Annotated in this window: 52 protein-coding genes (1 of these 52 running past the window's edge); 19 read left to right on the top strand and 33 right to left on the bottom strand. The window is 53.9% G+C overall.

Annotation, left to right across the window (positions count from 1 at the left end):
- Positions 1-154: 154 nt before the first annotated feature.
- Positions 155-946 (bottom strand): PaaX family transcriptional regulator C-terminal domain-containing protein, encoded by a 792-nt coding sequence (locus PY990_RS08055; protein ID WP_275271175.1) that lies wholly within the window; start codon positions 944-946, stop codon positions 155-157.
- Between the two features lie 111 nt (positions 947-1,057).
- On the opposite strand from PY990_RS08055, the gene PY990_RS08060 reads away from it, so the two are divergent.
- Genes PY990_RS08060 through PY990_RS08070 form a run of 3 tightly spaced genes read left to right on the top strand, consistent with a single transcriptional unit; the run spans position 1,058 to position 3,736 of the window.
- Positions 1,058-2,068, top strand: coding sequence for an MDR family oxidoreductase (locus PY990_RS08060; protein WP_275271176.1), 1,011 nt, complete (start codon positions 1,058-1,060; stop codon positions 2,066-2,068).
- On the top strand, positions 2,061-2,960 hold the full coding sequence (locus tag PY990_RS08065; RefSeq protein ID WP_275271177.1) for a DMT family transporter: 900 nt from the start codon (positions 2,061-2,063) through the stop codon (positions 2,958-2,960). Before PY990_RS08060 ends, PY990_RS08065 begins: the two co-directional genes overlap by 8 nt.
- Positions 2,961-2,974: 14 nt before the next feature.
- Positions 2,975-3,736 carry a glutathione S-transferase N-terminal domain-containing protein gene (locus PY990_RS08070; protein WP_275271178.1) on the top strand — a complete coding sequence of 254 codons (762 nt, stop codon included), beginning with the start codon at positions 2,975-2,977 and terminating at the stop codon, positions 3,734-3,736.
- Between the two features lie 3 nt (positions 3,737-3,739).
- Here PY990_RS08070 and PY990_RS08075 read toward each other — a convergent pair whose 3' ends face one another.
- From PY990_RS08075 to PY990_RS08090, 4 genes are all read right to left on the bottom strand, one after another.
- Positions 3,740-4,807: an FkbM family methyltransferase gene (locus tag PY990_RS08075; RefSeq protein ID WP_275271179.1), complete on the bottom strand. Its 1,068-nt coding sequence runs from the start codon at positions 4,805-4,807 to the stop codon at positions 3,740-3,742.
- A 146-nt stretch (positions 4,808-4,953) separates the two neighbouring features.
- Positions 4,954-7,059, bottom strand: a complete 2,106-nt coding sequence (locus tag PY990_RS08080) for a bifunctional metallophosphatase/5'-nucleotidase (protein ID WP_275271180.1) — start codon at positions 7,057-7,059, stop codon at positions 4,954-4,956.
- A 114-nt stretch (positions 7,060-7,173) separates the two neighbouring features.
- Entirely contained in the window at positions 7,174-8,976 is a 1,803-nt protein-coding gene (locus PY990_RS08085) for an alkaline phosphatase D family protein (protein WP_275271181.1), read from the bottom strand.
- A 102-nt stretch (positions 8,977-9,078) separates the two neighbouring features.
- Positions 9,079-9,771 carry a sterol desaturase family protein gene (locus PY990_RS08090; protein ID WP_168426873.1) on the bottom strand — a complete coding sequence of 231 codons (693 nt, stop codon included), beginning with the start codon at positions 9,769-9,771 and terminating at the stop codon, positions 9,079-9,081.
- Between the two features lie 151 nt (positions 9,772-9,922).
- Between PY990_RS08090 and PY990_RS08095 the strand changes: the two genes are divergently transcribed.
- Positions 9,923-10,690: a class II aldolase/adducin family protein gene (locus tag PY990_RS08095; protein ID WP_275271182.1), complete on the top strand. Its 768-nt coding sequence runs from the start codon at positions 9,923-9,925 to the stop codon at positions 10,688-10,690.
- A 3-nt stretch (positions 10,691-10,693) separates the two neighbouring features.
- Here PY990_RS08095 and sorU read toward each other — a convergent pair whose 3' ends face one another.
- Together sorU and PY990_RS08105 are read right to left on the bottom strand one after the other, a co-directional pair.
- Positions 10,694-11,023, bottom strand: coding sequence for a SorU family sulfite dehydrogenase c-type cytochrome subunit (gene sorU, locus PY990_RS08100; RefSeq protein WP_275271183.1), 330 nt, complete (start codon positions 11,021-11,023; stop codon positions 10,694-10,696).
- 21 nt (positions 11,024-11,044) lie between these two features.
- Positions 11,045-12,286, bottom strand: a complete 1,242-nt coding sequence (locus PY990_RS08105; protein WP_275271184.1) for an NADH:flavin oxidoreductase/NADH oxidase family protein — start codon at positions 12,284-12,286, stop codon at positions 11,045-11,047.
- A gap of 59 nt (positions 12,287-12,345) precedes the next feature.
- Here PY990_RS08105 and PY990_RS08110 point away from each other — a divergent pair, with 59 nt between their 5' ends.
- A complete protein-coding gene (locus PY990_RS08110; RefSeq protein WP_275271185.1) occupies positions 12,346-13,257 on the top strand; it encodes a DMT family transporter in 912 nt (303 codons plus the stop codon).
- A 33-nt stretch (positions 13,258-13,290) separates the two neighbouring features.
- Positions 13,291-14,448: an AI-2E family transporter gene (locus PY990_RS08115; protein ID WP_275271186.1), complete on the top strand. Its 1,158-nt coding sequence runs from the start codon at positions 13,291-13,293 to the stop codon at positions 14,446-14,448.
- Positions 14,449-14,525: 77 nt separating this feature from the next.
- On the opposite strand, the gene PY990_RS08120 is transcribed toward PY990_RS08115, so the two are convergent.
- From PY990_RS08120 to PY990_RS08130, 3 genes are all read right to left on the bottom strand, one after another.
- On the bottom strand, positions 14,526-15,446 hold the full coding sequence (locus PY990_RS08120; protein WP_275271187.1) for a metal-dependent hydrolase: 921 nt from the start codon (positions 15,444-15,446) through the stop codon (positions 14,526-14,528).
- A 145-nt stretch (positions 15,447-15,591) separates the two neighbouring features.
- Positions 15,592-15,996, bottom strand: coding sequence for an acyl-CoA thioesterase (locus PY990_RS08125; RefSeq protein ID WP_275271188.1), 405 nt, complete (start codon positions 15,994-15,996; stop codon positions 15,592-15,594).
- A gap of 3 nt (positions 15,997-15,999) precedes the next feature.
- Positions 16,000-16,623: a thermonuclease family protein gene (locus tag PY990_RS08130; RefSeq protein WP_275271189.1), complete on the bottom strand. Its 624-nt coding sequence runs from the start codon at positions 16,621-16,623 to the stop codon at positions 16,000-16,002.
- A 54-nt stretch (positions 16,624-16,677) separates the two neighbouring features.
- Here PY990_RS08130 and PY990_RS08135 point away from each other — a divergent pair, with 54 nt between their 5' ends.
- Positions 16,678-17,481 (top strand): crotonase/enoyl-CoA hydratase family protein, encoded by an 804-nt coding sequence (locus PY990_RS08135; RefSeq protein WP_275271190.1) that lies wholly within the window; start codon positions 16,678-16,680, stop codon positions 17,479-17,481.
- Between the two features lie 85 nt (positions 17,482-17,566).
- Positions 17,567-18,979, top strand: a complete 1,413-nt coding sequence (locus PY990_RS08140) for a WS/DGAT/MGAT family O-acyltransferase (protein ID WP_275271191.1) — start codon at positions 17,567-17,569, stop codon at positions 18,977-18,979.
- 8 nt (positions 18,980-18,987) lie between these two features.
- Here the strand turns inward: PY990_RS08140 and bcsR are convergent, their stop codons facing one another.
- The 9 genes from bcsR to bcsB are packed head-to-tail and all read right to left on the bottom strand — an operon-like array spanning position 18,988 to position 31,556.
- The gene (gene bcsR, locus PY990_RS08145) at positions 18,988-19,197 is read right to left on the bottom strand and encodes a BcsR/BcsP family cellulose biosynthesis protein (RefSeq protein ID WP_275271192.1); all 210 of its coding nucleotides are present in this window, start codon (positions 19,195-19,197) and stop codon (positions 18,988-18,990) included.
- A gap of 16 nt (positions 19,198-19,213) precedes the next feature.
- Positions 19,214-20,917, bottom strand: a complete 1,704-nt coding sequence (bcsG, locus tag PY990_RS08150; RefSeq protein ID WP_275271193.1) for a cellulose biosynthesis protein BcsG — start codon at positions 20,915-20,917, stop codon at positions 19,214-19,216.
- Positions 20,918-20,921: 4 nt separating this feature from the next.
- A complete protein-coding gene (gene bcsA, locus PY990_RS08155) occupies positions 20,922-23,408 on the bottom strand; it encodes a UDP-forming cellulose synthase catalytic subunit (protein WP_275271194.1) in 2,487 nt (828 codons plus the stop codon).
- A complete protein-coding gene (gene bcsQ / locus PY990_RS08160; RefSeq protein WP_275271195.1) occupies positions 23,405-24,145 on the bottom strand; it encodes a cellulose biosynthesis protein BcsQ in 741 nt (246 codons plus the stop codon). The genes bcsA and bcsQ overlap by 4 nt, the downstream gene beginning before the upstream one ends.
- On the bottom strand, positions 24,142-24,351 hold the full coding sequence (locus PY990_RS08165; protein WP_275271196.1) for a hypothetical protein: 210 nt from the start codon (positions 24,349-24,351) through the stop codon (positions 24,142-24,144). Before PY990_RS08165 ends, bcsQ begins: the two co-directional genes overlap by 4 nt.
- Complete coding sequence (locus PY990_RS08170) at positions 24,348-25,754, bottom strand: hypothetical protein (protein ID WP_275271197.1); 1,407 nt, start codon at positions 25,752-25,754, stop codon at positions 24,348-24,350. The genes PY990_RS08165 and PY990_RS08170 overlap by 4 nt, the downstream gene beginning before the upstream one ends.
- On the bottom strand, positions 25,755-28,178 hold the full coding sequence (locus tag PY990_RS08175) for a cellulose synthase subunit BcsC-related outer membrane protein (protein ID WP_275271198.1): 2,424 nt from the start codon (positions 28,176-28,178) through the stop codon (positions 25,755-25,757). It abuts the gene before it with no gap.
- Positions 28,171-29,322 (bottom strand): cellulose synthase complex periplasmic endoglucanase BcsZ, encoded by a 1,152-nt coding sequence (bcsZ, locus tag PY990_RS08180; protein WP_275271199.1) that lies wholly within the window; start codon positions 29,320-29,322, stop codon positions 28,171-28,173. The genes PY990_RS08175 and bcsZ overlap by 8 nt, the downstream gene beginning before the upstream one ends.
- A gap of 2 nt (positions 29,323-29,324) precedes the next feature.
- Complete coding sequence (gene bcsB / locus PY990_RS08185; RefSeq protein WP_275271200.1) at positions 29,325-31,556, bottom strand: cellulose biosynthesis cyclic di-GMP-binding regulatory protein BcsB; 2,232 nt, start codon at positions 31,554-31,556, stop codon at positions 29,325-29,327.
- 248 nt (positions 31,557-31,804) lie between these two features.
- Here bcsB and PY990_RS08190 point away from each other — a divergent pair, with 248 nt between their 5' ends.
- Positions 31,805-32,143: an STAS domain-containing protein gene (locus tag PY990_RS08190; protein WP_275271201.1), complete on the top strand. Its 339-nt coding sequence runs from the start codon at positions 31,805-31,807 to the stop codon at positions 32,141-32,143.
- Positions 32,144-32,149: 6 nt separating this feature from the next.
- Positions 32,150-35,227 (top strand): response regulator, encoded by a 3,078-nt coding sequence (locus PY990_RS08195; RefSeq protein ID WP_275271202.1) that lies wholly within the window; start codon positions 32,150-32,152, stop codon positions 35,225-35,227.
- A gap of 10 nt (positions 35,228-35,237) precedes the next feature.
- Here PY990_RS08195 and PY990_RS08200 read toward each other — a convergent pair whose 3' ends face one another.
- Entirely contained in the window at positions 35,238-36,110 is an 873-nt protein-coding gene (locus tag PY990_RS08200) for a MerR family transcriptional regulator (RefSeq protein WP_275271203.1), read from the bottom strand.
- Between the two features lie 61 nt (positions 36,111-36,171).
- Here PY990_RS08200 and PY990_RS08205 point away from each other — a divergent pair, with 61 nt between their 5' ends.
- Positions 36,172-37,260 (top strand): phospholipase A, encoded by a 1,089-nt coding sequence (locus PY990_RS08205; protein WP_275271204.1) that lies wholly within the window; start codon positions 36,172-36,174, stop codon positions 37,258-37,260.
- A complete protein-coding gene (locus tag PY990_RS08210; RefSeq protein ID WP_275271205.1) occupies positions 37,257-38,135 on the top strand; it encodes a hypothetical protein in 879 nt (292 codons plus the stop codon). Before PY990_RS08205 ends, PY990_RS08210 begins: the two co-directional genes overlap by 4 nt.
- Positions 38,136-38,153: 18 nt before the next feature.
- Here the strand turns inward: PY990_RS08210 and PY990_RS08215 are convergent, their stop codons facing one another.
- The 7 genes from PY990_RS08215 to PY990_RS08245 form a co-directional block, all read right to left on the bottom strand.
- Positions 38,154-40,076 carry an ATP-binding cassette domain-containing protein gene (locus tag PY990_RS08215; RefSeq protein ID WP_275271206.1) on the bottom strand — a complete coding sequence of 641 codons (1,923 nt, stop codon included), beginning with the start codon at positions 40,074-40,076 and terminating at the stop codon, positions 38,154-38,156.
- A gap of 2 nt (positions 40,077-40,078) precedes the next feature.
- Positions 40,079-40,939: an NUDIX hydrolase gene (locus PY990_RS08220; RefSeq protein ID WP_275271207.1), complete on the bottom strand. Its 861-nt coding sequence runs from the start codon at positions 40,937-40,939 to the stop codon at positions 40,079-40,081.
- A 10-nt stretch (positions 40,940-40,949) separates the two neighbouring features.
- Positions 40,950-42,074: a rod shape-determining protein RodA gene (rodA, locus tag PY990_RS08225; RefSeq protein WP_275271208.1), complete on the bottom strand. Its 1,125-nt coding sequence runs from the start codon at positions 42,072-42,074 to the stop codon at positions 40,950-40,952.
- The gene (gene mrdA / locus PY990_RS08230; protein WP_275271209.1) at positions 42,071-44,005 is read right to left on the bottom strand and encodes a penicillin-binding protein 2; all 1,935 of its coding nucleotides are present in this window, start codon (positions 44,003-44,005) and stop codon (positions 42,071-42,073) included. Before mrdA ends, rodA begins: the two co-directional genes overlap by 4 nt.
- Positions 44,002-44,526: a rod shape-determining protein MreD gene (gene mreD / locus PY990_RS08235; protein WP_275271210.1), complete on the bottom strand. Its 525-nt coding sequence runs from the start codon at positions 44,524-44,526 to the stop codon at positions 44,002-44,004. The genes mrdA and mreD overlap by 4 nt, the downstream gene beginning before the upstream one ends.
- Positions 44,516-45,505, bottom strand: coding sequence for a rod shape-determining protein MreC (mreC, locus tag PY990_RS08240; protein WP_275271211.1), 990 nt, complete (start codon positions 45,503-45,505; stop codon positions 44,516-44,518). Before mreC ends, mreD begins: the two co-directional genes overlap by 11 nt.
- A gap of 64 nt (positions 45,506-45,569) precedes the next feature.
- On the bottom strand, positions 45,570-46,613 hold the full coding sequence (locus tag PY990_RS08245) for a rod shape-determining protein (protein WP_008248080.1): 1,044 nt from the start codon (positions 46,611-46,613) through the stop codon (positions 45,570-45,572).
- A 233-nt stretch (positions 46,614-46,846) separates the two neighbouring features.
- On the opposite strand from PY990_RS08245, the gene gatC reads away from it, so the two are divergent.
- The 3 genes from gatC to gatB all read left to right on the top strand — a co-directional run bounded on the left by gatC (position 46,847) and on the right by gatB (position 50,148).
- On the top strand, positions 46,847-47,146 hold the full coding sequence (gene gatC, locus PY990_RS08250; protein ID WP_275271212.1) for an Asp-tRNA(Asn)/Glu-tRNA(Gln) amidotransferase subunit GatC: 300 nt from the start codon (positions 46,847-46,849) through the stop codon (positions 47,144-47,146).
- Positions 47,147-47,210: 64 nt separating this feature from the next.
- On the top strand, positions 47,211-48,695 hold the full coding sequence (gatA, locus tag PY990_RS08255; RefSeq protein ID WP_275271214.1) for an Asp-tRNA(Asn)/Glu-tRNA(Gln) amidotransferase subunit GatA: 1,485 nt from the start codon (positions 47,211-47,213) through the stop codon (positions 48,693-48,695).
- A gap of 13 nt (positions 48,696-48,708) precedes the next feature.
- Positions 48,709-50,148 carry an Asp-tRNA(Asn)/Glu-tRNA(Gln) amidotransferase subunit GatB gene (gatB, locus tag PY990_RS08260; protein WP_275271215.1) on the top strand — a complete coding sequence of 480 codons (1,440 nt, stop codon included), beginning with the start codon at positions 48,709-48,711 and terminating at the stop codon, positions 50,146-50,148.
- A 66-nt stretch (positions 50,149-50,214) separates the two neighbouring features.
- Here the strand turns inward: gatB and PY990_RS08265 are convergent, their stop codons facing one another.
- Positions 50,215-50,997, bottom strand: coding sequence for an exodeoxyribonuclease III (locus PY990_RS08265; protein ID WP_275271216.1), 783 nt, complete (start codon positions 50,995-50,997; stop codon positions 50,215-50,217).
- A 24-nt stretch (positions 50,998-51,021) separates the two neighbouring features.
- On the opposite strand from PY990_RS08265, the gene pyrE reads away from it, so the two are divergent.
- The gene (gene pyrE / locus PY990_RS08270) at positions 51,022-51,726 is read left to right on the top strand and encodes an orotate phosphoribosyltransferase (RefSeq protein ID WP_275271217.1); all 705 of its coding nucleotides are present in this window, start codon (positions 51,022-51,024) and stop codon (positions 51,724-51,726) included.
- 66 nt (positions 51,727-51,792) lie between these two features.
- Here the strand turns inward: pyrE and PY990_RS08275 are convergent, their stop codons facing one another.
- The 5 genes from PY990_RS08275 to PY990_RS08295 are packed head-to-tail and all read right to left on the bottom strand — an operon-like array spanning position 51,793 to position 55,455.
- A complete protein-coding gene (locus tag PY990_RS08275) occupies positions 51,793-52,077 on the bottom strand; it encodes an HP0495 family protein (RefSeq protein WP_275271218.1) in 285 nt (94 codons plus the stop codon).
- A 3-nt stretch (positions 52,078-52,080) separates the two neighbouring features.
- Positions 52,081-53,274, bottom strand: coding sequence for a D-alanyl-D-alanine carboxypeptidase family protein (locus PY990_RS08280; protein ID WP_275271219.1), 1,194 nt, complete (start codon positions 53,272-53,274; stop codon positions 52,081-52,083).
- A 47-nt stretch (positions 53,275-53,321) separates the two neighbouring features.
- Positions 53,322-53,960 carry an alpha/beta hydrolase gene (locus tag PY990_RS08285; RefSeq protein WP_275271220.1) on the bottom strand — a complete coding sequence of 213 codons (639 nt, stop codon included), beginning with the start codon at positions 53,958-53,960 and terminating at the stop codon, positions 53,322-53,324.
- The gene (locus PY990_RS08290) at positions 53,957-54,268 is read right to left on the bottom strand and encodes a (2Fe-2S) ferredoxin domain-containing protein (RefSeq protein ID WP_171097375.1); all 312 of its coding nucleotides are present in this window, start codon (positions 54,266-54,268) and stop codon (positions 53,957-53,959) included. The genes PY990_RS08285 and PY990_RS08290 overlap by 4 nt, the downstream gene beginning before the upstream one ends.
- Before the next feature lie 41 nt (positions 54,269-54,309).
- Positions 54,310-55,455, bottom strand: coding sequence for a VanZ family protein (locus tag PY990_RS08295; protein WP_275271221.1), 1,146 nt, complete (start codon positions 55,453-55,455; stop codon positions 54,310-54,312).
- Positions 55,456-55,501: 46 nt separating this feature from the next.
- Between PY990_RS08295 and PY990_RS08300 the strand changes: the two genes are divergently transcribed.
- The 3 genes in view from PY990_RS08300 to PY990_RS08310 are tightly spaced (each overlapping or abutting the next) and all read left to right on the top strand, a layout consistent with a single transcriptional unit that may run on beyond the window.
- Entirely contained in the window at positions 55,502-56,296 is a 795-nt protein-coding gene (locus tag PY990_RS08300; protein WP_275271222.1) for a biotin--[acetyl-CoA-carboxylase] ligase, read from the top strand.
- A complete protein-coding gene (locus tag PY990_RS08305) occupies positions 56,293-57,111 on the top strand; it encodes a type III pantothenate kinase (protein ID WP_275271223.1) in 819 nt (272 codons plus the stop codon). The genes PY990_RS08300 and PY990_RS08305 overlap by 4 nt, the downstream gene beginning before the upstream one ends.
- Positions 57,108-57,365: the 5' portion of a hypothetical protein gene (locus PY990_RS08310; RefSeq protein WP_275271224.1), read on the top strand. It continues 459 nt past the right edge of the window; 258 of the gene's 717 nt are visible here — the first part of the coding sequence; its start codon is at positions 57,108-57,110; its stop codon lies beyond the right edge, outside the window. Before PY990_RS08305 ends, PY990_RS08310 begins: the two co-directional genes overlap by 4 nt.

Raw genomic sequence — 57,365 nt, forward strand, 5'->3', positions numbered from 1 at the left:
TTGTTGACCAGCATGGGCGACAGAGAACGGACCCGACCCGTAGTTTAGGCGGGTCGTTCTCAGGCATCGCAAGGCTCAGCAAGGGGAGTACAGGTTTTCTGGCGAGAGATCGGAACCCAAGCCGATTGGGCCAAGCAAACCAGCAAGCGAGCAATCAGCCTTCCATGCTCGCCCAAAGCCCGCTCCAGATCCGCATGCCGGCTTGGTCCACTTCGTCCACTGCGCCTAAAAACCGCTCACGGGCTTGAACATTGACCCATTCTGCGGGCAAAAACGGGTCGTACACCACATGCTTGATTGCGGTGCCGCCCAACAAGAATGATTCACGGGCGGCGACTTCAGGTTCCAGCGTACCCGAGCGGTCAAGCCAGGTGCGCATCTTTTTTTCCAGTTGCGCGTAATTGGTCTCTAGTTCGCGTGGGTTCCACAGGGTGGCAATTCGGCGCTGAAGCTCGGAGTCAAAATCACGAGCCTCGAACACCGGCGCGTCTTTCTCCAAACCCAGTTTGTACAGGCGATCGCGCACGCTTTGTAGTGTGTCTTCGATGTTGTTGGGGCGTATGAACAGGTGTTCGTTCAACGGTTGAAAACCCAGCATCAGCAAGGCGCGTGCACGGGCGCGTTGTTGTTTGGCTTCGCTGCGTGAAAGTTTCTCGGCCTGCACCACAATGTAGCTGCCATCCCAGGGGCGAACCCGGGTGCTGCGGGTGCGCCAGGCGGCCACGTCGTCGGCCAGCGTGTGTGCGTCGTCGGTGAGTTGGTACAGGGCGCGGCCTGCTGATTCGATCAGGCCTTCGGCTGAAAGCCGCACTAGCGCCACACGTGTGTTGTTCACGCTGATGTCGAAAATGCCACAGGCGGCAATGGCCTGTTTGGCTGAAAGGGGGCGACCTTTGGAGGCAAGCAACAGGTCGAGAATGAGGCTTTTGGCGGTGGGTTTGCGCACGGCGTACTTGTTCTTCTAAGGCAAACCTGAAGTGTATGCAAGGCAGGCCCGGCATGCAAATTTGATGGCTTGTTTGTGCGATCATTGCCTCACCCAGAATAAGGAGACGAAATGATCAGGGCATGGATTTCCCGGACGGCTGAGCAAGCGCAGGCCGAGCTGGAAACTCTCGATGAGTCTGAGTTTGCCGGGCAGGATGTGGTGCTGAAGTTGCATTACAGCTGTCTGAACTACAAGGATGCATTGGCGCTTACCCACACTGCACCGATAGCGCGCAAGTACCCCATGGTGCATGGCATTGATGCGGTGGGCGAGGTGATTGAGTCGAATTCAGACCAGTGGCCGGTGGGCACAGTATGCCAGGTCAACGATTGGGGCTTGGGTGAAACGCATTGGGGTGGTTTGGCCGAGCGTGCCAGTGTGCCAGCACAGTGGATTTCACCGATTCCGGAAGGGCGAAGCGCCCGCTGGGCGGCTGCCTTGGGTACCGCTGGCTACACTGCGGCATTGTGCGTAATGGCCTTGCAAGATCACCCTGTGAAACCAGAAGATGGCCCGGTGCTGGTGACCGGGGTCAGCGGTGGTGTGGGTACAGTGGCCTGTTTGCTGTTGCAGCATTTGGGTTACGAAGTGGTGGGCCTGACTGGTTCAATTGATGCTATGGGTGAGCCTGTGTCCGAATCTGCAGGCAAACACTTTGAACGATTGCAGTTGGGTTCAACCCACCTGATTCACCGTGAATCCATGTCGCGCCCGGGCAAACCTTTGCAAAAAGAACAATTTGCGGCGGTGGTCGACAGTGTGGGCAGCCACACCTTAGTGAATGCCTGTGCTCAAACAAAGTACGGTGGTGTGGTTGCCGCATGTGGCCTGGCGCAGGGCATGGATTTTCAGGGCAGCGTGGCACCTTTTATTTTGAGAGGTATCACTTTGCGCGGTATTAACTGCGTCTACCGTACCCATGCTGAGCGGGACCGCGCCTGGGGCATGTTGGCGCAAGCCTTGAATGAATATGATCTGGATTTCATGATCAAGGAAGTGCGGCTTGCCCAAGCCCTCGACAGCGCGCGCCTGGTTTTGGCCAATCAATTGCAGGGGCGTGTGGTGGTGAACTGTGCCTGAAAACCGGGCTTTGCCTTACCTGGCCCTGGTGCTGAATGCATTGGTGTGGGGTGTGTCGTGGTGGCCATTGCGCGAATTGCAGGGTGAGGGTTTGCACCCGTTGTGGTCCTCTGCATTCACTTACCTGCTGGGTGCGGTGGCCATGTTGTGTTTCATGCCCCGGGTGTGGAGCGAGTTTGTACGTCACAAAGCGTTGTGGCTGCTGGCCCTGGCGGCTGGCACCACCATGGTGGGCTTTAATTGGGGTGTGTCGATTGGCGAAGTGATTCGCGTGGTGCTGTTGTTCTACCTGATGCCAATTTGGGCAGTATTGATTGCACGTGTTGCCCTGAATGAACGAATTACCTTGAAGGCCTTGCTGCGAGTCGCTTTGGCGTTTGCAGGTGCGGTGCTGGTGTTAAGCCCCAATGGTAGCTTGGGTTTTCCGGTGCCTTCGAACCTGGCGGAATGGCTGGGTTTGATGGGTGGTGCGGCATTTGCGCTGAACAACATCATGTTGCGGCATCAGGCTGCCCGCACCGCGCAGGCGCGTTTGTTCGCCATGTTCGTGGGCGGTATTGTTGCGCCAAGCGCGGTGGCTGCTTTATTGGCCCTGTTGTTGGGCGAGGGCAATGCCTTTGTGCAGTGGCCCGTGTTGCCCGGGTTTTACGGTGGTTTGGTGTTGTTGGCTTTTGCGGTTACCTTGCTGGTGGCCAACTATGGTTTGCAGTATGGAGCGTCGCGTTTGCCGGCCAATGTAACCTCGGTGGTGATGTTGTCAGAGGTGGTGTTTGCTACGTTGTCCGCTATATTGCTGACCAACGAAGCGCTAACGCTGCAGGTTGGAATTGGCGGGTCCATGATTTTGCTGGCGGCTGCTTTAAGCGCGCTTGAAAACCAAGACGCGCATTGATCGGGAGGAGAAACATGAATCATTTGTTTAAGGTGGCAATGGCCACTGCAGCGTCTACATTGCGTGGCTGGCAGGGTATGGTGGTGACGGAACCCGCAGCGGTTCAGCCTGAAAAACCATTGAAACTATACGAGTTCGAAAGTTGTCCCTACTGTCGCTTGGTGCGTGAAACCCTCACGGAGCTGGCGCTGGACGCTGACATTTACCCCTGCCCCAAGGGTGGAACACGGTTTCGTGCAGATGTGCTGGAATTGGGGGGCAAGGCCCAGTTTCCGTTTTTGGTGGACGACAACACTGGCGTGAAGTTGTATGAGTCAGCCGATATTATCGAATACCTGTACACCACCTATGCCAAGCGGACTGTGCCGTTGCGTGTGAAGGCTGCGTTGCCGCAGGCGGTGTCTAGCCTGGCCAATTCGGCTTTGGGCCTGGGTGCTGGCACCCATGCGCGTGCTTCGAAAAAGCCTGAGCAAATGTTGACGTTGTACAGTTTTGAAGCATCGCCATTTTGCAGGCCAGTGCGCGAAGTGTTGTGCGAGCTGGAGATTCCTTACCACTTGGTGAATTTGGGCAAAGAGCAATTTGCAGACATGGGTGTGAATGGTGTGCATGCGGCTGTTGGCGAATACAACCCGGTGAAGGGTGGTAAACGCGAGCAGTTCATGGCCAAAACCAACAAGATGATGGTGCCGTATCTGGAAGACCCAAACACGGGCAAGGCCATGTTCGAATCCAAAGCGATTGTGGAGTACCTGCTGGAAACCTATGGCGGGTGAGGTTTATTTCGGGACGAAGAACATTACGGTTTCTGTCCAGCCCTCGGTGTAGTGGCGCAAATGCACGTTGTAGTCGTTGCGGACACCGAGAATGATTTCAGGCACTTGCCAGAAATGGGCGGGGTCGTGGTACACCGCCACGGCCAGCTTGGGGTGGTCTTCCTGAATATGCCACTTCATGCCCTCCAGTGCTTTGGGTTCTGCACCTTCCAGGTCGAGTTTGATGAAGCTCACAGATTCTGTGACTCGATTGTCCAGTGCGTCCACCTCAATTTTCACGCTGCCGGTTTCCGAAATTTTGCAGGCCGAACCAGCACCTGCGTCAAATGACAGAGTTTGCTTTGCATCAAACAAGCCCACCGGATGGTAGTGAATGTTGGGGTGCTGGGCCAGTTTACTTTTGGCCTTCCCAAGTGTGGTTTCAGTGGGCTCGAAAAAGTGCACGCCACCATACTGCGGGCATCGCTTGATGAATTCTTCGGTGGTGTAGCCGTCAAAGCCGCCACCATCCACAAAAACCTCGCCTGGTGAAAATTTTACAAAGGGCTCGAAGTATTGCTGGTCGGCTGTGTAGTCGAAAAACCGCATGGCACGCAGGTTGGCGTTCAGGCGAAACTCCATAACCCGGTTAAACACTTCCCGCGATTCTTGATCGGCGAACAGGTCGCGCACCCGTTCAAATTTCTCGGGGTGGGCTGCATATTCCTTTTGAGTATCGGCCAGGGCTTGTACTTGCGGTAGCTGAAAATGACTGGCGTCGGCCACTGCAAAGTAATCCATCGACACCACACCATTGAGGCGCATCAGTTTGTTCATGGCGGTTTTGGGGCGCGCCTGTGTCACGGTTGAAATCACCATGCTGCCCGCAGGCACCTGGTTTAATTTCAAAACCGGTTTGCCACGGTATTCGGTGGCGGTGGTGTATTCGTCGATAAAGCCGTCGAGGTTTGCTCGGCTGGCCACTGCATCAGCAAACTCGTTAATGCCCAGCACATAGCGTTTCTGGGTGGTATTGCCAAAAAATTCCGCATGAAAGGAGGCGGCGTGGGCTTTTTGACTGAGTTGTTTCATGGCGAGGCACATAAAAGGTAGCGATGAAACCAGTCTAAAGACATCGTTGACGGCGGTAGCTTCGGAAAAGCGAGGGAAAACAGGTGCTTATGGACTATTTTGAAAAAATGTCCCGTTCGCACCGCTTGGCGCGAACGGGCTGGGGCTTACTGCGCAGAAACGGTGTCAGTGCGAACGGCCAGGTTCTGAATTCTCAAGTCATTGGCGGCAGGTGTTTCCGCAGTGTTGAAAGGGCTGGCATTGGTGAACTGGCGCAAGAATCGTGCAAATGCATCTTGCTCAGAACCCTTCGCTGCAAAGGTATTGCCCGCCGTGAATGTTGTGGGGTCGATTGGGTTGGCGGTGTCCAGGCTGAGCCGGTTCTGGTTGACCAACAGCGGGAACGGGTAGCTGTCGCCGCCCAGGTTGGTGGTGCCGCTGATATTGGCCAGGAAATTCAAGGTTACCAGCCTGAAGATGCGATTGGGGTCACCTTGAATTGCGCCATTTTGGACCACGATGTCATTGCCGACTTTCACTGTTCGAATCCGACTGCCTGTTCCATCTGCTGCTGTGCCCGCTGCACCCACTGTGCGTGCGGTTCGGGTCGTATCGAAACTGAATGAAACACCTCCAACTTGTGGGAATGCCCCTGGGGTGGCGCCCGGAGCGACGCCGGAAACACCATGCTCCAGCAGTTCTTTCAAACGGGTCGCCGAAACGTCGATAACCACAAGTCCATTGTTAAACCGCAAAGAGTTTTCAATGGCCAGTTGAGAAATTTCGCCCTCTTCCCGAATGCCAGGGTTGGCTGCAACCGGTTTGAATGTTGTTGTGGTAGAACCGGGCAGGGTTTCAATAAAACCGATGTCGGAACGAATACCGCCACCGTTTTTCAGGGAAATGGCGGTGGTGGTGTCAAACAGTCTGGCGTAGGTCAGATTGGCGTCCGATGACAAATTACCTAGATTGGTCTCTTCTGAACGCACTGCTGTGCGGCGTCCTTCGAGGTAAACAGCAGACTCGCCAAATACATTGCCGTCTTTCGCAACGATCACTGACCGGAGTGCATCACGAATGGCCACAACCGCCGGGATTGGTGTTACCCCACCTGCATTGTCATCGGTTTCGCTGGTGGCGTAAGCATCAGACACGGTCCGGTCGATGCGTTGCGGAATGATGCGGCCTTGCGCATCAAAAGGCGCTACCAAACGCCCCAAATACTTGTAGTCGCCATCCACGTTCACCAGTGCCACCGGGTTGGTTGGGGATTGGATGATGCGTGGGTATTCGCCTTGCGAGGCCTCACCTGGGCGAAGACGACTGTTGCCAAGGCGAGTGTTGGAGCCACCTGCCACAATGATATCTACATCACGCAGACCCGCGGCCAGTTGCTCTTCCACGCTGATTTGTTGCATGTGGGCCAGCAGGATGATTTTGTTGATCCCGGCGGCGGTCATTTCATCCACACCGGTTTGAATCGAGGAGATCAGGTTGTTGATCACCACGTTGTTGCTGCTGTCGCCGCCGGCAAATGTGATGCCGCCAGTTGACGTAATTTGCGGAAAGGTGGGTGAACTGGCACCAATCAATCCAATGGTTTCTCCATTTACCGTGGTGCTCACCCACCCAGTAACACGCCCGGCCGCGGCAGTTGCTGTTTGGCCATTTGGAACGATGAATGTGGGTGATGCATTCAGTGTCGCGGTGAAGTTGGGGTCGTTTGCAAAGTTGGCATTGAAGGACAGGTAAGGGAATCGGCCACCGTCCCAGCGAGTTTCAGTGCCGCCTGTGACGTTGCGGATGTCTGCACCAAAAATGGTCCGAAACTCGGAGGTGCCCAGGTCCAAATCATGGTTGCCCAGCGCAGAGGCCTGAACACCCATGGCATCCAGAAAGGCAATGTCAGCCCGACCAATCGAGGCACGCAGCGTATTGATGCCACGCTGTGTACGAAACACGTTTTGCAGTGATGAGTCCTCGGAAGCAGAAAGGCGCGGACCTGGAATCAAATTGTCGCCCGAGCTGACCACCAAGGTGTTGTTGGGCATTGCCGAGCGGAAGCTGTCAAGCAAACCTGAGAGGTTGGCAATGCTGTTCAAGGCCACATTGTCATCCCCGTCTGCATCAGCGAAATGCAGCATCTGAAGCGTGAACGCGGCTTCAGGTGCGGGTGCGGGAGGAGGGGTGTCGTTGTCTGACGAGCATGCTGTCATCAAGGCCAGCAGAGAAAGAACCCCGCCCGCCAGTATTTTTCTGTGTGATTCGTACATGATTTGCTTCCTGGATGCTGCTGAAAAGACGGACTTTTGTTGAGTTGAATCAATTAGGAAAAGTCGCGAAAGTCAGTTTAGGCAGTCCAGGTTGCAGTTCGATGAAGTTTTTGTTTACGTTGGAATTGGCAGGTTGATTGGCAAGGCGCCGTCAAAACGGTTACTGCCACGCTGCACGGTGAACGACTTGCGCATGGCCTCGTTCTCAACGCCAATGAGTGACTCGTCGGTAATGCTTTGCGCGTATTTCCAGGTCACATTCATTTGTTCGCGTTGCATCTCGATGAGTGCGAAACCTTTGGTTTTCAGTTCGCTGTATTTGATGTGCGGGTTGAGCAAAGGCAACAGAGTGGACACCAGATCGGCCACTTCATCTGGAAAGCCAGAGGATGTGACGGATGGGGTTACAATTTCCACGCCCAAGCTTCGCTGCAATTGATTGCCGCCAATCAGGGCAATCGGGTTTTCGTACAGCTCAATGGCCCAACTGGTGTGAATGTCGCCAGTCAGTACCACCAGGTTTTCAATGCCGATGTCTTTGATCAGGTTAAACACGCGATTGCGTTCGGCCACGTAGCCGTCCCACTGGTCCATGTTGATGCTGACCAGGTTGCCCAGCAGTTTTTGATCCAGCAGTTCCACTTGTGGCGCTTCCAGAATGTTCAATTGACCAAACATCACTTGCTGTCCCAGCACAGTCCAGATGCTATTTCTCTGCTTGGCTTCAAACATGCGGTCGCTGAGCCAGCGGCGTTGCTCGAACCCAAGCAGTTGTCGATCCGGATTGAATCGGTCAGGGTCTACAGCCATGATTTCAGCCTGTTTGTCGCGACCCACAATGCGGGTGTCCAGCATAATCAGGCTACACAAATCGCCCACTTGAAAGTCGCGGTAAATCACCTCGCGTGGATCGGGTGCCAATGTATTTTCATCGCGCGGGAAGCGTTCGCGCAGAGGCATCCAGTTGTAATAGGTGCGAATGGCTGTGGCTTTGCGCTCCTGATAATCGCCCTCTTCAGGCTGGTGGTTCTCGGCCCCGTCCTTGTAAGCATCATTGGTAATTTCATGGTCGTCCCACACTGCAATCATGGGGTGGGTAGCATGAAGCGCTTGAAGTTCAGGGTCGGCCTTGTACTGTTGGTGGCGTAACACATACTCTTCGCGGGTGACCATTTCCTTTTGCGGATTTGGCGTTCGGGCAACGCCGTTGCGGCTGAGCTCGGTACCACCGCCGCCGCCTTCGTAAAGGTAGTCGCCCAAATGCACCATGAAATCCAGAGGCTCACGGCGCACCATCTCGTACACAGAAAACAAACCTGCCGGGTAGTTGGAGCAGCTCAGCGTCGCAAACTTCACAGATTCCACTTCCCCACTGGGCAGTGTTTTGGCATGCCCAATTCGTGACTTCTGATTGCCCGCCACAAAACGGTATAGCAAGGCCTGGTTGCCGGTAAGCTCGGGTATTTGACCCTGCATGAAACGCGAGTTGCTGTAGAGGGCTTGGTTACCCAAGTCCACTTTCACCGTGTAGTCGCGGTCGCGAAATGCAATAAATTCGCCCAGGCGATTGATGGGACCTTCTTGGAATTTTGAATTCCATTCGGTCATATCGGCCAGGGGTTCCCCCAACAGCACGTATTCCAGCATCACCGGGATTTGATCGATATTGGTGTTGCGCGGAGAGAGGGCAGTCCACAAAATAACAGCTTCGGCGGTGGGGTCACCGCTGCTGACACCCCAGGGAAAAGCGCCAGCCGGGTTCAGCATTTGATCAACTGTTTCGCTGGGTGTAACCGGGTTACCAGGGTTGCCGGGATTCGCCGTGTTGCCGGTGTTTGACCCGTCAGAGCCGCAGGCTACCAGAGCGGGCAGGGACAAGCCGGCCAGGCCGGTGCGAAGAAAATGGCGACGATCCATGCTGTATCCCGAAAAAATGTTGGTTCTTCTTGATACTGCTTGGGTGGTCGCTTTAGTTTTGGAAGAACATGTCAGCGTGACTGGTCACGCTGGTGTCACAAATTACCTTCTGTCCCAAGTGCCCATTAACCAGTCCATGATGGGGTAGGTGATGTTGAAGTTTTTGTGCGCCATGATCCGCTGGTCGTGGTGCGTGGTGTGCAGGCGCGCAAAGCGCGTGAATCCGGGAATGCGATGCACCCAGTGATCTTCTTTCAAGTGGTACGACAGGTGCAGCAGTTCATAGTTGAGGTAATAGGCCATGCCGGTGGCTACCAGCAACAGGGCCACATTGGGGCTGAACAGCCAGGCCAATAAAAAGCCCATGGGCACGAAAAACGCCACCACAAAAAACCCGACAATTGCGATTGGAAACAGCACGGCTTTGAAATCCTGGTTGCTGTCAATTTCCATGTGGGTGTCGGTGAAAAACTTGTGGTGTTGCAGCGAGTGCCGTTTGTACACAAAGCCAAGGCCCTTGACCGGGCGGTGCATGGCGTATTTGTGGCCCGCCCATTCCGCAAAATTGGCATACAAAAAGGTGGCGGGTATGGTCAACCATTCCAGTGCGCTGGGGGACTCTAGCCAGTAAATACATAGCGCGATTACGCCCAAGCCCAAGGTCATTGTCATGGCCAAGTGCAGGTAGCCTTGGTAACCCGCTGAAATGAATTCTGCCCTGTAGTTGGCCCGAACCGAGCGGACTGCCTCGTCCTGAGACTCCTTGGGCACAAGCTGTTTGACTTTGGCATGCATGGTATTACTGTCTCCCACATTATGAATTTTATTTTGTAATGTTAGATTGCCCCCGATTGCCTGCAATTTCAAGTGCTTTTGCAAGCACTTGGCTGCGCGCTGGTACACTTTATAAAAAACACTATTCCAAAAGCAGCCAAGGAGACCCACCATGAACGCACCGCTTTCAAATACCCCACCCGCCCACATTGGCCAGCAGGAATGGCAAGCCCGTGTTGATTTGGCCGCAGCTTACCGTTTGGTGGCCATGCACAAATGGGACGATTTGGTGTTCACGCATATTTCGGCGCGGGTGCCCGGTGAAGAAGGCCATTTCTTGATCAACCCCTATGGTTTCATGTTCGAAGAAATCACTGCCAGCAGTTTGGTGAAGGTGAACATGAATTGCGAGAAAGTGGACAACAGCCCCTACGATGTAAACCCGGCTGGTTTCACCATTCACAGTGCAGTGCATGCTATTCGGCATGATGCGCACTGCGTGATGCACACCCACACCGTGGCGGGCGTTGCGGTGTCTATTCAGGAACAGGGTTTGTTGCCAATTTCACAGCAGTCCCTGTTTCCCTTGGCTGGGCTGGCGTATCACGACTACGAAGGTTTGGCCTTGCGCGAAGATGAGAAGGCCCGCTTGCAGGCCGACCTGGGCGAAGCCAACAACCTGATTTTGCGTAACCATGGTTTGCTGACCTGTGGTGCCACGGTGGCCGATGCGTTCTTGAATATGTTTATTTTGCAGCGCGCCTGTGAGGTTCAAATTGCGGCGCAATCGGGTGGCGCGCAATTGATTCCGATTGCCCAGCCGATTGTGGACGGTATTAAGGCAGCAGCTGCGCAGGTAACCCGCGGTTTGGGTGGCAATATTGCCTGGCCCGCGCTGCTGCGCAAGCTGGACCGCGAACAGCCGGATTACAAAAACTGACGATTAGGGATTGTTTCCACCAGTCACGGTGGAAACATACTTCGCCAGAATTTTCATTTGATCCACGGTCAAATGATCAACAAAAGGGGGCATGCCCCCTTTGCCGTTTTTAAGTGCATTCAACACGCGTTCTTCGCTGGGTTTGAGCACATCGAGCACTGGGCCAATTTTGCCCTTCGTGCCAGCATCGGCCAGGGTGTGGCAAATGGCACAGGCCGGGTCGGCATCGGTTTGAAACAGTTTGCGACCCAGTTCAAGAATGGTGGCGTCGTCCATGGCGAAAGCATTGAATGTGCTCAGGCTTAACACCAACATGCAGCTGAATTTCACCATGGCTGAACTCCCTGTGTTTGATCACGCCCTTAATTTGCGGGCCTTGAACAAGCCCCAACTGCTATCCAGAATATAGAAAAACAGGGCTTTCAGGGCGCTCTCGTTCGGGACAGGGTTTTTGCCTTTGCCCATGCGGTGAATTTGGCGGGTGTACCACTGAATTTCCAGCAAGCCGGTGCGGTCCACTGCTTTTACACCGGTAATCAATGGCTTCACCGGGTGCAAGGCTTCTTTGTTGTCCAACAGGCGTTTGGGCAAATCGGGTTCAATGGCAATCGAGCGGGCAAGGCCAATCAAATCCACAGCACCGCTGTTCAGCGCTTCTTTCATGCCGCCCACGGTGCGAAAACCCCCAGTGAGCATCAGTGGCACTTTGCACACGGCACGTACTTTCTCTGTGAAGTCGATGAAGTAGGCTTCGCGCTTTACGGTGCTTTCCTTCTTGGGTTTTGCACTTGCGCCCGTCATGGCGGGGGCTTCATAGGTGCCGCCCGACACTTCAATCATGTCAATGCCGCGCGCGGTCAGTTCCTGAATTACCGCCAGTGATTCTTCCTCTGAAAAGCCACCCTTTTGGAAGTCGGCTGAATTCAGCTTGATACCCACCGGGAAGTGAGGGCCCACCTGTTTGCGCACTTCGTCGTAAATGGCCAGTACAAAGCGACGACGGTTTTCGGCATTGCCACCCCACTGGTCGGTGCGCTGGTTGCTTAGCGGGCTTAAAAACTGGCTGATCAAGTAGCCATGCGCACCATGAATTTGCACGCCGTCAAACCCCGCGTCTTTGCACACTTTCGCGGTGCGGCCCCAGCGGGCAATCAAATCAAGGATTTCAGTCTCGGTGAGTTCGCGTGGTGTGGCAAACATCATTTGCAGGCTTTTGTGGAAAGGCACCGCCGAAGGCGACACGGTTTCCTTGTTCATGCCTTTGGGGCACTGTTTGCCGGGGTGGTTGATTTGCACCCAGATTTTGCTGCCATTGGCCTGGCCCGCTTTGGCCCACTGCTGCAACAACAGCATGTCGCGGTCGTCTTCAATCACGACGTTGCCCGGCTCTGCACGTGCTCGGCGGTCAATCATCACATTCCCGGTTATATTCAAACCAATGCCACCGGCTGTCCAGCGCTGGTAGACCCGCACAATTTGTGGTGTAACACGGTTGTCGCGCGTGCCCAAGGCTTCGCTCATGGCAGCTTTCACCAAGCGGTTGGGAAGGGTGGCGCCGCAGGGCAGTGTCAGTGGGTCGCGAAGTTCAATACGCATTGGGAGTCTCCGGTGGCTCTGAATTGAAAATTATTGTTGTCACATGGTAGCGTGGACGCATGAAAAAAATTGAAGTCAATACACTAATTTTGACGGCTTTCGCCATGTGTGCGTTTGCGGCCAATTCCTTTTTCTGCCGAGCCGCGTTGGGAGCTGGGCAAATAGACCCAGCCAGCTTCACAGCCATTCGGCTGATTGGTGGTGCCATCACCTTGTGGCTGTGTTTGCGCATTCAAAACAGGGGTGCGCAACAGGGCAGTTGGGTGGGTGCGTGGGCGCTGTTTGGTTATGCGGTGCTGTTTTCCATGGCCTATTTGTACATGAGCACCGGTACCGGTGCGCTGATTCTGTTTGTCAGTGTGCAACTCAGCATGATTGGCTACGCGGCTACCCAGGGGGATCGCTTGCGCGGCTTGCGTGCGTTTGGCGCTGTTGTGGCTGCGGCTGGCTTGGTGTTGCTGTTGTGGCCACATTTGCAAACGCCAGCTTCGGTGTTGGCTGCTGCAAGTATGGCTTTGGCAGGTGCCTGTTGGGGTGTGTATTCCGTGGTGGGCAAGGGTTCCAAATCGCCTTTGGCTGACACCGCGGGTAATTTTTCCAGGGCCGCATTCCTGATGGTGTTGGTGTGGATGGCCGTGTACTTCTCAGCCAAGGCGGGCGTGCACATTCCCGGGGTTACAGTGGAGCGCGGCTTGGCCCTGTACACCGTGTATTTGCCAACGCCCACCATGGCAGGTGTATTGTTTGCTCTGGCTTCGGGTTGCGTGGCCAGCGGCATTGGTTATGCGGTGTGGTACAAGGTTTTACCTGCGTTACCCACCACTTCGGCAGCCAGTGTGCAGCTCAGCGTGCCCGTGATTGCTGCACTGGCTGGTGTTATTTTCCTGGATGAGGCTGTTACTGCCACTTTGCTGGTGGCCATGGTCATGACCTTGGGTGGTGTGTATCTGGTTTTGCGCGCCAAGCGTTAAGGGCTTAATTCAAATTGGCAGGACATTGATTCGATGAATGAAGTCGTGAAACCCAAAGATGAGAACACCAAGCCTGTAGGGCAGGCGGTGCAAACGCCTTCAAGTCTTTCAACCTTGGCTAAGCAGTTCTACCTGCAACACTGGGGCTTGCTGCTCAGTGCTGCCTTGGTATTGGCGGTGGTCATCAATTTGTGGCCAGTGCTGGCGCCCTTCGTGGCTGCATTTGTGTTGGCTTACCTATTGGCCGCCCCCAGCCGTTGGGTGCACGGCAAGTTGCGCGGGCGTATTCCCTTGCCGGTGTGTGCAGTGCTCACCTTTTTTGCGTTGTTGCTGATTTTCTCCAGCGTGGGCCTGTTGTTTATTCCGGTGGTGCTGACCCAACTCGAACTGATCCAGAACAATTTGCCTCAGTTGATTGTGAACGTGAAGCGCACGGTGCTGCCTTGGCTCAATGAAGTGTTTGGTTTGACCATTTCTGTGGACAGCACTGAGATGAAAGACCGCATTGCGGCTTACATCAGCGAGAACCGTGGCACGCTGGCCGAGATCAGTACAAAAATTTTGCGCTCGGGTTCGCAGTCAGTGCTGGGCATTACCGGTTTTGTGTCGCTGACCGTGATTGCCACACTGTTTATTCTTCCCGGCTGGACTCAAATTACCAAGCAGTTCCAGCAGCTATTTCCCCCTCATTTGTGGAGGCGGGCACAACCTCTGTTTAGCGAAATCGATTCTGTCATGACCGAGTACATCAAGGGCATGATGATTGTGATGCTGTTTCTCAGCACCTTTTATTCAATCGGTTTGAGTGTGGTGGGGCTTCAAAGTGGCTGGGCTTTGGGCATGTTGGCGGGCGTGTTGTGTGTGGTGCCTTACCTTGGTTTTGCGGTGGCTTTGCTGGTGGGGCTGTTGACCGCCGCGCTTGAATTACAGGGTTTTTTGCCAATTGTTCTGGTATTGCTTGTGTTCGTGGTGGGACAGTTTCTGGAGGGTTTTGTGCTGACCCCCTTGGTGGTGGGCGACAAAATTGGTTTGTCGGCACTCGCGGTTATTTTTGCCTTGGCGTTTTTCGGTGCCATATTTGGCTTGGTCGGTGTTTTTCTTGCGCTGCCGCTGGCTGCAATTTTCAAAGTGGCTTACCTGCACGCCTTTGCCCATTACGAACAAAGCGACTATTACCGGCAAGCCAGGTAAGTTAGGCGAAAAAAAACCGGTGGGCTGCTCACTTCTCCCACCGGCTGTTCAGCCCAAAGTTTCTGTCACGAAATTGATTAAGCTGCGTTTGCTTTCAACTGGTTGTTCATGCGGGCACGAATGGCGTTTGCAATCTCGGTGTTGGGCTTGCGGCCTGAATCTTCTACAGTGGCTACAAAGTTATCGATTTCTGTCAGGAAGCGGCTGTTGTCGTGCATCCAGGGGTGGAAGTCGGCTTTGAAATAGTCCATGAACTCGCCATTGGCCACCGGGTTGCGCAATACGCCCACCTTTTTGCCCCACAACATTTTGGTCACGGTCCAGAAGCCTTTCAAATGGCCACCCTTGATTGTTTTGTCGGCAAACACCAAGCGCACGTGGAAGTAAGCCACCAGTGGCCAGAATATGGCAGTGGCCAGTACCATCGCCAGGCGGCGGCTGAAGCGGTTGCGCATGTTGTTGGGCAATACATGGTTCCACACGTCGTAGGCCACGGCTTTGTGTTCGGTTTCTTCGTAGGCGTGCCACATCCACATTTGTTTGTAGGCTGGGTCGGATTTTTCACCCAGTACGTCGGGGTTGCGAAGCAACTGGTCGGCCATCAGTGCGGTGTAGTGTTCAAGCGCAATGGTGCCAGCCAATGTCAGGCGTTTGCCCAGGGTTTTCTTGATGAAGGCCAAAAAGCCCCACAGGAAATTGTCCAATTGCGAAGCGGGCAGGCCAGCGCGATCTAGCATCTCGTTGTATTCAACATGCTCGCGGCTGTGCATTGCCTCTTGACCAATAAAGGCCACCACGGCTTTTTTCAATTCAGGGTCGGTGATGTCGTCGCGGTAGTTGCGCACAGCGTCCATGAACATGCGCTCGCCAGCCGGGAAAAACAGCGACAGGGCGTTCATGAAATGGGTCACGTGGGGACCTTGCTCATGCCAATTGGATACCTTTTCTTCAGGCAGATTCAATTTGACATCGCGGCGTACAGGCATGATGTTCTTCATGGTTTGACTCCTACACTTGTTTTATTGTTGTTGCCACGTTTAACAGTGACATTGCGCAATGTAACAATAAAATTTCATGTCCACAATAGCAAAACTTGAATACCCGTTCTAGAAAATACTGCGGGTTTACCCTGAATCTGCAGTGTTATTCCTGCGTGCCAAGTGTGCTTTTGAAGCGGTCTGGAATGGGCGTAGAGCGACCTGTTTTCGGGCTGACCCACACCATTTTTGCGCTGCCGGTTGCCACCAGAACTTCGGGTACATCGGTGCGGCGCATCTCGTATTTCTGCACCAAGCTGCTGCGGCCCACCTCGCCCGCAAACACCTTGATCTCCACCACGCCGGGTGCTTTCAGTTCTTTCAGAAAGCTGCATTCGGTGTGAACGATCACGACATACGCAGGGTTGTTGTCCGCGCTTTCCGGAAACAGGGCTATCCATTCCACGCGGGCTTGCTCAAAACAACGGAAGTACACGGTGTTGTTGACATGGCCAATCTGGTCCATGTCGCCCCAGCGCAGGGGCACGGTGGTGGAGTAAATTTCTTTCATGTTTTATCGCTGGTTGCGTTGTTCGGTGCGCCATTGCCAGGGGGCAAGGGGGGCGGTTTGTTGCCACAGGCCTTTGCGCGCATTGCGGGCCTGGTCCTCCGCAGCTTCGTACATCACACGGTCTTCACTGCTTTGGCTGCGCGCGAATTCCCGGTACCACCAAGCTTGCCCGGCTTCAATGGCTTTCAGGTTGATGTCGGTTTCACCATCACACAAGCGCTGCTGGCACCCTTCTACGGGCAACACCACTTTCGCCACTTGCCGTTTGTAGCGGTCCGTGTTGTTCACGATGATTTTTACGTCTTTGTTCAGCACCTGTTCGGTCAACCAGCGCTTGGACTGCTCACCGCCCGCCTGATTCAATTCAGGTGCATCCACGGCGTGCATGCGAATTTTGTGGGTCGCGCCATCGCGGTTTCGCACTGTGATGGTGTCACCATCGGCCACGCGGGTGACCGTGGCCAGGTAAAAACTGCCCGAAGTGGCCGAGCCGGGCTGGTTTTGACTTTCTGAGGCAACAGGGCCGCCGATGCCAATGTTTGGGCCGTAGGGGCTGATGTAATAGCCCAGCAGAGCCAAAACCAGAGCCAACACTTTAAAGATCATATTGGGTTTGAGAATGTTCAAGGTTAAGATGGCTAGCGAGCCAAACCACGATTTTAAAAAACAGCCGAGAGTACCATGGACAGAGTAAACCTGCAGTTCAACAACGACAACACCGTGGCCACTGTGGCCCTGAATCGCCCTGAGAAACACAATGGTGTTGATTGGCCTATGCTGAAAGCAGTGCGCAAGGTGCAGCTGCAGCTGGCCAGGCACAAAACCCTGCGGGCAGTCATCTTGAAAGGCGAGGGCCCGTCTTTTTGTGCGGGGCTCGATGTAAAGTCGGTCATGAGCAATCCCAAGACAGGTTTGATTATGTACGCCAACTTGTGGTTGCCCATGCGCAATATTTTCCAGACGTGGAGCATGGGCTGGCGCGACCTTGGCGTACCCGTGATTGCGCAAATTCACGGCAATTGCTTCGGTGCAGGTATTCAATATGCCATGGGCGCGGACATTCGGGTGTGTACACCCGATTCGCAATTGTCCATTCTGGAGGCTAAGTGGGGTTTGGTACCCGACATGGGCGGTGCGGCGCTGGTGCGTGAATTGTTGCCCGTAGATGTGGCCAAGGAATTGACCATGACAGGCCGCGTAATCAACGGTTTGCAAGCCAAAGAATTGGGTTTGGTGACCCATGTGGTAGATAATCCGGAAGAAAAAGTGCAGGCCTTGGTGCAGGAACTTTTGACCCGCTCACCCGATTCAGTGGCGGCAAGCAAGTTCATGTTGCAACGGATTTTTGGTATTGACGAGGCCGCACACCTGACTCAAGAACGACGCTGGCAGCGCCGCGTGCTTGGTTTTAAAAACCAGCGTATTTCGGTTGTGAAAAACAGCAAACAGCCCACCATGCCGTTTGCCAAACGGCAAATTCGTTGAAATCTCGGGGCGTGCCGCATCCAGCGGCGCACTTCATGCAGTAACAACGTATTCAGGAATAAAAAACACAACACGGAGACATGCCATGAAGGCCCTGACCCCCAATGACCAATTGTTCTTGTGGCTGGAGCGCCGCAATCAGCCCATGCATGTGGGTGGGCTGGTGCTGCTGAAACCACCCAAGGGCCAGCGCACAATCGATTATGTGCACAAAGTGGTGGCCGACATGCGCACGTACACCCAGCCGGTGGCACCGTTCAGTTTGCGTTTGAAGTCGCGATTGGGTGTGTGGTTTTGGGTGGAGGACGATGAGTTTGACCTTGAGGCCCACTTCATTCATTTGTCGCTGCCCAAGCCGGGCCGCATTCGTGAATTGCTGGAGTTAACCTCAAAGCTGCATGCCGCGCCGCTGGACCGTGCAAAGCCCCTGTGGGAAGCGTATGTCATCGATGGTCTGGAAGACGGTCGCGTGGCTTTGTACACCAAGGTGCACCATGCATTGGTGGATGGTGTGGCCTGCATGAAAATGTTGCAGCGTTCCATGGCCGACAACCCCGAGATCATGGACATTCCACCCCTGTGGGCCAACCCGAATTTGCGTGGCTCGGTTCAGCGTTCGGAAGCATCTGAAGGTTTGATCACCGTGCTTGGGCAGGTGGTCGATACGGCTAAAACCCAGTTGTTCAGCCTGCCCAAAGTGGTGAAAGAAGTAGGCCGATCGCTGTGGCAGACCAGTGTGGCAGATCCTGATTTTGTTTCTGTGATTCAAGCCCCACGCAGTGTGTTGAATCGCCGAATTACAGCCTCGCGCCGAGTGGCTGCCCAGTCGTGGTCGATGGAGAGAATCAAGGCCTGTGCGACCGGCTTGAATATGACCTTGAACGACGTGGTACTGGCCATGTGTGGCTCGGCCTTGCGTTCTTATTTGAGCGAGCTCAATGCCCTGCCTGCGCGCCCGCTGGTGGCCATGGTGCCAGTGTCGCTTCGCAAAGACGACACTGCAACCGGAAATCATGTGGCCCTGTTGTTGGCCAATTTGGCCACTGACACCGAAGACCCCGTGGAACGGATTGAAACCATTGCCCGCTCAGTGAACCATTCCAAAGAACGGTTTGCCAGCATGAATCAAACTGAAATCATGAACTACGTGGCCACCATGATGGGCATTAGCGGGTTTAACATGCTGACCGGTTTGGCACCCAAACTGCAGGCTTTCAATATAGTGATTTCGAATGTGCCTGGCCCCAAACACACCTTGTATTTCAATGGTGCAGAGGTGGATGGTGTGTACCCCGTTTCACTGTTGCTGGACGGCCAGGCCCTGAACATTACATTGAACAGCTATGCCGGCAAGCTTGAATTTGGTTTGGTGGCTTGTCGAAGAACCATGCCTTCGATGCAGCGGTTGTTGCAGTTTCTGGAAGATGGCTTGGTTGAGTTGGAAGAGGCGGCTGCCAGGGAAGCCAAGGCCAATTTGAAAAAACGCACTGCGGCTTGAACGCGTTGTTATTCCTCGCTGTAACGAGAGGCCATGGCAATACCAAACAAAAAGGGCCAGCGCTGAAATGAGTCGTACACAGCCTGGTCCTGTTGAATATCCTGATACATGTTGTAGTCAAAACCCTCCAGCTGTGCGCTGAGCGCGTAAATGTCATGCGCCATGTCGGCCGGTGGCATGAACAGGGCAGGAGGTGTGTTGGGGTCAAATTGTGCCATGGTTGATTGAGCCCCCTCAGTTTGATGCCGCAATGGTTTGAACTGGGCCCAGCATTTTCCAGGCGGCACCCGGGGCCTTGATCCAGTAAGACCCCTGGCTTTCCATGACGGTAATATTGCCTTGTTGCGACACCAATCTAGTGCTGGGTAAATCACTTAGCAAAACCGGCCAAGCAGGCTTTTGCTGCTGCTCAGCCGGTTGTGCCAGCCAGCGCGCCAGCAATTCACTGAGCGCGGTGTAACTGACGGATTGTTTGACGGTAACAGGCCCTGTGCCGGCGGGCGCGTAACCAGGCGCTATCCAGTATCCAAATACAGGCACTTTGGTGATGGCGGGTGTTGGCAACTCACGTAAGCCCACCAGTTGACCGAATTCACCAGTTAATCCAGCGCCGTGTTCGGGTACCACCATCACCAACGCCTTGCGTTCGCTGCGTCGAATTTCCCCAAGCACGGATTGAATGTCATTCAACATCCGCTCAAGGCGCAAGGGGTAGCTGTTCAGGCTGTTCAGGTTGCTGTTGGGTAAACGGTTGCCGTCATGCAAGGTGATGCTGTTGTAGTAGTAAGCCACTGCAGGCCCGCTTTGCTGAACGCGTTTGTTCCACCATGCGCGCAGGTAATCACCATCGCGACCCACACGGGAGCCGTCAAAAGCCTGCACACCAGCAGGTACCTCGTTATGGCCTACCAGTTCAGTGGCTTGGCCACCCAAGTTTGTTTTTACAAGTTTCGAAAAGTCTTGGAAACGGCCGTCATGATTCAGCCCCATTTGCACTTCAAAACCCACGTTTCGCAGCTGTTCAAACAACATGCAATTGCCGTTGGCGGCGCTGTAGAGTGAATCATGCGGTGTTTGCCCACATTTTCCGCGCAACAGTCGAATGGCGGCCGGTCCTGAATAGCTGGTGGCTGAATTGAAATTCTCGAACACGAAGTCGGCTTGCCGAATGGCTGGGTGTTGGCTCTGTTTTGCGTACTGCAGGTCGGCCCAAGACAGTGAACAGATTTGCAGCACAATCACATCGAAATCTGGACTGGCCTGGAGTGCGAAGGGTGCCTGTGCAATGGTGCGTTGCCTTTCAAAAAAACCAGCGAGTACTGTACCTGGGCCAGCACCCTCATAGGCATTGTCCCGAAGTTTGGTTTGACTTTCTTGGTCACGGGCTACTCGCAGTTTCTGAAAATCCAGCTGACCCAGAGCCAACAGTTCCGCAGGTGATAAATTTTCACGGGTCTGAGCTTGAGGCTCAAGCACAGCGGCGGTTTTACTTGCTTGAGTTTGTTGTTGAAAAAAAGGCAGCGCTTGAATCCCGAGGATGCACACAAGCCCAAACCCAACCCAACTACTGATGCGTATGTAACGGTCAAGCACCCGCACTATCATGAAGCCCAACAAAGCACCCCATAGCATCCAGGGTTGTATCGTGCGTTTCATCAGTTCCCAGAGGTAATCGACCGAGAACCCGAACAACGCCTTGATTTGATCAACCAGCGCCAGTGAGACCACCAAGCCCAGTTCGTGCAGCAGCAAGGCGATGGCTGGGCCAGTAAACACCAGGTAGCGCAGCACCTTCATCAGCTGTTTGTTTTGGTAGGCCGCTGGGTTGGTGGCGATTAGCAAGGCAAACAGGCCCAAATTCCATAGGGGGCTCAGTGTCAGTTGCCCGGCAAAGTGCAGGCCGAACTTGATGAGAAAGTAAAGGTTCCACAACAGCATGGCCCTAGTTCTCCCACTTCTCGGTTTGGTTTTTGTTGCCCATCAAGCGGTTGCCAAAATCAACAGCACCATCTTTGAGCCAGGCAAACAGGCGTACATAGCCGATCATGCCTTTTGCAAACACATCTTTCAGACCACCCAGTGCACGGTCACGGGTTTGGTCTTCCTGCCAATTCAGCCAGGCGTCGGCCCGGCCAAAGGTGCACTGAATCAACTGTGTTTCCTGCTCAGGGGTAAGGTTGGTGAACAAAGCCTCGACATGCCCTGTTTCGGTGAAGTGAATTTTGGCTGGAAACAGAAATTCTCGGTCTCCCCGGTGCAAGCCAACCTGCACTTGGCTGAATTCGCTGATGCCTGTGGTATCGGCCACAGCCAATGTTAGCCCCGCTGCTGAATATTCTTCGGTGTAGCAACTTACAGTGTAGCCGCCGGGTAGTTTCAGAAAAGCGGGCATCACCATTCGCACTCGGTGGTGTACGTGTTTCTGAACTGACTCGGTTGCAACACCCACGGCAGCACCCAGAATGGCCAGGTTGAAACCGCACCACAACAAGTTCATCAACACGGTGCCTGTTTCATGGGTATTGAACACAAACAGGCGAAGCAAACCCACGGAGAAGCCAAGCACATTGATCAAGAGCAAAATCAGATAGGGCTTTGCAATATTCGCATCAAAATAACTTTTCTCGATCAAGCCGCCCTTCGAGGTGACGTTGAACTTGCCGAGTTTCGGGTTAATGAATGCGAGAGTGGTTGGCAGAATAATGTACCAAGACAGCACGGTTTCATATACCTCTGACCAAAACGACCGGCGGTATTTGCCTTGAATAACCGAGTTGGTGTAACTGGAAATGATCAACTGTGGCAATGCATAACTAAGGATGGTCACCGCGGCGGCATTGATCAAGTGCTGTTCGAAAAACAGGTAAGCCATGGGCATGACCAAAAAGATCATGCGTGGTATGCCATAGAAAAAATGCAGCATCGCATTCGAATAGCAAATGCGCTGAAAAAGGTTCAACCCCTTTTTGAACATCGGGTTGTCAGTGCGGAAAATTTGCGCCATGCCGCGTGCCCAGCGAATACGCTGACCAATGTGGCCTGCCAGGGTTTCCGTGGCCAATCCCGCCGCCTGAATGTTGTTCAAGTACACGCTGTTGTAGCCCAAACTGTGCAGTTTCAAGGCAGTGTGCGCATCTTCTGTCACGGTTTCCACTGCAATGCCACCCACTTCCAGCAAGGCTTTTCGTTCAATCACTGCACAGCTGCCACAGAAAAATGATGCATTCCAGTAGTCATTACCGTCTTGAATCAAGCCATAAAACAGCGAACCCTCATTGGGCATTTGTCGAAATGAATTGAAGTTGCGTTCGAACGGGTCGGCCGAGAAAAAGTGGTGGGGTGTTTGCACTAACACGCATTTGGGGTCGCGGCTGAACCAACCCATGCTAGTTTGTAAAAACGAGCGTGTGGGTATGTGGTCGCAATCAAAAATGGCAATGTACTGGCCATGCGTGTGTTTCAAGGCGTAGTTGATGTTGCCCGCTTTGGCATGGGAGTTGTCCGGGCGGGAAATGTATTCAACACCAGCTTGTTTTGCAAATTCTTCAAAGGCAGGGCGGTGCCCGTCATCGAGGATGTAAACCGTTATTTTTTCAAGTGGCCAGTCCAAGCCTTTGGCGGCATAAACCGTGGGGCGAACTACCGACAAAGGTTCGTTGTAACTGGGAATGAACACGTCGACCGTGGGCCAATCATTGAGGTTCAACTCCAGCGGCATGGGTTGGCGTTTCAAAGGCCATGCGGTTTGAATAAAACCGAAAATCAAAATAATCCAGGTGTAAGCCTCAGCTGCAACCAAGGTGTAGCCCAAGAAAATTTCGGTGCCGGTTTCAAGATCAAGCGAACTGGTGAAGCGCCAAAACACATAGCGCGCCAGCAGTAACATGGTCAGTGCCATCAGGCACAAGTTTGCAAAGCGCTCTGGCAAGCGTTTGAACAACATGGCAAACAAATAACACACCACAATGAAAACCCACTGCCCAGCCAAAGGCAAGGAGGCTTGCGCAGTGAACAGAAACAAGGCCAAGGCAGAAAGGCCCAGCGCCCAGCGTAACCATTTGAAGCGCACCACAATGTGGCTGGCGTTTTCTATTCGCTGTTCAAGCCGTGCAGCGCGCACGGCATAGTCAGTGAACCTGCTAAACAGGGCACGCACTGCCCGGTAGGGGCGCTGAATCATTAGTTTGAACAGATACGCTACGGGGCTTAGCAAGTCGTGCAAAGCCACGACAACAATGTGGAACACGAAGCCTGGCAGACTTCGGCCTTGTTGGCCGTTCGATGCTTCAAGCGCACTATTTAAGCTGTTGGGGCGTAACCAAAGTGCCTGAAAAAGGCGCAACAAACGCACCCTGGTTTTCAGGTTTGGAAATTCGCGCAGGTCCAGCAAGCGCTCCAGTCGGTTGATCCAGCCTGGTGAGGTACTCATCCGATCTCCGCGTCGATCCAGTTGCACAGCTTTTGCTGATCTTCCACCAGCTGTGAGCGCGGCGCGTAGTCGGCCAGCGCCAGGCCAGCGGCCAGGCTTTCTGCCAAGGCCTGGTCTTCATGCAAATAAAACGGCAAAAGGCGGTGGCTCAGTTTCATCTTGCACAAGGTCCACAAATCCAGGTGCAGTACTTTGGCCGAGTCAAAGCGATTCATGAGAAAGTACGATGCGCCCCGGCTTTCCAGCAAATGTGGCAACAGTGTGTCGATGCCCAATATGGAGGCGGAGTCTGGAATCAGGGTAATCAGGTTCAGGTCAGAAAGTGCCATCACTTTCTGGCACCAAGGAGCGGGCCAGCGTGGCAAGTCGATGATCACCACAGCATCGTCAGCAAATTCGTCTTTTTGAAACAGTTCCGTCAGGCGTTGGGGCTGCTCCATCAACACGCGGTCTATAGCCAATTGCTGTGCCACGGACACTTCACCGAAAGGCAACAACCTGAAACTTGTACTAGTGGTGTTCAACGCCTGATCAATCGGTTCGCCTTGAAGGAGGACATGCGCTAGGCCGCGAGCGCTGCGACTGGAGTAGCCCAATTGAAATTCAATGTTGTTGGCTGGGTCAGCCTGCACCAGCGTGACATTGCGCCCCAACATGTTGAGCTGGGTGGCTGCGGCAATCGCAAGGCTGGTTCGTCCTGCGCCCCCGGTGGGAGACACCAAAGCAATAATGATCATGCGTCCTCTTTGTCATCTGGGCTGGCAATCCACTTGCCATGCCGCACCAACTGATCACAGTCGTCGGGTAACTGGTTGTTGCTCCAGTTTGTCCAGTCACTTAGCCAGATTCGGGTTGTCGGGTTTTTCATCATTTTTCCCACCAACAAAATGGTGAGCAAGACACCCAGCAATAAACCACTCACGATCAGGGCAAATACTATCATTTTGCATCCTCGCTCAGCAGTGCGTTCAGGCGCTGTGTCCATGGGCGATTCTGGTTCAGGGCTTCTGGGGCTTCATCCCACAGCTCCGCCAATTTCACTGGCTTGTTTTCGTCGGCGTCCATCAGGTCTTGTACCGACAAAGGTTCCAGTTCTTCGTGCAAATCGGCAAGCAATTCACTTTGGGTTTCTTCACCCAAAAACTGAATGTCGCCACTGAACAGTACGGGCAGGTTTTCCCGGAAACACGATTCAAGCCAGCTGCGGTAGCTGGCCTCATCGGGCTCACTGGTCCAAACTTTCAGCAGGTAAATTGCCTCCCTGGTGGCCGTGAACACACAGGTGGCCTGCGACCAATTGGCCAGGCGCAACGCGGTTTGTGCGGTCATGTGACGCATTAGGGAAAGGCGTGTCAGCGTGCAGTGCATTGACCATTGTTTGGCCAGTTGCATCATCATCAAACCCTGCGCTGCGAATGTGGGGTTGGCTACCACAGTCAACAGGCCAGGCATGAACACTTCGTGCAAGTCTCGGGCAAACGTGTTCTGGTGATTGTCCGTGGCGGTCAGGTTCAGTGTGGGTCTGTTCATCTGCCCGGTACTCAGGCCCAGCCAGCTTTCAATGCTTTCGTCTTGTAGCCACACAGTGTCCGCACCCATACGCAGCAGTACTGATGCATCTTGTGCTGTCATTTCGCCGTGTGCCTGTATGTGAATTCCGTGTTGTTGGTTCGTGCCAAAACGTAGGCTGTGGCAGGTTTGTGCCAGTTGTTTCAGGCTACCCAATACTCCACTGTCCAGCACATGGTGCATGGGCAGCTTCGATAGCTCAGCAGTGTCGTTCCAGAGGTTGGTTTGCAAGCCCCACTGGCTTGGCCACCAAGGGCGAAACTCGAATTCGCCAAGATCGCTGACATCGGCTAGTCCGTCGGCAAAGGTGCTCCATTCGGGCAAATCACCTTGCACTGTGGTGACTACATGGGCCTGTGCGTGGTGAGCCCATTGATGCAAAAGGCGCATTTGCGCCAGTGGGTTTTGCCGGGTCAGGGGTTCGTCGCTGTCGTCAAACCAAAGTTCTGCATGTTCAATCACGACCAAGGCCGGCTTGAGTACACAAAGTGTGTTCAGGGAACGGCAAAGTTGGCGAATGCCGTTTTTGGCATGCCCTTTGGCCCACAGGTTTCGAACTGAGACCACATCAAGACCTTTTGGGGCGCCAGCGCGTTTCAGCAAATGAGGTTCAAGCAGGTTGCGCACTTCGTTCTTCGGGCTTGCTGTCAGCCACAGGCAGGACTTGAATGGTGTTTCTTCCTGAGAGTTCAGCCAATGTTCTACCAAGCCTTGCGAAAATTGATTCGCATGGGGTGCGCGCACAACGTAGGCTCCGGGCTTGGGCAGGTCAATCATTCAAAACCTCGAGTAAGGTACAACACCTTCTGGTGGCACGCTTAATTCGAAAAAATCACCAAACGAATATTTCATGTAAAGTTGCAATCTGTCAGGGTTGTAACCTTCGGAGCGGTCAATTTCAAAATAACCGCCCACCACAAAGTTTTTTAACACCTGGCGTTCAAGTGCAAGGCGCAAACCAGTGCTGGTGCCGCCACCCGGGCCACCAGTTTGCAAAGTGGGGTTGCCTTGGGCTGCAGCAGCAGCGGCAAGTTCCGGGTTCAGCGGATAAAGTGCAGTGTCGTCTTCTCGTGATTCACTGGCACCCACGCGGGCCTGGGCCTGCCAAGACCAGCCATTCATATTGCCTGTCCAGGTAATGGGAAATGTGAGCGAACCAAAGGCCTGGGGGCTGTAGTAACCGCCTTGTCCAAAAGTGTAAAAGCGCAGGTTTTTTTCGAACGACCACAAAAATAACGACGCACCAATTTCTACCTCATGCCCTGGGCGCTGAAACACGGTTTTACCCACAATGCCCTGCAGGTTGTACTCGGTGTTGTCGGGTATGTTTTTGCCGGTAATCAGGTTGGCGCGTGCAATGCCCACAAAATCAAGTGTGGGGTTGAATGCTTGGTAATAGACCGCGCTGACACCGTTGCGCCGTGCGCCACCCCAAGTTTCGCCTGTTAAGGGGTCGATGGCCCCCGTGGTCGACAGCACGCTGCCGTTGACCATGCGCCGCGCCACTTCAAGCCGCAATGAACCTTCACCCAGGCTGGTGCGCCATTGCACACCACCCACCCAGTCATTGACCGGGTAATCGCCCACCGTGGTGCCCACGTCAACCCGGTATTGTTCGGTTTGTACACCCACACCTACCACATGGCCTTTGTAGTTTTGATCCAGTCGGTCGCTGGCGATGGCTGGATCGGTGGGCAGGGTGGTGCCCAGTTTTGCAAAGTTACTGGCGGTGGCGGGGTTCACTCGGCCCGAATTCGCGTTCAATGTGTCTGCGCGCAAAAACAGGGTACGTTCAAAATCGAGTGGCAAATCCAGTTGCAGGGGGATTTCGTCACTGTCGATGCGAGACACACCTTCATCGCCATCGATAATTGCGTTTTCATAGGACATCCGCAAGCGCACCTGTCGTTTGCGCTGAAGATTTTGTTCCAGTGCCTGCACCTCAGGTTCGGCTCGCCACTTGGGTGTAGTGCCAATTGAATTGGCCAGCGCATTGAACTCGCCATTTCTTTCTTGCGTACGCAAGCCATCGAGGTACTGGCCATATTGCACCCGCTTTGCCAGTGCAGTCATGCCCTCAGTCCAGTTTTCACGGGGTACGGCATCAATCAAGGCAATGGCGTCATTACCACGGTCCTGGCGGGCTGCCAGAAGCGCAGCGGCAAATCGCATTTCCTGCCCTTTGTCCTGCGCCAAGCCTTCATCCATTACTCGCCGGGCAGCCTGTTTGCTGCCTGCATCGCCTTGGTCATCCAGAAGGGTGGCCAGGTCGTAGCGAAACCATGGGTAGCTCGGGTTCAGGTCTACTGCGTTTTGTAGCAGCCTGGCGGCCTCAGTTTTGTTGCCCTGATCAATCTGCTTTTGTGCACTTTCAGCCAGTTGTTGTCCCTGTTCGAAGTCAGAAAGTACCGGGGCTGTGGGTACTTCGGGCTCAGCAGGCCGGGGTGCCGCAACTTCGGGTGTTGTTGGCTGGGCTAGCGCTGCCGGAGCAGGTTTTGCACGATTGGTATTGGCTGGGCGGCGGGTGGTTTGCGCCGCGCCGGGTGTTGGCGTTTGTGCAAGTGTGCTGGCACCAGCACCGCCCAATTCAGCAAGCAGGGTTCTGTAACGGCGGTCGTCCGGGTATTGCCTGGCCAGCTCGGCCACTTGTTCGCGGGCGTAGCTGCGGCCTTCCGGGGTGCGGTTCATCAAGCGATATATTTGTACGGCAGCTTCACCCAAGGGTGGCTGTGGAAGCAATTGCCGAAGACGCTGTGGCAGGTTGGCGGGAACTTGTTCGCTGTCTGCGATATAACGCAACTCTGCAAATTGCTGCCGCTTGTCTGATGCCAAGGCAATGGCTTGTTGTAACTCAATTGAAAACGGATTGTTTCCGTGCACCAGTTGCAGTTTACCCAGCCACACACTGGCTGCCTGTACATCGCCACGCGCAAGGTCAATCAAGCCTTGCCAGCGCAAGGCCGACGCGTTGGTGGGCTCTATCAACAATATTTTGTTGAAAGACTGTGCTGCCAAATCGAAGCGAAAACGTTCGTACCAGTACACCCCTTTTTCACTCAGCGCACGAATATTGGTTTGCTGTGTATTCACATTGGCATGCACTGGCGTTGGAAATATCAAAGGCATCGCCACAAAGCTGGTTTGTATTGCCCATGCAAGCGTGCGGGCCCGCAGGCCAAAAGTTGGTTTGCACTTAGCCACAGCTTTTAACCTCTTTGCCTCGGGGCAATAATTCACCCAGGGAATTGAATTGATAAAACTTGTCCATGTACCCTTGAGCAAACAGGCTCAAAGCGCCGTTGTAGTAACCGTATTTAAGCCACGCTTCCTTGTTCGAAGTTTTCAGGCTTTGGGTGTGAAATTTTTTCGCAAGCTCGGGCATGCCGACGGCTTGAAGAAAAGGCGCCATGCTGGCTTGAAAACCAGAAGGCCCACGCTCTGTGGAAAATTTTCCACTCATTGGTTCAAACCACTCAGGCATGTTCTGGCGTTTCAGCAGCAAGGCAGCCAAGGGCGACAGTTGTTTCAGCAAGGGCGCCTTGGTGGGGTCGTTTTCGCTGCTCATGGCGATCCACAAATAGGTACGTATGGCATCGTAATCGCCACGTTGCTCATCGTCGGGCAAGTTCATTTCACCGTTGTTGTACAGCACCCAGTCGGGATACTGGCCTGTGCGGCCGTTGTCCAACAGCAGTTTCTGGCTGGCCAGGTAAACTTGGGCCCAACGCGAGTCGTCTGCCCAAGCATTGGCAAAGCGAGCCATCATGAAAGGCGGTAGGTAGCTGGGGTTCAGTTTCACCGCACCATTGTCCAGCACAAAGCCGGTGTGGCCAGGCAATATGCTCAAGCCCAGGCCACTGACTTCCATGCTTTCTTTGTTCAGAATCAAATCACCCAATGTGCGCGCTTTGTCGGCGTAGGTTTGGTTACACCACACGCGGCTGGCTTCAAGCAGGGCGTAGGCAATCCACAGGTCGGCATCTGATGCACTGTTGGCATCGATCACCCCCCAGCTTTCCCCTTTCTTTCCCCAAATCCATGCAGGCAATTGTTTGCCCATGTCGCCGGCACTCAGGTTGTTCTCAGTCCACTTCAATATGGCGTCAAACGCCTTTTGGTCTTGTGCCACCAAGGCAAAAAACAGGGCGTAGGACTGCCCCTCTGACACAGTGCGCAGGTCTTCCTGACTTCGGTCAATCACGCGCCCGTCCTCGCTGACAAACGCGCTTTTAAACCCCTCCCAGGCGGGCCAGGCTTGTGCGGGCGCGGCGCTGCATGCCGCAGTGGATGCAAGCAATAGTACGCCCAGCCCGAGGCGTCGCAACAAATTACGCCACAAGGCCATGTTTAATTGCCTTTGGTGCGGCGTGATGCCCGGCCAGATAACCAGCCAAATGCAAGAATCGCCAAGATCACCCCAGCCAGGGCACCACCCACCGCAATCAAAGCGGGGTATTCCGAAAACGCAATACGCAAACGCAACCACCAAGGCAGTGCGCCGCTGATGTATGTTTCGCCCAGGCTGTAGCTTTGAATGTCATCGCCACGAATCAGGCTCACGCTGCCTTTGATTTTAGCAACGTCGCCATAATCCGACAGGGCAGCCACAGCGCGCTCAAAACTGTCTTGATCTGTGCCAGTGATCACCAGCCCGGCTTTTTTGGGTGCAAGGTGTGACTCAAATCCCACAATTGCACCCAGCGAGCCTGCGGTTTGAATCAAGGCACGCGCGCTGTCGCTGGGTTGTAATTCCGTATCGCTTTGCCACAAACCCTTCAACCACTGGACGGCAGGTGGCAAGCCCATGCTGCGTTCGGTGGCGTTCAATACCATGGGCAAATTCATGTTGGCATTATTCAGCCAACCCAGGCGATCGCTGGTGCCCATGGCCAACCAGTTCTTGGTTCCAATCCCTTCGGGCTTGTCAGAAACAATCAAGGTGGTGCGAGTAGCAGGCAGACCTGTCCACTGTCCAAACAGGCCCATCACATTCAAGTAGGACCGAATTTCAAGCGGTGTGGGATTGGCGGGCAGCACAATGGCTGTGTCCGACAGGTCTGCCATGATGCTGAAGGGATAGCCGCCGTTGGCAAAGGCGGTCAAATTCGGCATGCGAGTGTAGTGGGGCAGGTTAGAGAAATCCAGCGTCGATTCTGGATCGATGGATCCCCTGGCTACTTGCGATACCCGCGTGCAAGAACCACCACCTTCGGCCATAAAGCCAAATGCAAAGGCCAGTTCGTTGTTGCCACCCACGCGGAAAGCGGGAATTTGTAGCGCCTCTTCACTGGTCAGTTCAGCCTGGCCCAACAAATCAATATTGATTTTGTTTTGTACTTGTTCCGAGCGTGGGGCAAGACGGAAGGATTGAATCAGCGAGTTATTGATTTCAATGTTCAGCAGAGAATCGTTCCAGCGGGAAGGGGCTGTGTAGCGGTATTTCAAATCCATGGGGATATTGCGGCCTGCCCAGCTGAACAAGTCGGGTGGAAGGCGCAAATTGATGCTGGCGCGTGGCTTGTCAGAACTCACTTCCAGTTGCCCAGGAAAATCAATCAGCTCGCCAAAGCGCACGGGCCGGTTGGTGGGCACATAGCGCGGCGCGTCGTAAGGCTTGCGCGGGGCGCCCAAGTCCACTTTTTTCACAAGGGCTTTTTGTCCGCTCAGCACCTGGCCTTCAATCACCAGGCCATACACGGCTTGCAGCAACTCCTCGTCGCTGCGGCCCATCACATACAGGTGTTTTATCCAGGGGTTTTCCTTGGCGCTCACGATCATCAGTGAAGGCCCTTCAATGTCGGCCTCGCTCATGCCTTCAGGCATTTTTTTGCCTTTGGTCAAAATAATGGTGTGGCGCGTTGGTGATGCAGCTTCGAGCAATTCAAATTCAGCCTGGCGGTAAAAGGCTTGCGCACCCATCCAGGAGGCCAGAATACCCGCGGCTTTCATGCTGGCTTCGGTTTGTTCCACAGGCAGCACAAGAGGCAACCGGAGTTTGCGGTTGTCTCGAGGATCGAAAAAAGGCGCTGGCAGCAGCGCCAGGTCGTTGACCAGATTCAGCGGTGTTGAGCCGATGGTCAATGTGCTTTCCGGGCGAATGTCAAACCGCAGGGTGGGGTTGCCCGGGTCTACGCACTCGCTGTCGTAGGTGCCGTCGTATTCCACGCGAATGGTTGCAAAATCGGAAAACAGCAACGGGTCCAATTCAATTTCAACAGTGTGCGGCACACCGGCGCGCGCTACACTCAGCTGGGACAAACCGGAAAGCTGGTTGTTTACATACACACGCACAAAGGATTGATCGTGGCGCATACCTTGTGGGTAAAGCACCCTCAGGCTAAGGCTTGCGCGGGTTACCAATTCGTCCAGGCGAATGCCCGAATTCAAGTCCACAAAGCGGTTGATCCCACTCAACCGAACCCCGTTGGGCTGTCCCATTTGGGTAAATGTCAGTGTGCGGGTTCGCTCAACGGCAGGTACAGTTTCCTGGCTGGTTGATACCGTAGCGGGTTCTCCTCTTTCTTGTGAGTACCCTGTCAGGCAAAATAGAACAAACGCTGAGAATAGTAGGTGTCGCATAAGTGGGTTCGCTGGTCGACTGGAATATAAGAACAGATTTTTAATAAATGCCTGCTTAAGTCACTGCATTCAAGAATATTTGAACAATATTTGTCAATATTTTAAAAAGTATGCAGCATAGTTCGACACGTTATCCTATTGTTTTTGTATATGCTCAATTTCTAGAGCTTGTTTTAACTAATTATTGCGTGAAGTGTCTAAAAGAGCACACTTTAAGAAAAGAGAATTAACAGTTTAGGGCGAACAAAATGGTTTCGACAGAAGAGGTGGGAGATATTTTCGTACTGCGCGTAGACGCGGTTCGGTTGGACAGCGCGGTGGGAACAATCATTCGCAACGCGGTGGTTTCCAAACTGGACTCCACGCGAAAATTCGCCTTGGACATTGGGGCCGTTAAATTGGTGGATTCCGGTGGTTTGGGGTCTTTGGTTGCCCTGCTGAAAAACATCACCAATCACCAAGGCAAGCTGGCCTTGGTGGGCATGAACAAATCCGTGCGAATGATGTTTGAGCTTTCGCGCATGGACCGACAATTTTCCCTGCTGGAAGACATGCCCAAGGCAGTTGCCTTTCTACAGCAGGCCTGATTCACAGTGACGGACGACCCCAACAAATTGTTGCCCCGAATTCTGATTGTTGATGATTCGGTGGTGGAACGAAACCTGTTCGTTCACATGGTGGCCAAGTGGGGTTATCCGGTTGAGTTTGCAGCCAGCGGTCAGGAAGCGATACAACTTGTTGAGCGGCATCGCTTCCAATTGGTTCTGGCCGATTGGCAAATGCCCGGCATGCAGGGCACTGAGCTTTGCGTTGCCTTGCGCCAGCTAGACCTTGGGCAGTACACCTACATTATTTTGATGTCAGCCCAAAATGATGAAGAGTTTCTCATCAAGGCGCTAGACGCAGGCGCTGACGACGTACTCACCAAACCCGTCGATGGCAATGAACTGGAAGCGCGGTTGCAGTCGGCAGTCCGCCGTATTGAACTTCAAGCCCGGCTGGCCCGAAAAACCAATGAACTCGCGCATGCCCACGATGTAATTGCGCATGACCTCCGGGCTGTGTCCGGTCTTCAACGCAGTTTTCTGCCCGAGGCGCACAGTCCGTTTCAAGGCTTGAACTACCAGTGGTTGTCGGTGCCTTCCAAGTATGTGTCCGGCGATCACTTGCAGGTGTTCGAGCTGCAACGCGACGTGTATGGTTTTTACCTGCTTGATGTGTCCGGTCATGGCATACCTGCTGCTGTCAAGTCCATGCAGCTGGTTCAAATGTTTGCAGACCGCTCTGCCACCAGCATTGTGTTTGAGGGACGTTTGGGATCGGACGGCCAACGCTTGGTCTCGCGCCCTCGCGATGTTGTGGCGCGCCTGAACCGCCTGTTTCAGCAAACTGAATCTGACCTTTCTTATTTCACCATGATTTACGGCGTGTTCAACACTGCCAATCGACAGGTGTCCCTGTGCCAGGCTGGCCACCCCTCCCCTTTGTTGTTGTCAGCCGGAAAACCAGCCAATGTGCTGGGCAGCGGTGGGTACCCAGTGGGTTTGTTCGATTTCGATGACTTTGAGGACATTGAGCTGATACTGGGCAATGAAGACGCCCTCATTTTGTATTCCGACGGTGTCACTGAAGTTTTGTCGGCCAACTCCGAAGCGTTTGGAGAAAAACGCCTGCTCGATTTTGTCAATCAGCAAAGCAGTCAGGGGCGTTGGTCTGATTTGCCCGAGCGCATTCAAATGCGAGTTCAGCATTGGGGCGGCTTGGTCATTGAGCAAAAGGGTTTTGAGGACGACGTGTCTATTCTGATGCTTGCCCCGCGCCCCGGTGTATTGGACCAGCGTGATGTGGTGGACGCGGACCGGCAGATGCCCGAACTGGTATTTCGCTTGCAGGAAATTCAGGCCAGTCAACCTAGCCCTTTGCCTGCGAAAGCGGGCAAGTCGATTGTTATTGTTGATGATTCCCGCAGCTTTTTAAGAATTTTTGAAGCCATGTTGCACAGTTGGGGTTACACCGTGCATTCCGCCAAGAATGGCCATGAAGCGCTGGCCCTGATTGAAAAACATCAACCTGACTTTGTGCTGACCGATTGGGACATGCCTGGCATGAGCGGCATTGAGTTGTGTGAGCAAGTGCGCGCTCAAAAACAAAATGCCTACACTTACATCATCATGATCACAGGTTACGCAAGCCGGGACGACCTTTTGAACAGCTTGCGCGTGGGGGCCGATGACTTCATGACCAAGCCGGTCAACCCCAGTGAGTTGAAAGTACGCCTGAAAACCGCCGAGCGAATCGCAGATTTGCACACGGGCTTAGAGCGCAGACACGCTGAGCTTAGCCAGCTGTATGAAGCCTTGCAACGTGACATGCGTGAAGTGTCGCGTATTCAGCGGGCCCTGTTGCCCAAAAGCAAGCAGTATCCCTGGCCATTTGCAATTCAAACCATTTACCAGCCACAGGGTTATGTGTGTGGCAAACAAATGGGTTTGCTTGAAACCCAGGCGAATGAGCATGGGTTTTTCATGCTGAACATGGCTGGCCAGGACACGGCAACAGCGTTGCAAACCATGGCGTTGGCAAGGTGGTTTTCAATGGCCCGTGCAACGCGCGTGTTGTTTCCTGTGGAGGAAACCAGTTCAAAAATTCGGCGTTACCTGGCAAGCCCCGAGCAGGTGCTGGCCCAACTTTCAAGCATTTCGCCGTCCCTGAAAGACGAGCCTCCACAATTTGACTTGCTCTATGGCTTGATCAATCTTGACCAAGGCACCTTGTTGGTCGCCGGGATTGGCAATTGGGCCATGGTCATGGCGCAACCTGGCGTGGCACCTGCATTTTTGGGTGCGCACGGCAAGCCGGAGTCAGCCTTTGGTGTTGGGGAGGTTATTTATCAAGGCGTGATCGCCCCGGGCAGCCGACTTTATTTTTACCCGCGAGAATGCGCAAACACTTTGGGTGTACCCGATATCCAAGTTTGGCAACAGTCCGTGTTGCTCGACGACACACAAGGGGATGTGCTGACCAGGGAGTTCTCCCGCCTGCTGGATTCGGGTCGCAATCTAGAAGTTGTCGAAGGTGACCTGTCGCTGCTTGGGATTCAGTGGCGTGAAAGTTTTGAAGTACAGCGCCTTGCTTTGCCTTCTGCGCGGGTATCTGAATTGGCCGATGAATTTGTGCAAACTGGCTTGACCCTGCAAGACGAGTTTTCATCGCACGAGCAATCCTTTAAATTGGGCGAGTTCCTGAATTACACTGCATTCACTGCTGTTGCTGATACCGTAAACATCGGAGTATTAAGCAGTGCTGTACGGGCATTTGTAGAAGAGTTGGCTTACACCGAGGATGTTTGTTACAACACCGATCTTGTGGTGTCGGAGGCTTTGACCAACGTTATGTTACACGGCTTCAAAGACAAGCGTCCCGAGCCGGCGCAGCTAACCGTGCTGGCCTTTCAGCACGGAGTTGGGGTGTTGATCGAAGACTGGGGTAGCAGTATTCCCGCCCATGTGCTCAGCAAAATGCACCACGAGCATTCATTTCAAGACGATTTGAGTTTGGGCGATTTGCCTGAAGGTGGCATGGGTCTGGCATTCATGCGCATGGTGTCTCAGCGTTTCGTGTACCAGGCCAAGCAGAATCAGCATGGCAATCGCTTGTTGTTGCTGCTGTAAACACGCCGGTTCAGTTTTTGTTGTCGCCCGTGGCCGGTGCTTCTGGTGGTACCCAGCCCGTGGGTTGAAACGCGGGATTGTTCGGCATTTCCTCTGCCATCTTGTCGATCAAGCCCACAATTCGTTCATCCACAAATTTGCTGGCCGATTTTTGCAGGGCCCGCGACACTTCGGATTCAATCGCCGTCATGGCCAAGGGGCGAATTTTCCAGATCAATTGCGCCAGCCTGGGCAATTCTTCCTTGGGTGGCAGGTTGTCGCCGTATTGGTCCAATTCTTTCACAAACAGCGAAACGGCTTGGTCGCAAAAGCTTTCAAGATGGCCACGCAGCGACGCAATCAAATCCAGTAAGTCCAGCAAAGGCAAACCGGCACTGGCCATTTCTGCACCGGCGTGCAGAATTTTCGGGCTGGGTGCACGGTAACGCAAACCATCGGGTTCCAGCAGGCCCAGCTCAATTGTTTTGGCCAGGGCACCACGGCTTAAGCTGGTGCCAAACAGGGTGGCCAAATGCACCGGGTTGTAATTCTTCGGTATTTCATCTGTCCACGGGCTGGTAATTGCATGCGTTAAACCCAACAGCTGGCGAAGGTCGTAACCCTTGTCAATGGCGTCCAGCATTTCCTGAATATTGCTCAGGGTGTAACCGCGCCCCAACATTTGCCCAATCAGCTTGAGTCGTGACAAATGGTCTTCACTGTAAAAACCCACGCGCCCACGTTTTTCAGGCGGGGCCAACAGCCCCCGGTCCTGATAGGCACGTACATTGCGCACTGTGGTGTTGGCGGTGCGGGCGAGTTCATCAATGGTGAACTCTCGACCCTGCCCACTGGTGGAAGTGTCTTTGTTTACCGACGATTTTTTGAAGCGGAATGAAACCATTTAAGAATTGTAACCAAATGTGAGAGTATCTAGCCAACCAAGCTTGACGCAGTACGTGATTATGAACCAAACCCTACTTGTTGCGCTGGGCCTTTTCGGCTTGGGCAGTTGGGCCAACGCCCAAGATATTCAAAATAAAACCCTGGACGAAGAGGCACTTCGTGCCTGCCTGTTTCTCGAAGACGACCAACTTCGCCTGCGGTGCTTTGATGATGCCACAGGCAGAAGCCTGGTGGTCAAAGATGGTTCTGCTCCTGAGGCCGCCGCGGCCATTGACGGGGGGTTGTTGTTGTACAAACGCAGCGAAGACACCACCCTGAGCTGGCTGGATCGCCGCTGGGAGCTAGCCCCTTCAGCCAAAAGAGGCACCTTTTCCATACGCCCGTACCAGCCTGTTTACCTGTTGCCGGTGTATCACAACAAATCACCGAACATTCGCCCCACCAGCCCTAACCCCGCCAACACGGTGCAGCCGGGTGATGCGCCCGAGAATCTCGATCGCAATGAATTGAAATTTCAACTCAGCCTGAAAACCAAGGTGATGGAGAACATGTTTGGTGACAATGGTGATTTGTGGTTTGGCTACACGCAGTCCAGCCGTTGGCAGGTTATGAACCAGGATATTTCCCGCCCTTTTCGGGAAACAAATTATGAACCAGAACTGATTTTCACCTGGCGCTCCAGCTGGAGCGAGTTCAGGGAGGCCACTGGTTGGGAACCTCGTCTACTGGGCTTGAGCCTGAATCACCAGTCCAACGGGCGGGCCTTGCCACTGTCGAGATCCTGGAATCGCTTGATCGGCATGGTCGGGTTTGAGCGTGAAAACACCATGGTTCAATTCAGGCCTTGGTTGCGTATTGCCGAAGATGCCGCTGAAGACGACAACCCCGACATCAGCGACTTCATGGGCCGTGGCGACATGTTGCTGGTTCACAAACACAATGGACATGAATATTCCCTGCTAACCCGCCATAACTTTCGCGGTGGCGATGAATCTCGGGGCGCTGTTCAATTCGACTGGGCATTCCCGCTCACCAGTAACTTGCGTGGTCATTTGCAATACTTCACCGGTTATGGCGAAAGCCTGATTGATTACAATTACAAATCCGATTACCTGGGTATTGGTTTGTCTTTGGTGGGGTGGTATTGAACGTGTGGTTGAAGTGTGCTTTTGTCGCCTGCCTGTTGTTCACAGGGGTGGCGCAGGCCAATGAGCCCGTTGTTTTTGTCTTGGCCGCCACTGAGAAGGTGGTGGTCACCAATCCGAAGGGTCAGCAATACAGTGCTCTCCCCACCCAACGCCTGTTGCATGGTCATACCATTGCAGTGCCCAAAGGGCAGCGATTCTCTGTGTTGATCTTGAACACCGGCAATCGAAGGGTCTACAACGGACCAGCCCGGCTCAAGGTAATCGCTGATACTGTTCGCGTGTTGAGCGGGCCAGCTGTGAGAGTCTTTCCTCTGGAGCAAGCCCACCTGGATTTGATTAATCAATGGATTAATTTGTTCGCCCGACCGCGTGGCGTTTCGCCCGTTAAAGGACACAAAGCGGATAAAAATGACGCCATTGAGACTAATCCCCTTCGCGTTTTGCAACCCATCGACGGATCGCTACTGTTGACTCGTAACCCGGAATTCGTATTCCAGGGCGACTTGCCGAGAGAAGGCAACTTGATGTTGTTTGATTCAAGGGGCAAGCGATTTTGGGTTGAGCCCCTGGAGAGCGAGTATGTCAGTTTGCCGCCTGCCGCAAAATTTGAGTGGGGTCAAAGTTTTACCTGGGAAGTACGGCGCCTGACCGGTGGCCGCGTGGTCAGTGGCAGTTTTCACATTGCGAGTGAAGAAACTGCGCGCAGTTTGCTGGAGGCAAGGGTGCCAGACACTGCGGGCACTTTGCCCGAGGCAAAGCTTTTTTATGGCATGCGCCTTCAACTGGCCAAGGCCTACAAGGAAGCCAATGAGGTGTGGGCGTCTTTGGGCATGGTATTGACCGCGCAGGGGCAACCCAGCCGAATTCGTCCTTAGTCGCTGCCCGGTAAATCCCTAGCCGTCCAGTTCTTCCCAGCGGGCATAAGCTTTCAGCAGTTCATTTTCCAGGTCAACTATGCGGGCTTGCGCAGCAGTCACGATGTTGGCTTCTTGCTGGTAAAAGTCAGGGTCACCAATTTTTGCCACAAGTGCTTCCTGTTCTGTTTCCAGTTTCTCGATCAGCGCGGGCAGCATTTCGAGTTCACGTTGCTCTTTGTAACCCAGTTTTTTAGTCTTCTTGACGGGTGTAGGTTCCGTCGCTGCAACTGTTGGTTGCGCAACAGCGGTTGGAGCAGGCGGTGCAGCGTTGGGCGTGTTGGTCTTACCCACATTGGCCCAGGGGTCGGTGGTGCGTTGGCGCAACCAGTCGTCATAACCGCCCACGTAGTCGCCCACCACACCATCGCCTTCAAAAACCAGGCAACGGGTCACAATCTGGTTCAAAAATTCCCGGTCGTGACTGACCAAAATCAGTGTGCCTTGGTATGCCATCAGTTTTTCTTCCAGCAACTCCAGGGTTTCAATGTCCAGGTCGTTGGTGGGTTCGTCCAACACCATCACGTTCGAGGGTGTTGAAAACAACTGTGCCAGAATCAGCCTTGCGCGTTCTCCACCCGACAAACTACGCACTGGTTGGCGGGCGCGGTCGGGTGTGAACAGAAAGTCTTGCAAATAGCCGATCACATGTTTGGCTTGCCCATCAATGGTAATGAATTCCTTGCCGGCGCCAATAATTTCAACTGCGGTGTCTTCTTCGTTGAACTGGCTGCGCAACTGGTCAAAGTAGGCAATTTCCAGTTTTGTGCCCAATTTGATGTGGCCTGAATCGGGTGGCAACTGCCCCAGCAGTACTTTCAGCGCTGTGGTTTTGCCAATGCCGTTGGGGCCCAGGAAGCCAATTTTTTCACCGCGCAAAATGGTGTTGGTGAAGTTACGCAAAATTGGCAAGTCGCCCAACTGTTTATTGATGTCGGTCAGCTCAGCGACCACTTTGCCGCTGCGTTCGGCCTCCTGCACCTGTACTTTCGCACTGCCCACCACATTGCGTCGATCTGAAAACTGTTTACGCATTTCCATCAATGCGCGCACGCGGCCTTCGTTGCGGGTGCGGCGCGCCTCAATGCCACGGCGAATCCACACTTCTTCTTCAGCCAGTTTTTTATCGAACAGGGCGTTGGCCTTTTCCTGGGCATGCAGAAATTCCGCCTTGCCTTTCAAAAATCCCTCGTAGCCGCCCGACCAGCTTTTCAGCATGCCGCGATCAAGGTCGCACACCCGTGTGGCCAGCTTTCGCATGAATGAACGATCGTGACTCACGAAAATCACAGCGCCTTTGAACTGGCGGATCTGCTCTTCCAGCAATTCAATGCTGGGAATGTCCAGGTGGTTGGTGGGTTCATCCAGCAACAGCACGTCGGGGTTACTCACCATGGCTTTGGCTAGCATCACTTTGCGCTTCATGCCGCCCGACAGCTTTGCAAAAGGCAAATCCGCAGGCAACTTCATGCGGGAAAGCATTTGGTCTACTTCACTTTCAAGGTGCCAGCCGTGATGCTCGCCCAACTCATGTTGTGCTTCTTCAAGCACTTTGGCCTGTGCGGGTGTCAAGGAATCGTGATCCAGCGGGCCCAGTGTGCGGCTGATGCTGATGTGTTTGCCCAAGGTACCGAAGCCTTGTGCCACGACATCAAAAATGGTGTCATCGTGTTCCTGGGGCACGGCTTGTTCAAGGCAGGTCATGCGCAGGCCGTCCTGTTTAATCACCAGGCCATCTTCAGGCGTGGTTTCGCCTGTCAGAATGCGAAACAGTGTACTTTTGCCAGTGCCGTTGCGGCCCACCAAGGCCACGCGCTCACGTTCTTCAATTGAAAAATCAACCTGATCCAGCAGCACAGTGGTACCTATCCGGTACGTGGCCGCTTTTAAGCCCAACAACATGGTTATTCCTTTCGTATTTGTCTGGTAGTGGCCAGTGCCAATGCACAGCACAGGGCAGCATCGGGGGTGAACTGCCAGGCGTTGATTGCTTCAACGCAAGCATTGGATGTCATTAACTGAAATGCGCCCACTTCGCCATCGCGGTTTTTGGGGCGGCGCCCCGGCTTTAACTGGCCATGAAACAGAATGACTGTTTCGTAATGCCAGCCACCATACAGCAAGGGGCGGCTTAACACCAGTTCATGGCAGTTTAAAGGTTCAATCCAGGCAAAATCGTCTGAATTCAGCCCGGCTTCCTCGTCCAGTTCCCGCCACAGTGTGTTGTCAATACCCTCAGCGCTGGCAATTCCGCCTGCCGCCAGGTTGTCCAGCATGCCCGGGTTTTCGTGCTTGGTCGCGGCGCGCACACCCGTCCACACGCAACCTCTGTGATTCTCAACATGCACATGCACGGCTCGGCTGCGAAATCCCAGCGTTTTGAACAAGGCCCGCTCTGCGGTGGCCAACACCTGTCCCTGCCTGGTCAGCAACAATTGTTCTTCATTGCGCCAGCCCGGCACCAGGCCCATGGCTTTCAGCATATTCCCAGCAGTGGCCAGTTTGGCGCTCAGTGCCTGTGGTCCTTCTGTATGTTTGCACTCAATGCCTTGGCTAGTACTCACGCAGACCAGGCCCGTTGCATTGAAGACTTTCTCAAAGGTTTGCTGGTGTTGGGTGTCCCAATGGCCCAGGTGCTCGCCATTGAGCAACCATGGAATAAATTGTCGGGCCAGCGCGCTGGTGTTGTCGCGCCAGCGGCTGACGAAGGGTTGAAACTGAACTGGCAATGTGTGTTGCAACCAGGCTTTGCTCGCGTCAATCATGGCAATGCCTTCAGGTTTGAATCAGTTTTTTGGTGTTTTGAATGCTCATCAAAATACCAGCACCCATACCCAGCGTCACCATGGCGGTGCCACCGTAACTCATCAAAGGCAGGGGCACGCCCACCACGGGCAAAATACCGCTGACCATGCCAATGTTGACAAAGGCATAGGTGAAAAAAATCAAGGCCATGGCGCCTGCCATCAGGCGTGAAAACAGGGTGGGCGCGTTGCCGGCAATCACCAAGCCTCGCACAATCAGGCAGGTGTAGAGCGTCAATAGCACCAAGCAACCCAGCAGACCGAATTCTTCTGCAAGCACCGCAAAAATAAAGTCGGTGGTGCGTTCAGGAATAAATTCCAGGTGGGTTTGGGTACCCTGTAAAAACCCTTTACCGGTAAATCCGCCCGAGCCCACGGCCACTGTCGATTGAATAATGTGAAAACCTTTGCCAAGCGGGTCTTGAGTGGGATCCAGCAAGGTGAGCACCCGCTGGCGCTGGTAATCGTGCATTAGCGTCCAGAATAGGGGCAGACTGGCTAGAAACAGTCCCGTTAGCCAGCCCAACACTTTCCATGACAAACCTGCAAAGAAAATCACAAAGAAGCCCGAGCCCAATACCAGCAGTGCTGTACCCAAGTCGGGTTGTTTCAGAATCAAAATACCTGGAATGGCCAAGATAACCGAAGCCACCGCGAATTCACGCCAGCCGGAAACATTCTCCCGTTGCTGGAAAAACCAGGCCAACATCAGTGGCATGGCAATTTTCATGATCTCCGACGGTTGAATCCGGATAAAACCCAGATTAAGCCAACGTTGCGCACCTTTTGAAATGTCGCCAAACAGTTCAACGGCAATCAGCAAAACCACGCCCACCACATACAGCGGCACTGCGATTCGCATCAAAAATTGGGGTTTCAGGTTGGCCGTTACCCACATCACCATGAAGGCAATCAGCAGATTCCTTGAATGGTCAATGAAGCGACCCTCGAAATCAAATGCCGCGCTGTACTGGGTGATCAAGGCAAACACAACCAATGACAGCAAAATCGTGCTGAGTACCGGGTCAAACACGGTCAGGAATGGCTTGATTCGCGGCCAAATGGGTTCACGTTGAATGGCGCGGTTTCGGTTCACGGCAGAGACTCTCCGCTGATTGTTCGATCGGCAGCCTGTTCCGGAGCCTGGGGTAGCGGCAATGCAATCGAGCGGTCGTTTTCCGCTTCAATTTGCCAGTAAGTGTCGAGCACTTTTTTAATGGCGGGGGCGGCAGACTGGCTGCCAAATCCTCCGTTCTCAACAATTGCAGCCAAGGCAATTCTAGGTTGCTCCATGGGTGAAAAAGCAATAAACCAGCCATGGTCGCGCAGGCGCTCGGCCGAGGCAGCACGGTCTTTGTAGGTTTCGCCCTGCTTTAGTCCAAACACCTGTGCAGTTCCTGTTTTCCCCGCCACTTCATAGCTTACGTCCTTGAAAACGCCGCGTGCCGTGCCCTCAAGCACCGCGCCTCGCATGCCCAGTTTGACTGAATCAACATGCCGTTGTTGCAAGTTTAGCTGTTTAAAAGCCTCCAGTGGTTTTTCAGTCACCTGGCCGCTGACCGGGTTCTGGAAGGCTCGAACCAGCCGGGGCGTTGCGTTCATACCGCCACTGGCCAGCACCGCTGTTGCGTGGGCCAATTGCAGCGGGGTGTAGTTGTTGTAGCCTTGCCCAATCGCTACTGAAATGGTCTCGCCCGAATACCAACGCTGCGCCTCGGCCTTCTTGAAAGCGCCTGCTTTCCATTCCCGAGAGGGCAGCACACCCGTGCGTTCGCCGTCCAGGTCAATGCCAGTGTGCGATCCAAAGCCAAAGCGCCCCATGAACTCCGAAATAATATCGATGCCCATCTCGCTGCCCAGCATGTAATAGTAGGTGTTGCACGACTCGGCAATCGACTTGTACATGTCCACCATGCCGTGCCCGCCAATTTTGTCGTCCATGAACCGGCGGGAACCAAAATCAAAATAGCCAGGGTCGCGCAGCGTGCTCGATGCGGTGCGAAAGCCTCGCTCCAGCGCGGCCAGTGCCATAAAGGGCTTGAAGGTAGAGCCTGGCGGATAGGTGCCCGCCAAAGGGCGGTTCAGCAATGGCCGGTCAATACTTTCGTTCAGCAATTTCCAGTTCTCGGGATCAATGCCTTCCACGAACAGGTTGGGGTCAAAACTCGGTGCGCTCACCATGGCAAGAATGTCACCGTTGCGGGGGTCAATTGCCACCAAGGCGCCACGTTTGCCCTCCAGGGCCTTCTCGGCCGCCTCCTGCAGGCGAATGTCAATAGAGAGCATCAGGTTTTCACCTGGCACCGCGGGTGAGCGTGACAGCACTCGCACAGCCCGGCCGCCCGCCGAGGTTTCTACCTCTTCAAAACCTGTTCGTCCATGGAGCTGGGTTTCATAGCGCTTCTCGAGGCCGTCTTTGCCTATGTAAGCAGTACCCCGATAGTTGTTGGTTTGGTCCAGTTCTTCGATCCTTTCCTGATCTCGCGCCGAAATTCGACCAATGTAGCCTAGCAAATGCGCTGCATGGGGACCGTATGGGTATTGGCGGAAAAGGCGAGCGCGAATTTCCACACCAGGGAAGCGGAAGCTTTGTACCGCGAAACGGGCCACTTCTTCATCGGTGAGGCGTGTACGAATCGGGATGGATTCAAACCGTTTGGATTCAGCTCGCAGTTTTTTGAACCGTCTGCGGTCCAGTACTGAAATTTCAACAATCTTGCCCAGCTCATCGATCATTTCGTTCAAATTATCGATCTTGGAGGGTGTGATTTCGAGCGTGTAGGCCGAGTAATTGTTGGCCAGCACCACGCCATTGCGGTCCAGAATCAGGCCCCGGTTCGGCACCAGCGGCACAATCGTAATGCGGTTGTCTTCCGCTTTGGATTGGTACTTGTCATAGCTGATCACCTGCAACCACAGCAAGCGCGCCACCAATACCAAAAACAGCAACACCACAAAGAGCCCGGCCAGAAACAACCGAAACCGGAACTGTTTGATGGCTTGTTCTGGGTGGTTAAACTCGGTCATATCGGGCGGTCGTTGTCACGGTTTTCTGGCAATTTTTGTGGGGCCAGCAGCAAAAACTGTGTCAGCGGCCACAAGGCGGCGGTCAGTACGCTCTCCGCGAATATCCAGGCGCCCGGGAAGGTGCCGCCGAACATTACACGAATAATGACCGTGATGGCTTGGGCCGCCAGAAGCAAGGGAAAAATGTGGGCCGCTTGCATCATCGGGGAAAACCACATCACCCGGCGGTGAATGGTGATCGCGAAGTAAGAGAGCAGGGTGTAGGCCAGTGCGTGTTCACCAAATACGCTTGCTGAATGCACGTCAACTGCCGCGCCGAAGCACCAGGCCACGCCAATCCCGATTCGTCGCGGTTGCCGAATATTCCAGAACACCAGTACCAAAGCCAGTAAATCGGGCGTAACCCAATTTCGGTCGACTGGAATGAATTTGAAAAGCAGGGCAGCCAGCAGCGAAAATGCAATGAACCAAGGGTTTACCGGGCGCAAAATTTCGGAGTTGCCGAACGGATTAATTCCCATTGCCAGCCTCCGTGGTGTTTTTCGGGTTGAGGGCGCTGGCGGGTGCTGCGTTGGTTGTGGGTGGGCTGGCCGATCCTGTGTTCGGTGCATTATTCCCCGGCATGGGTGCACTGGTGGCTGGCTGCGCGTCAGTTGCGATTTTCTCGCGGAAGGTGTCGAGCACCAACACAAACCGGTGTCGCTCTACGCCAGCAATGGGTTCACAGAAAATACTGGCAAAGGCATAGCGCGAATTTCGCTCGACCCGAATGACCCTCGCCACGGGAATTCCTCTGGGGTATACACCGTCAAGCCCCGATGTCACCAGCAGGTCATTGTTTTCAATGTCAGCGTTGGCCGCCATAAAGCGAAGTTCAATCAGCCCTCCATCCAGCCCGCCATAAGCCACGCTGCGAATGCCATTCCTCAGGTTTTCAACGGGGATGATCTGTTCTTTGTCGGTGATCAGGCTGACTTCGGCCCGACTTGGAAAGGCGCGGGTGACCTGGCCCAACAAGCCCAGCTCGTCGATCACCGGCATGCCTTCTTTGACACCCTGGATCAAACCTTTGCCGATGATTATTTTGCGCGAAAACGGGTCGCGTGCATCGCTGACAATTTCGCTGAGAATGGAGCGCTTTACCTTCAGTGTGTTGCCCACATTCATCAGTTTGCGCAGCTTTTCGTTTTCCTGGCGCAAGGTTTCGAGTTCGTGCAGGCGTTGCTTGTCTTGAAGTTGCTCGAGAATCAAGGTTTTATTCTCGGATTGGAGTGTGTCCAGCGATGTGGCGTAGTCCACACCAGCCTGACTCCATTCGATGGGCAGGCTGGCAATTTTTTGCAAGGGGTAAAGTACTGTGCCTACTGCTTTGCGCACTACTTCCATGGCTGCAAATCGTGAATCCAGAAACAGCAGCCCCACCGAAAGCGCGACAAAGAAGGCCAGCCGCACGCGTGCGGATGGGCCTTGTTTGAACAACGGTGGTGGTGTGTACTCCATAGGCTTTTAGCCGGTTCAATGCTGGGCTATATAACAAGCCGGAGTTAGAACCGTTTTACGTTACTTACTCACTGGTGAAAATGGTGCCCAATTTGTCCATGCGCTCCAGTGCAAGGCCACAGCCGCGAACCACACAAGTCAGTGGGTCTTCGGCCACGTGCACCGGCAAACCGGTTTCTTCCATTAGAAGCCGATCCAGGTCGCGCAGCAAGGCACCACCACCGGTCAGCATCATGCCGCGTTCAGCAATGTCAGCACCCAGCTCGGGCGGTGTTTGTTCCAGTGCAGATTTAACTGCAGACACGATCGCATTGAGCGGTTCAGTCAAAGCTTCCAGAATTTCATTCGATGAAATCGTGAAACGCCGTGGAATGCCCTCTGACAAGTTGCGGCCGGTCACTTCCATGTCTTTCACTTCTGAACCGGGGAATGCCGAGCCAATCTGTTTCTTGATGGCTTCAGCCGTGGGTTCACCAATCATCATGCCGTAGTTGCGGCGAATGTAGCTGATGATGGCTTCATCAAACTTGTCGCCGCCCACGCGCACGCTGCCGGCGTACACCATGCCACCCAGGGAAATGATGCCCACTTCAGTGGTGCCGCCACCAATGTCGACGACCATTGAGCCAGATGCTTCAGATACCGGCAAGCCGGCGCCGATTGCTGCAGCCATGGGTTCTTCGATGAGGTAAACCTGAGATGCACCAGCGCCTAGCGCGCTTTCGCGAATGGCACGGCGTTCTACTTGAGTGGAACCGCAGGGCACACAAATGATTATTCTGGGGCTGGGTGAAAACAAGCGGCTTTCGTGAACCATCTTGATGAATTGCTTGAGCATTTGCTCGGTCACGGTGAAATCGGCAATTACGCCGTCTTTCATGGGACGAATGGCCTCGATGTTGCCAGGCACCTTGCCCAACATTTGCTTGGCTTCAAGGCCAACCGCCGTGATGGTTTTTTTGCCATTGGGGCCGCCTTCCTGACGAATAGCAACCACAGAAGGCTCGTCGAGAACGATGCCCTTGGTGCGGGCGTAGATTAGCGTGTTGGCCGTGCCCAAATCAATGGCCAAGTCGTTTGATAAATAGCTGCGTAGAAACCCAAACATGGTGATGTTCTAACCTGTGTTGTGTAGTTGGAGAGCTGCCAAGCCCGCGAAGCTCAAAGTTGTCTAGATGTTGTCCGGTTCGCCACTATTTATGGGACTTCACTTGTCAAGTGGCATAACTACCGATGATAACCTATAAAATAAGAAGACTTTGATCAACACAGACTTTCACCAAGCGGCTTTTGCATCATTTAGAAGCGATGCTCAGGCCTGCTGGTCGGCGGAGAAAATTTATGTCCCTTGATTCCGGACAAATTGCAAAAATTGCGGCCTTGTCGCGTTTGAAAGTGACGCCCGAGCAGGCTCAGGTACTTGAGCAACAATTGAATAACATCATGCAACTTGCCGATCGCTTGAGCAGTGAAAACACCGAAGGCGTTGAGCCGTTGGCGCATCCTCTCTCGCTGATCCAACCCATCGCGCTGCGCTTGCGCGAAGACGCCGTGACTGAGGCTGACAATCGCACCGCCAATATGGCCAACGCACCGGCTGCCGAGAAAGGCCTGTTTTTGGTACCCAAAGTCATTGAATGATCGTTTATCAAGAATTCAGTCCTCCTAATTTAAGAAAATCCGATATTGGAATGTGGTTTTAAGCATGTCATCCAAAATTCAAAGTATTTCCCAGCTGCGCGCTTTGCTGGACGAGAAAAAAACCAGTGCCGTTGAGTTGGCGCAAGATGCTCTGCGCCAAGCTGGTCAGCAGTCCAGGTTGAACGCATTCGTGGACATTCGCGATGACCTCACCCTGCAACAAGCCAAGGCCGCCGATGCGCGGCTTGCTGCGGGTGAAACCGGCGCCTTGTTGGGTATTCCCACTGCACACAAAGATATTTTTGTTACCCAAGGCTGGACCAGCACGGCGGGCTCTAAAATGCTCGCGGGTTATCAAAGTCCGTTTGATGCTGAGGTGGTATCTCGCTTGAATGCCGCGGGTACTGTGAGCATTGGCAAATTGAATTGCGATGAATTCGCGATGGGGTCATCGAATGAAAAAAGTGCCTATGGCCCTTGCCTGAACCCTTGGGACACTTTGGCGGTGCCTGGCGGTTCTTCGGGTGGGTCGGCCGTGGCTGTGGCCGCAGGTGTGGTGCCATTTACCACGGGTACAGACACCGGCGGATCCATTCGCCAACCAGCGTCGCTGTGCGGTATCACCGGCATCAAACCGACCTACGGCAGTTGCAGCCGTTACGGCATGATTGCGTACGCCAGCAGCCTGGACCAGGCCGGTCCCATGGCCCACAGCGCTCGCGATTGTGCGCTGGTGCTCAATGCCATGGTGGGCTTTGACGCCAAAGACAGCACCAGCGTGCAAAGGCCGGTGTCAAATGAAGATTTCACAGCAGGCTTTGGAAAGCCCCTTCGCACTGGCGATGTTGCGAAGCCTCTGGCTGGTGTTCGGGTCGGTTTGCCCGCCGAGTTTTTTGGCGAAGGCTTGACCACCGACGTGCGCGCGCCAGTTGACGCAGCCCTGAAACAGCTTGAAACCCTGGGCGCCACGCTGGTGAATATCAGCTTGCCGCGCACGGAACTGTCCATTCCAGCGTACTACGTGATTGCGCCCGCTGAAGCCAGTTCCAACCTGTCGCGTTTTGATGGTGTGCGTTACGGCCACCGCGCGGCCGAGTACAGCGATTTGAAATCCATGTACGAAAATTCGCGCAGTGAAGGCTTTGGCCTTGAAGTGCAGCGCCGCATCATGGTGGGTGCCTATGTGCTCTCGCATGGTTATTACGACGCGTATTATTTGCAGGCCCAGAAAATTCGCCGTCTGATTGCGCAAGATTTTCAAGCTGCTTTCCAGCAATGCGATTTCATTGCTGGCCCGGTTAGCCCCACAGTGGCCTGGAATTTGGGCGAGAAGTCAGCTGACCCGGTGCAAATGTATCTGGCCGACATTTACACGCTCAGCACAAGTTTGGCTGGTTTGCCCGGTATGAGCGTACCCGTTGGGTTTGGCGACAAAAATCGCCCTGTCGGCATGCAATTAATTGGCAATTATTTCAAGGAAGGGGAAATGCTGGCGCTTGCTGACCATTATCAAGCCGCCACCGATTGGCACCTTTATACTCCGTCTTAAAAAGGATCGCACCATGCAATGGGAAATTGTGGTGGGTCTTGAAACCCACACCCAGTTAACAACCGAATCAAAAATTTTCTCTGGTGCCAGCACCGCTTTTGGTGCAGAGCCCAATGCGCAAGCCTGTGCTGTGGACTTGGCTTTGCCCGGTGTGCTGCCAGTGATGAACAAAGCAGCCGTGCAGCGCGCCATTCAATTTGGCCTGGCCGTGGGCGCCAAGGTGGCCGAGCATTCGGTGTTTGCGCGCAAAAATTATTTCTATCCTGATTTGCCCAAGGGCTACCAAATCAGCCAGTTTGAAATTCCGGTGGTGCAGGGCGGCTCCATCAGCTTTTTGCTGGGCGATCAAATGAAGACAGTGCGCTTGGTGCGCGCCCACCTGGAAGAAGACGCGGGCAAAAGCCTGCATGAAGACTTCGCGGGCCAGTCGGGCATCGATTTGAACCGCGCGGGCACGCCACTTTTGGAAATTGTGACTGAACCCGACATGCGTTCGGCCGAAGAGGCGGTGGCCTATGCCAAAACCTTGCACACCTTGGTCACTTGGCTGGGAATTTGCGATGGCAATATGCAGGAAGGCAGTTTCCGCTGCGACGCCAACGTGTCGGTTCGCCCCAAAGGCGAAACCAAGTTGGGCACTCGCTGCGAAATCAAAAACCTGAACAGCTTCAAGTTTTTGCAGGCCGCCATTTTGTATGAAGCGCAGCGCCAAATCGAGATCATCGAAGATGGGGGCACAATCAAACAGGAAACGCGACTTTACGACCCCGATCGCAACGAAACCCGCTCCATGCGCAGCAAGGAGGATTCGGAAGACTACCGTTACTTCCCCGATCCCGACCTGCCACCGCTGATGATTTCTGCGCAATGGGTTGAGCAAGTGCGTGCCGAAATGCCCGAATTGCCCGGCCAAAAGCAGGCGCGTTACACCGCTGAGCTGGGTTTGAGTGAATACGATGCGGTGACGCTCACAGCCAGCCGCGCCATGACCGATTACTTCGAGGCGGCGCTGGCCGCGGCGGGCGCTGACAAAGCCAAGCCTTTGGCCAACTGGTTGCTGGGCGAGTTTTCTGCCAGCTTGAATCGCGACGACAAAACCCCTGCAGAGTCGCCCATTGCACCTGCCTTGATGGCGGCCTTGGTGAAACGCGTGGTGGACGGCACTCTGAATAACAAAACTGCAAAAGTGGTGTTTGCTGCCCTGTGGGACGGCAAGTACAGCGATGTGGATGCTTGTATTAAAGGCGAGGGTTTGGAGCAAATCTCAGACTCTGGCGCTGTTGAAAAAATGATCGACGACGTACTGGCAGCGCACCCCGGCCCGGTGGCCGAGTACAAAGCCGGTAAAGAGGCGTCATTTAACTTTCTGGTGGGGCAAATCATGCGTGCAGCGCGCGGCAAGGCCAACCCGGCGCAGGTGAACGAGATTTTGAAAGCCAAGTTGAGTGCGTGATTCCTTCGCCAACCCGACGGGGTTGTCTGCTTCCTCACTGAAAACCGCCTGATCAGCGCGCCATCCTCAAAGCGGATGGTCGTAATCCGCAATCAAGGGTGCATGGTCTGAAAACTTCTGGCCCTTGTACACATTTACTTCGCGAATCAAGTCACGCAATGCCGGGCTCACCATCTGGTAATCAATTCGCCACCCCACATTCTTGGCATAAGCCTGCCCGCGGTTGCTCCACCAGGTGTAGCAACCGTCGGTTTCTTCTGGGTACAGCACACGGTAGGCGTCCACCCAACCACGTTTTTCAATCACATTGCCAATCCAGGCACGTTCCTCGGGGGTGAAGCCGCTGTTCTTTAAATTGCCTTTCCAGTTTTTCAGGTCAATCTCTTTGTGGGCAATATTCCAGTCGCCGCACAATACAACAGGCTTCTTCTTGCTTTCAAAATCATCAAAAATTTGCTCAAAATGATCTAGAAATCGGAATTTGGCTTCTTGTCGTTCCTCGGAACTGCTGCCGGACGGAAAGTAGATCGACGACACAATCATATTCTCGAATTCTGCAGTCACCATGCGTCCTTCCGCGTCGAATTCGGTGTTATTTAGCCCGTAAATCACATTAAGTGGTTCTACTTTGCAGTAAAGGCCAACACCGCTGTAGCCTTTTTTTTCTGCAGCCTGAAAGTAACCTTTGTATGTGCCGGGTTGCAAATGCTCGGGGCCAAGGTCCGCCAAGTGGGCTTTGATCTCCTGTACACACACCACATCGGCCTGGCTTTGGTTCATCCAGTCGAAAAACCCTTTTGTGTGGGCAGAACGAATTCCATTCAGATTTGCTGAGATAATGCGGGTCATTGTGTACAGTCAGTTTTTTAGGGATTGATCGTGGCCGATTCAAATCAAAATTTGCAGGTTCTTTCCGACCAGTTTTTGCAGTTTGCTGTCGAAAAGCAGGTGTTGCGCTTTGGCGAATTCAAAACCAAGGCAGGCAGAATGTCGCCGTATTTTTTCAATGCGGGTCTGTTCAACACAGGTTCGTCGTTGCAAAAGCTCAGTGAATTTTACGCACAAACCTTGCTTGAGCAAACCGCAGAGCGTGGAATTCAGTTTGACATGCTGTTTGGCCCTGCTTACAAAGGTATCCCTTTGGTGGCTGGGGCCACCATGGAAATGGCCCGCCGCGGTCGCGATGTACCTTACGCATTTAATCGCAAGGAAGCCAAAGATCACGGTGAAGGCGGTTCTTTGGTGGGTGCGCCACTGGAAGGTCGGGTTGTGATTGTTGACGATGTTATTTCAGCAGGAACATCGGTGCGTGAATCTGTTGAAATCATTCGCGCCAATGGCGCTGAACCTGCTGCGGTATTGATCGCACTGGATCGCATGGAAAAGGGCATGCGCGACGGGCAGGACACCCAGCATTCAGCAGTTCAGGAAGTGGAGCAGTTGTACGGAATCCCTGTTTTGGCCATTGCCAACCTGCAAGACTTGCTGCGTTACTTGCTTACCCGGCAAGCTGCCAATGTTCGCCTGGCTGGCTGGTACGAGAAGGTGAAGGAATACCGTAGCCGTTACGGCGTGTAAGGTCACCCGGAAAAAAGCCGCACCACTTAGTAAAGCTGGTGCGGCTTTTTCATGGAACAAACCCGTTTACAACACAACCGATACCAATTCATGCCCTGAAAGCGCCCGGTAAATGTTGTCAAGCTCTTCCTGGTTGTTCACATACACGGTGCAGGTCAGGCTCAAGTAGTTGCCCTTGCTGCTGGGCCGCATGTCAACACCTGCTACATCAAATCCAGGGCTCATGCTGAGCAATAAATCACAAATGACCTGGGAGAACTCTGGCACATTCTTCCCCATCACTTTGATGGGGAAATGAGTCGGAAATTCTATTAGGCTTTTTTTGCCTTCATTGGGTGTCGCCGTGCTCATTACTTACTCTTCAAACCATAGTTTTGCAGAGTCAACCATGCGACCAAATAAGCCCGCTTCTTCGATGGTGGACAACGCCAATAGCGGCACTGTGCCGATGGTTTCTCCGTTCAATGTCAGCTTCAGAGTGCCCAGTTCGGTTCCGGCCGGAATCGGTGCAATCAAGGTACCTTTTTTCTCGACCGTGGCTTTCAGTTGTTTGGCCATGCCGCGCGGCACGTTGATCAGCAAATCTTTGTTCACGCCAAGTTTCACTTCCTTGGCTTGTCCTTTGTACACTTCACTGGTGCTGATGGCTTGCTTGGCTGAGTACAGCTTCACGGTTTCAAACATCTGATAACCGTAGTTCATCAGCTTCAGGCTTTCCTGCGTGCGGGCCTGGTCGGAGGTGGTGCCCAGCACCACGGAAAGCAGACGACGATCAACGCCGTTGGGCAATGTGCGATTTGCTGAACTCACTAGGCAATAACCGGCCGATTCGGTGTGTCCGGTTTTCATGCCGTCCACGGAGGGGTCAATCCACAGCAGGCGATTGCGGTTGGGTTGGCGAATGCCGTTGTAGGTGTATTCCTTGGTGGAATACATTTTTTTGTAGTATTCAGGAAAGTCGGTGATGATGCGTTTGGCCAGAATGCCCAAATCGCGGGCGGTGGTGTAGTGCTGTGGGTCGGGCAGGCCAGTGGCGTTCTTGAAGTTCGTGTCCGTCAGGCCCAGCCGTTTGGCTTGTTGATTCATCAGCGTTGCAAAGTTGTTTTCGTCGCCAGCCAGCAGTTCTGCGATTGCGCGGCTTGCATCGTTGCCCGATTGCACAATGACTCCGTATAGCAGCTCTTCAACGGTCACTGGCTTGTTCGGTTCGATAAACATGCGCGAACCTTCGGCTTTCCAGGCGTAGGGCGACACGGGTACTTGCTGATCCATCCGAATTTGCTTGCTGTCGAGTGCCGCAAAGGCCATGTAGGCTGTCATCAGTTTGGTCAGTGATGCGGGGTCGAGGCGTTCTCGGCTGTTGAATTCCGCCAAGGTTTGACCTGTAGTCAAGTCGAGCAGCATGTAGCCTTTTGCACCGATTTCGGGTGGAGGTGGCATCACACTGGATTGGGCAGCGGCTTGCGTGGCAACTCCGATACCAAGCCCCAGTACCAACGAGAGTTGGCCCACATGGCGTTTGAATCGGGAAATTCCTGAATTAAACAAGTAAAAAGCTCCTGTACTAGAAATTGGGAAGGAAAGTGGCTTGGCGTTTAGCTTGGGTAATAACGCACAACCAGCTCTTTGAGTTGAGGCAGTTTGCCGTGAAAAAAATGTTCCACTCCTGGCATGACCATCACTGGCAAGTTTTGTTCACCCGCCCAGCGTAAAACATCTGTAAGCGGCACTGTGTCATCGACTTCACCATGAATAACCAGTGTGTTGTCTGGCACTGCAGCCACTTTAAAGCGGCTTGTGGCGGTGCCTACTAGCACCAGTTTGCCAACGTTCGTTCCGGCCTCGCGCAACCGTTGCGCGCCATGGCTGGTTACAAAGGCACCGAACGAAAAGCCAGCCATGGCGATCGGCGCCAGTTGCAATTCGGCGGGTAGTAGCGTGGTACGGGCCAGTTCGGTCAGCTCGACCAGGTCGTCGGTTTCGCCCTGCCCATTGTCGTGCTCCCCTGCGCTTTGCCCTACGCCTCGAAAATTAAAACGAAGCGTTGCATAGCCCATTTGAAGAAATGCACGGGCCAGTGTTTGTACTACTTTGTTGTCTTTGGTGCCGCCGAACAAGGGGTGGGGGTGGGCGATCACTGCCAGTCCTCGCAACGGGGTCGCAGGTTCGTCAATCGAAACCTCGATTGGGCCAGCCTGACCGTTCCACAACTCGTGTCGGGTTTTTGGATTCATGGCAACCGCAGGCGTTCGACAATTTCGCCGCCCACCAAGTGAGAGTCAATAATTTCGTCCACGTCTGAAATATCCACATAGGTGTACCAAACGCCTTCGGGGTAAACCACCATCACAGGGCCTTCATCGCATCGGTCAAGGCAGCCAGCCTTGTTCATCCGGATTTTTCCTTGTCCGTTCAAGCCCAGTTTCTTGATCCGTTCTTTGGCATGTGCATGCGCGGCAGATGCATGGCAATCGGCACAGCAGCTCTCATTGTTGGGTCGTTGATTGGTGCAAAAGAAAACATGTTTCTCGAAGTAGCTCATGGCTGGGTGAGTCCGCGTGTGTGCTTTGGGTCGACAGCGTATTATCGCCGAAAACGTCGCTCGGGCAGGCTCAAAAAGGTCAAAACAGTCAGCGCCAAGATAGGCCACAATTCACTCACCCAGCGCCCTGCTTCTTGTAGGCTTCGGAAAATTGCCAGAATGCCGCTGCCCGGATTGCCCAGATCGGGGTCGTATACCCCGGGTAGCAGCAAGGTGATCAGCCACCCGCCCAGCAGGTGCAGCAGCCCGATTCTCGCCATGTGGTGGGGCAGCACCTGCATCATTGAAATGGTCAGTGCGACTACAAAGGCTATTAGTAAGCCCAGGCTGTTGGCCTCAAACCAACGTTGACCCAAGTAAGTCCAGGCCGACACTGGAGCCAGCACCAGGTAGTCAAGAAGTCGAACGAGCAAGGTCAATGCAATGAGTACAATCAGCAAGCGTGTTCGTGGCGAGCCTGCCTGTGTTTGTGCCAACCCAATCATCCAGGCGCACATCAAAAAACAATAGTTGATGAATGTGGGCGCAATAGTTTCAATTTTCAGCAACACTTCCAGCGGTATCCCAAACGGGGTGCTGTGCTGCAGTGGTCCCGGAATTTCCATAAGATTCCCCAGCCACAGCCCGGTGCTGAATGTGGGGTTTTGTGGCGCCAAAATACTGAGGAACCAAAGGCTAAGCAAGCCCATGCCTATCCACGCGCGTTGAATTAACCAATGCTCAATTCGGCGGTTCAGCAGTGGCGCAATTCGGTGTTGTGCGGTCAAGTAAATGCCCAAAAACACACCCAAAGCGCCCCCGATTGTATTGGTGACCAGGTCCATTTTGGAAGGCACGCGGCTTGGCAAAAATGTTTGCATGGATTCCAGCGAGAGAGAAATCAATGCACACAGCATCACCACCAATATTTTGTCGAATGTACGCGGCTGTCTGTTCAAGCCCAGCAGCATCAGGAAGCCCAGTGGAATGTAGCCACCTATGTTGATAAACACATCAGCCCACAGTACTTTTTGATGCACGGGAATCCATGGGCCAAACAGAAATTCAAAAGGGCCAATGCCGATGTGGCGCCAATCGCTGTAGGGGAAGAGGCTAAGGTGAATCACTACACAGGCATACAGGCTCGCAAACATCAGAATCCCGGTGTAGGGAGTTCGTTTCAGCAGGCTGGAATGGATTGGCGGCATGGCGTTTGAGCGATTCCTTGGTTTTGTGTCCCGTTCGGAGGTTAAGATGAGCAAAATTTCGCAACTAGCCCGAAGTGACCCGCATTCGATGTTAACCCAAGCCGATGTGCACTGGATCGAACTCGATTCAGTCGACTCAACAAATGATTACCTGGCTCGCGCTTACCAGCAGGGGCGGGTGTCCGGCCTGAATGCTGTATTGGCGCACATGCAAACCGCGGGCAGGGGGCGTGCAGGGCGGCCATGGCGCGCGCAGCCCGGTGCAAGCCTGTGTCTGTCCCTGGGCTTGCCCATGATGGGGCAGCAAATTCCCTTCCTGCCCCTGTGTGTGGGTGTCGCGGTGGCGCAGGTTCTTGAACAGTGGAAGGTGCCTGTACAACTGAAATGGCCCAACGATTTATTGGCAGATCAGCAAAAGTTGGGCGGTGTGTTGTGCGAATCTTTTCAAACCGGGCAGGGTGCCATCACTGTGGTTGGTGTGGGGCTGAATATTCAGGGTATTAACGTTCCCGAAGCGCTGTCTGGTCGGGGTGTTACCAGCTTGTCGAATTATTTGTCTGCACCGGGTTTACCTTCCCCGCGTGAACTAGCCGATGCAGTCGTGTCATCGATTTTGATGCGAATCGAGGCTGCAAATGTTCAGGGCATCGACTCAATCTTTGCCGAGTTCAGCCAACGGGATGCCTGGCTGCGCCGCCAAGTTCAAGTTGAGGACCACGGTGTGGTGTGTTTTGCCGGTGAGGCCATGGGCATTGACCGGCAAGGTGCCTACTTGGTGAATACCGAGCATGGCCTGCGTGCGGTTCACGCTGGTGACTTGTCGTTGAGGGTGAGGCTGTGATCAAAGCGGGTAGCTTGTTGTGTATCGATGCTGGAAACACCCTGGTGAAATGGTGCTTGCACGATAGCGCCAACGTCCGGTTTGAGCAGCCTTCCGCTTTTTTCAGTCAGGCCACAGCTGAATTCAAGCCTTTCTCCGAATCATTCGGTGCCGTTCAACAGCATTTGGCACCCAGTCTCAATTCTGGTCATGATGTGCGTGCCGTGTTGCTCAGCAACGTTCTGGGCCCGGAGTTCGAACAGTCAGTGCGATCAGTATGCGAGGCTGCTGACGTATCTCTGCATGTATTGACTGTGAACAGGCATGCTGAGGTGCAGTCTGCCTACCAAGCCCCGGCGACTCTGGGCAAAGACCGTTGGGCAGCATGCATGGCGCTCAGCGAGGTGAGCCAGATCAAGGTCAATTTGCTGGTTAGCTTTGGCACAGCCACCACCCTGGATGTGGTGGTTAAAAATGCTTGTTGGCAACACTTGGGCGGATTTATCGTGCCGGGTGTTGAAACCATGTTGCGCAGCCTGCATTCAAACACAGCCGAACTGCCCAAAGTGCAATTGGACAGCACCAGCACCAACGGCTGGCCTGTCAGCACGCAGCAGGCCATTGGTCAGGGTGTGGGTCGCATGCAAAAAGCAATGGTCGATTCCATGGCTGCTCAGTTACAGAGTGAATATGGTATTCCCCCAGCCATCTGGCTGACCGGTGGTTTTGCATCCGTCATGAAGACCCAATTGCCGCAGGCCACCCTGCTTGAATACGCTGTATTCAAGGGCCTGGTGCTTGATTATCGTTTGGCACAAAAAGGTGCAGCAGCATGAATGGTTGGCGTGTTCTGGCTGTGTTGCTGCTGCTGGGTAATTTGACGTTGCTGGGTTTTGGTGTTTTAACAAGCAATAGCTCGCAAAAAGCAATTGATTCTCCGGGTTTGCGTGCCGAGTGGGTTGGTATAGAACGTCCTTGGGATCAAGCTGTGGAGGTGCTTCGTGTGCCAGCACCTGTGGCCCCAAAAATTGATTTGAAGCAGGGCCAGGCCCAGCTTGATTCCGCCATTGAGAATGCCAGCAAACAGGTA

Source organism: Limnobacter olei (assembly GCF_029087225.1).
GTDB classification, from domain to species: Bacteria; Pseudomonadota; Gammaproteobacteria; order Burkholderiales; family Burkholderiaceae_B; genus Limnobacter; species Limnobacter olei.

Coding starts and splice junctions, on each gene's coding strand:
- PY990_RS08060 (WP_275271176.1), top strand. CDS start 1,058: ATGATCAGGGCATGGATTTCCCGGACGGCTGAGCAAGCGCAGGCCGAG.
- PY990_RS08070 (WP_275271178.1), top strand. CDS start 2,975: ATGAATCATTTGTTTAAGGTGGCAATGGCCACTGCAGCGTCTACATTG.
- PY990_RS08075 (WP_275271179.1), bottom strand. CDS start 4,807: ATGAAACAACTCAGTCAAAAAGCCCACGCCGCCTCCTTTCATGCGGAA.
- PY990_RS08080 (WP_275271180.1), bottom strand. CDS start 7,059: ATGTACGAATCACACAGAAAAATACTGGCGGGCGGGGTTCTTTCTCTG.
- PY990_RS08085 (WP_275271181.1), bottom strand. CDS start 8,976: ATGGATCGTCGCCATTTTCTTCGCACCGGCCTGGCCGGCTTGTCCCTG.
- PY990_RS08090 (WP_168426873.1), bottom strand. CDS start 9,771: ATGCATGCCAAAGTCAAACAGCTTGTGCCCAAGGAGTCTCAGGACGAG.
- PY990_RS08095 (WP_275271182.1), top strand. CDS start 9,923: ATGAACGCACCGCTTTCAAATACCCCACCCGCCCACATTGGCCAGCAG.
- sorU (WP_275271183.1), bottom strand. CDS start 11,023: ATGGTGAAATTCAGCTGCATGTTGGTGTTAAGCCTGAGCACATTCAAT.
- PY990_RS08105 (WP_275271184.1), bottom strand. CDS start 12,286: ATGCGTATTGAACTTCGCGACCCACTGACACTGCCCTGCGGCGCCACC.
- PY990_RS08110 (WP_275271185.1), top strand. CDS start 12,346: ATGAAAAAAATTGAAGTCAATACACTAATTTTGACGGCTTTCGCCATG.
- PY990_RS08115 (WP_275271186.1), top strand. CDS start 13,291: ATGAATGAAGTCGTGAAACCCAAAGATGAGAACACCAAGCCTGTAGGG.
- PY990_RS08120 (WP_275271187.1), bottom strand. CDS start 15,446: ATGAAGAACATCATGCCTGTACGCCGCGATGTCAAATTGAATCTGCCT.
- PY990_RS08125 (WP_275271188.1), bottom strand. CDS start 15,996: ATGAAAGAAATTTACTCCACCACCGTGCCCCTGCGCTGGGGCGACATG.
- PY990_RS08135 (WP_275271190.1), top strand. CDS start 16,678: ATGGACAGAGTAAACCTGCAGTTCAACAACGACAACACCGTGGCCACT.
- PY990_RS08140 (WP_275271191.1), top strand. CDS start 17,567: ATGAAGGCCCTGACCCCCAATGACCAATTGTTCTTGTGGCTGGAGCGC.
- bcsR (WP_275271192.1), bottom strand. CDS start 19,197: ATGGCACAATTTGACCCCAACACACCTCCTGCCCTGTTCATGCCACCG.
- bcsG (WP_275271193.1), bottom strand. CDS start 20,917: ATGCTGTTGTGGAACCTTTACTTTCTCATCAAGTTCGGCCTGCACTTT.
- bcsA (WP_275271194.1), bottom strand. CDS start 23,408: ATGAGTACCTCACCAGGCTGGATCAACCGACTGGAGCGCTTGCTGGAC.
- bcsQ (WP_275271195.1), bottom strand. CDS start 24,145: ATGATCATTATTGCTTTGGTGTCTCCCACCGGGGGCGCAGGACGAACC.
- PY990_RS08165 (WP_275271196.1), bottom strand. CDS start 24,351: ATGATAGTATTTGCCCTGATCGTGAGTGGTTTATTGCTGGGTGTCTTG.
- PY990_RS08170 (WP_275271197.1), bottom strand. CDS start 25,754: ATGATTGACCTGCCCAAGCCCGGAGCCTACGTTGTGCGCGCACCCCAT.
- bcsZ (WP_275271199.1), bottom strand. CDS start 29,322: ATGGCCTTGTGGCGTAATTTGTTGCGACGCCTCGGGCTGGGCGTACTA.
- bcsB (WP_275271200.1), bottom strand. CDS start 31,556: ATGCGACACCTACTATTCTCAGCGTTTGTTCTATTTTGCCTGACAGGG.
- PY990_RS08190 (WP_275271201.1), top strand. CDS start 31,805: ATGGTTTCGACAGAAGAGGTGGGAGATATTTTCGTACTGCGCGTAGAC.
- PY990_RS08200 (WP_275271203.1), bottom strand. CDS start 36,110: ATGGTTTCATTCCGCTTCAAAAAATCGTCGGTAAACAAAGACACTTCC.
- PY990_RS08205 (WP_275271204.1), top strand. CDS start 36,172: ATGAACCAAACCCTACTTGTTGCGCTGGGCCTTTTCGGCTTGGGCAGT.
- PY990_RS08215 (WP_275271206.1), bottom strand. CDS start 40,076: ATGTTGTTGGGCTTAAAAGCGGCCACGTACCGGATAGGTACCACTGTG.
- PY990_RS08220 (WP_275271207.1), bottom strand. CDS start 40,939: ATGATTGACGCGAGCAAAGCCTGGTTGCAACACACATTGCCAGTTCAG.
- mrdA (WP_275271209.1), bottom strand. CDS start 44,005: ATGACCGAGTTTAACCACCCAGAACAAGCCATCAAACAGTTCCGGTTT.
- mreD (WP_275271210.1), bottom strand. CDS start 44,526: ATGGGAATTAATCCGTTCGGCAACTCCGAAATTTTGCGCCCGGTAAAC.
- mreC (WP_275271211.1), bottom strand. CDS start 45,505: ATGGAGTACACACCACCACCGTTGTTCAAACAAGGCCCATCCGCACGC.
- PY990_RS08245 (WP_008248080.1), bottom strand. CDS start 46,613: ATGTTTGGGTTTCTACGCAGCTATTTATCAAACGACTTGGCCATTGAT.
- gatC (WP_275271212.1), top strand. CDS start 46,847: ATGTCCCTTGATTCCGGACAAATTGCAAAAATTGCGGCCTTGTCGCGT.
- gatA (WP_275271214.1), top strand. CDS start 47,211: ATGTCATCCAAAATTCAAAGTATTTCCCAGCTGCGCGCTTTGCTGGAC.
- gatB (WP_275271215.1), top strand. CDS start 48,709: ATGCAATGGGAAATTGTGGTGGGTCTTGAAACCCACACCCAGTTAACA.
- PY990_RS08265 (WP_275271216.1), bottom strand. CDS start 50,997: ATGACCCGCATTATCTCAGCAAATCTGAATGGAATTCGTTCTGCCCAC.
- PY990_RS08275 (WP_275271218.1), bottom strand. CDS start 52,077: ATGAGCACGGCGACACCCAATGAAGGCAAAAAAAGCCTAATAGAATTT.
- PY990_RS08285 (WP_275271220.1), bottom strand. CDS start 53,960: ATGAATCCAAAAACCCGACACGAGTTGTGGAACGGTCAGGCTGGCCCA.
- PY990_RS08290 (WP_171097375.1), bottom strand. CDS start 54,268: ATGAGCTACTTCGAGAAACATGTTTTCTTTTGCACCAATCAACGACCC.
- PY990_RS08295 (WP_275271221.1), bottom strand. CDS start 55,455: ATGCCGCCAATCCATTCCAGCCTGCTGAAACGAACTCCCTACACCGGG.
- PY990_RS08300 (WP_275271222.1), top strand. CDS start 55,502: ATGAGCAAAATTTCGCAACTAGCCCGAAGTGACCCGCATTCGATGTTA.